General features: G+C 69.9%; 55 protein-coding genes and 2 pseudogenes (2 of these 57 only partly in view). 31 read left to right on the top strand and 26 right to left on the bottom strand.

Going from position 1 to position 56,602, the window contains the following annotated elements; all coding sequences use genetic code 11:
• Positions 1-162, bottom strand: the 5' portion of a protein-coding gene (locus IMZ11_RS13270; protein ID WP_228641206.1) for a DNA-binding response regulator. The gene continues 444 nt to the left of window position 1, outside the view; the window shows 162 of its 606 coding nt (coding positions 1-162); its start codon is at positions 160-162; its stop codon lies off the left edge, out of view.
• A gap of 32 nt (positions 163-194) precedes the next feature.
• Between IMZ11_RS13270 and IMZ11_RS46190 the strand changes: the two genes are divergently transcribed.
• Positions 195-2,009: a histidine kinase gene (locus IMZ11_RS46190; protein ID WP_228641204.1), complete on the top strand. Its 1,815-nt coding sequence runs from the start codon at positions 195-197 to the stop codon at positions 2,007-2,009.
• An 11-nt stretch (positions 2,010-2,020) separates the two neighbouring features.
• On the opposite strand, the gene IMZ11_RS13260 is transcribed toward IMZ11_RS46190, so the two are convergent.
• The 5 genes from IMZ11_RS13260 to IMZ11_RS13240 all read right to left on the bottom strand — a co-directional run bounded on the left by IMZ11_RS13260 (position 2,021) and on the right by IMZ11_RS13240 (position 14,085).
• Positions 2,021-3,106, bottom strand: coding sequence for an epoxide hydrolase family protein (locus IMZ11_RS13260; RefSeq protein ID WP_228641202.1), 1,086 nt, complete (start codon positions 3,104-3,106; stop codon positions 2,021-2,023).
• Between the two features lie 103 nt (positions 3,107-3,209).
• Positions 3,210-8,690: a carboxyl transferase domain-containing protein gene (locus tag IMZ11_RS13255; RefSeq protein ID WP_228641200.1), complete on the bottom strand. Its 5,481-nt coding sequence runs from the start codon at positions 8,688-8,690 to the stop codon at positions 3,210-3,212.
• A 169-nt stretch (positions 8,691-8,859) separates the two neighbouring features.
• Entirely contained in the window at positions 8,860-10,080 is a 1,221-nt protein-coding gene (locus tag IMZ11_RS13250; protein WP_228641198.1) for an FAD-dependent monooxygenase, read from the bottom strand.
• Positions 10,081-10,115: 35 nt separating this feature from the next.
• Positions 10,116-12,992: a BTAD domain-containing putative transcriptional regulator gene (locus tag IMZ11_RS13245; RefSeq protein WP_228641196.1), complete on the bottom strand. Its 2,877-nt coding sequence runs from the start codon at positions 12,990-12,992 to the stop codon at positions 10,116-10,118.
• 52 nt (positions 12,993-13,044) lie between these two features.
• Positions 13,045-14,085, bottom strand: coding sequence for an aromatic acid exporter family protein (locus IMZ11_RS13240; protein ID WP_228641194.1), 1,041 nt, complete (start codon positions 14,083-14,085; stop codon positions 13,045-13,047).
• 195 nt (positions 14,086-14,280) lie between these two features.
• Between IMZ11_RS13240 and IMZ11_RS13235 the strand changes: the two genes are divergently transcribed.
• Positions 14,281-14,769: an SRPBCC domain-containing protein gene (locus IMZ11_RS13235; RefSeq protein WP_228641192.1), complete on the top strand. Its 489-nt coding sequence runs from the start codon at positions 14,281-14,283 to the stop codon at positions 14,767-14,769.
• Positions 14,770-14,920: 151 nt separating this feature from the next.
• Complete coding sequence (locus IMZ11_RS13230; RefSeq protein WP_228641190.1) at positions 14,921-15,370, top strand: archease; 450 nt, start codon at positions 14,921-14,923, stop codon at positions 15,368-15,370.
• Between the two features lie 10 nt (positions 15,371-15,380).
• Here the strand turns inward: IMZ11_RS13230 and IMZ11_RS13225 are convergent, their stop codons facing one another.
• Complete coding sequence (locus IMZ11_RS13225) at positions 15,381-16,028, bottom strand: response regulator transcription factor (RefSeq protein ID WP_228641188.1); 648 nt, start codon at positions 16,026-16,028, stop codon at positions 15,381-15,383.
• The gene (locus tag IMZ11_RS13220; RefSeq protein ID WP_228641185.1) at positions 16,003-17,181 is read right to left on the bottom strand and encodes a histidine kinase; all 1,179 of its coding nucleotides are present in this window, start codon (positions 17,179-17,181) and stop codon (positions 16,003-16,005) included. The genes IMZ11_RS13225 and IMZ11_RS13220 overlap by 26 nt, the downstream gene beginning before the upstream one ends.
• 160 nt (positions 17,182-17,341) lie before the next feature.
• On the opposite strand from IMZ11_RS13220, the gene IMZ11_RS13215 reads away from it, so the two are divergent.
• Both IMZ11_RS13215 and IMZ11_RS13210 read left to right on the top strand, forming a co-directional pair.
• A complete protein-coding gene (locus tag IMZ11_RS13215) occupies positions 17,342-18,055 on the top strand; it encodes an ABC transporter ATP-binding protein (RefSeq protein ID WP_228641183.1) in 714 nt (237 codons plus the stop codon).
• Positions 18,052-18,879, top strand: coding sequence for a hypothetical protein (locus IMZ11_RS13210; RefSeq protein WP_228641181.1), 828 nt, complete (start codon positions 18,052-18,054; stop codon positions 18,877-18,879). The genes IMZ11_RS13215 and IMZ11_RS13210 overlap by 4 nt, the downstream gene beginning before the upstream one ends.
• 93 nt (positions 18,880-18,972) lie before the next feature.
• On the opposite strand, the gene rpsR is transcribed toward IMZ11_RS13210, so the two are convergent.
• Together rpsR and IMZ11_RS13200 are read right to left on the bottom strand one after the other, a co-directional pair.
• On the bottom strand, positions 18,973-19,200 hold the full coding sequence (rpsR, locus tag IMZ11_RS13205) for a 30S ribosomal protein S18 (RefSeq protein ID WP_228641179.1): 228 nt from the start codon (positions 19,198-19,200) through the stop codon (positions 18,973-18,975).
• Positions 19,201-19,210: 10 nt separating this feature from the next.
• Positions 19,211-19,456, bottom strand: a complete 246-nt coding sequence (locus IMZ11_RS13200; RefSeq protein WP_228641177.1) for a GTP-binding protein — start codon at positions 19,454-19,456, stop codon at positions 19,211-19,213.
• Positions 19,457-19,818: 362 nt separating this feature from the next.
• Between IMZ11_RS13200 and rpmG the strand changes: the two genes are divergently transcribed.
• From rpmG to thyX, 6 genes and pseudogenes are all read left to right on the top strand, one after another.
• The gene (gene rpmG / locus IMZ11_RS13195; RefSeq protein ID WP_228641175.1) at positions 19,819-19,983 is read left to right on the top strand and encodes a 50S ribosomal protein L33; all 165 of its coding nucleotides are present in this window, start codon (positions 19,819-19,821) and stop codon (positions 19,981-19,983) included.
• Positions 19,980-20,225, top strand: a complete 246-nt coding sequence (locus tag IMZ11_RS13190) for a type B 50S ribosomal protein L31 (RefSeq protein ID WP_228641173.1) — start codon at positions 19,980-19,982, stop codon at positions 20,223-20,225. The genes rpmG and IMZ11_RS13190 overlap by 4 nt, the downstream gene beginning before the upstream one ends.
• A gap of 17 nt (positions 20,226-20,242) precedes the next feature.
• Positions 20,243-20,353, top strand: a pseudogene (rpmB, locus tag IMZ11_RS13185) (50S ribosomal protein L28); the annotation flags it as partial.
• Between the two features lie 16 nt (positions 20,354-20,369).
• A pseudogene (gene rpsN / locus IMZ11_RS13180) lies at positions 20,370-20,552 on the top strand (30S ribosomal protein S14); the annotation flags it as partial.
• A gap of 2 nt (positions 20,553-20,554) precedes the next feature.
• On the top strand, positions 20,555-20,722 hold the full coding sequence (gene rpmF, locus IMZ11_RS13175; protein ID WP_228641171.1) for a 50S ribosomal protein L32: 168 nt from the start codon (positions 20,555-20,557) through the stop codon (positions 20,720-20,722).
• Between the two features lie 139 nt (positions 20,723-20,861).
• A complete protein-coding gene (thyX, locus tag IMZ11_RS13170) occupies positions 20,862-21,593 on the top strand; it encodes an FAD-dependent thymidylate synthase (protein WP_228641169.1) in 732 nt (243 codons plus the stop codon).
• 157 nt (positions 21,594-21,750) lie between these two features.
• On the opposite strand, the gene IMZ11_RS13165 is transcribed toward thyX, so the two are convergent.
• On the bottom strand, positions 21,751-22,104 hold the full coding sequence (locus IMZ11_RS13165; protein WP_228641167.1) for a hypothetical protein: 354 nt from the start codon (positions 22,102-22,104) through the stop codon (positions 21,751-21,753).
• Between the two features lie 267 nt (positions 22,105-22,371).
• On the opposite strand from IMZ11_RS13165, the gene IMZ11_RS13160 reads away from it, so the two are divergent.
• Entirely contained in the window at positions 22,372-22,668 is a 297-nt protein-coding gene (locus IMZ11_RS13160; protein ID WP_228641165.1) for a hypothetical protein, read from the top strand.
• A 77-nt stretch (positions 22,669-22,745) separates the two neighbouring features.
• Here the strand turns inward: IMZ11_RS13160 and IMZ11_RS13155 are convergent, their stop codons facing one another.
• Positions 22,746-23,078, bottom strand: a complete 333-nt coding sequence (locus tag IMZ11_RS13155; protein WP_228641236.1) for a DUF4279 domain-containing protein — start codon at positions 23,076-23,078, stop codon at positions 22,746-22,748.
• Between the two features lie 52 nt (positions 23,079-23,130).
• Complete coding sequence (locus tag IMZ11_RS13150) at positions 23,131-23,520, bottom strand: hypothetical protein (protein ID WP_037743720.1); 390 nt, start codon at positions 23,518-23,520, stop codon at positions 23,131-23,133.
• Positions 23,521-23,590: 70 nt separating this feature from the next.
• Between IMZ11_RS13150 and IMZ11_RS13145 the strand changes: the two genes are divergently transcribed.
• Entirely contained in the window at positions 23,591-24,502 is a 912-nt protein-coding gene (locus IMZ11_RS13145) for an IS982 family transposase (RefSeq protein WP_228641163.1), read from the top strand.
• 266 nt (positions 24,503-24,768) lie between these two features.
• Here IMZ11_RS13145 and IMZ11_RS13140 read toward each other — a convergent pair whose 3' ends face one another.
• Positions 24,769-25,011 carry a hypothetical protein gene (locus IMZ11_RS13140; RefSeq protein WP_228641160.1) on the bottom strand — a complete coding sequence of 81 codons (243 nt, stop codon included), beginning with the start codon at positions 25,009-25,011 and terminating at the stop codon, positions 24,769-24,771.
• Between the two features lie 46 nt (positions 25,012-25,057).
• Positions 25,058-25,294, bottom strand: coding sequence for a hypothetical protein (locus IMZ11_RS13135; protein ID WP_228641158.1), 237 nt, complete (start codon positions 25,292-25,294; stop codon positions 25,058-25,060).
• 64 nt (positions 25,295-25,358) lie between these two features.
• On the opposite strand from IMZ11_RS13135, the gene IMZ11_RS13130 reads away from it, so the two are divergent.
• Positions 25,359-26,636 (top strand): serine hydrolase, encoded by a 1,278-nt coding sequence (locus tag IMZ11_RS13130; protein ID WP_228641156.1) that lies wholly within the window; start codon positions 25,359-25,361, stop codon positions 26,634-26,636.
• 267 nt (positions 26,637-26,903) lie between these two features.
• On the opposite strand, the gene IMZ11_RS13125 is transcribed toward IMZ11_RS13130, so the two are convergent.
• Positions 26,904-27,875: a GlxA family transcriptional regulator gene (locus tag IMZ11_RS13125; RefSeq protein ID WP_228641154.1), complete on the bottom strand. Its 972-nt coding sequence runs from the start codon at positions 27,873-27,875 to the stop codon at positions 26,904-26,906.
• Between the two features lie 90 nt (positions 27,876-27,965).
• Here IMZ11_RS13125 and IMZ11_RS13120 point away from each other — a divergent pair, with 90 nt between their 5' ends.
• The 4 genes from IMZ11_RS13120 to IMZ11_RS13100 all read left to right on the top strand — a co-directional run bounded on the left by IMZ11_RS13120 (position 27,966) and on the right by IMZ11_RS13100 (position 30,996).
• Positions 27,966-28,784, top strand: coding sequence for a dienelactone hydrolase family protein (locus IMZ11_RS13120; protein WP_228641152.1), 819 nt, complete (start codon positions 27,966-27,968; stop codon positions 28,782-28,784).
• 167 nt (positions 28,785-28,951) lie between these two features.
• Positions 28,952-29,089: a hypothetical protein gene (locus IMZ11_RS13110; RefSeq protein ID WP_228641240.1), complete on the top strand. Its 138-nt coding sequence runs from the start codon at positions 28,952-28,954 to the stop codon at positions 29,087-29,089.
• A gap of 85 nt (positions 29,090-29,174) precedes the next feature.
• On the top strand, positions 29,175-29,744 hold the full coding sequence (locus tag IMZ11_RS13105; protein ID WP_228641150.1) for a helix-turn-helix transcriptional regulator: 570 nt from the start codon (positions 29,175-29,177) through the stop codon (positions 29,742-29,744).
• Between the two features lies 1 nt (position 29,745).
• A complete protein-coding gene (locus IMZ11_RS13100) occupies positions 29,746-30,996 on the top strand; it encodes an MFS transporter (protein ID WP_228641148.1) in 1,251 nt (416 codons plus the stop codon).
• Positions 30,997-31,126: 130 nt separating this feature from the next.
• Here IMZ11_RS13100 and IMZ11_RS13095 read toward each other — a convergent pair whose 3' ends face one another.
• Both IMZ11_RS13095 and IMZ11_RS13090 read right to left on the bottom strand, forming a co-directional pair.
• On the bottom strand, positions 31,127-33,517 hold the full coding sequence (locus IMZ11_RS13095; protein ID WP_228641146.1) for an ExeM/NucH family extracellular endonuclease: 2,391 nt from the start codon (positions 33,515-33,517) through the stop codon (positions 31,127-31,129).
• Positions 33,518-33,823: 306 nt separating this feature from the next.
• Positions 33,824-34,261, bottom strand: a complete 438-nt coding sequence (locus IMZ11_RS13090; protein ID WP_228641144.1) for a MerR family transcriptional regulator — start codon at positions 34,259-34,261, stop codon at positions 33,824-33,826.
• A gap of 82 nt (positions 34,262-34,343) precedes the next feature.
• Here IMZ11_RS13090 and IMZ11_RS13085 point away from each other — a divergent pair, with 82 nt between their 5' ends.
• Positions 34,344-35,399 carry an aldo/keto reductase gene (locus IMZ11_RS13085; protein WP_228641142.1) on the top strand — a complete coding sequence of 352 codons (1,056 nt, stop codon included), beginning with the start codon at positions 34,344-34,346 and terminating at the stop codon, positions 35,397-35,399.
• Positions 35,400-35,462: 63 nt separating this feature from the next.
• On the opposite strand, the gene IMZ11_RS13080 is transcribed toward IMZ11_RS13085, so the two are convergent.
• From IMZ11_RS13080 to IMZ11_RS13055, 5 genes are all read right to left on the bottom strand, one after another.
• Positions 35,463-35,948 carry a hypothetical protein gene (locus tag IMZ11_RS13080; RefSeq protein ID WP_228641140.1) on the bottom strand — a complete coding sequence of 162 codons (486 nt, stop codon included), beginning with the start codon at positions 35,946-35,948 and terminating at the stop codon, positions 35,463-35,465.
• 108 nt (positions 35,949-36,056) lie between these two features.
• The gene (locus tag IMZ11_RS13075; RefSeq protein ID WP_228641234.1) at positions 36,057-36,653 is read right to left on the bottom strand and encodes an SDR family oxidoreductase; all 597 of its coding nucleotides are present in this window, start codon (positions 36,651-36,653) and stop codon (positions 36,057-36,059) included.
• A 163-nt stretch (positions 36,654-36,816) separates the two neighbouring features.
• Positions 36,817-37,353, bottom strand: a complete 537-nt coding sequence (locus IMZ11_RS13065) for a hypothetical protein (protein WP_228641138.1) — start codon at positions 37,351-37,353, stop codon at positions 36,817-36,819.
• 169 nt (positions 37,354-37,522) lie between these two features.
• Complete coding sequence (locus IMZ11_RS13060; protein ID WP_228641136.1) at positions 37,523-38,722, bottom strand: CU044_5270 family protein; 1,200 nt, start codon at positions 38,720-38,722, stop codon at positions 37,523-37,525.
• Positions 38,715-39,311, bottom strand: a complete 597-nt coding sequence (locus IMZ11_RS13055) for an RNA polymerase sigma factor (RefSeq protein ID WP_228641134.1) — start codon at positions 39,309-39,311, stop codon at positions 38,715-38,717. The genes IMZ11_RS13060 and IMZ11_RS13055 overlap by 8 nt, the downstream gene beginning before the upstream one ends.
• A gap of 374 nt (positions 39,312-39,685) precedes the next feature.
• Between IMZ11_RS13055 and IMZ11_RS13050 the strand changes: the two genes are divergently transcribed.
• From IMZ11_RS13050 to IMZ11_RS13030, 5 genes are all read left to right on the top strand, one after another.
• Complete coding sequence (locus tag IMZ11_RS13050) at positions 39,686-40,453, top strand: DUF3626 domain-containing protein (RefSeq protein ID WP_228641232.1); 768 nt, start codon at positions 39,686-39,688, stop codon at positions 40,451-40,453.
• Positions 40,454-40,646: 193 nt separating this feature from the next.
• A complete protein-coding gene (locus IMZ11_RS13045) occupies positions 40,647-41,447 on the top strand; it encodes a hypothetical protein (RefSeq protein ID WP_228641132.1) in 801 nt (266 codons plus the stop codon).
• A 26-nt stretch (positions 41,448-41,473) separates the two neighbouring features.
• Positions 41,474-42,598, top strand: a complete 1,125-nt coding sequence (locus tag IMZ11_RS13040; protein ID WP_228641130.1) for a hypothetical protein — start codon at positions 41,474-41,476, stop codon at positions 42,596-42,598.
• A complete protein-coding gene (locus tag IMZ11_RS13035) occupies positions 42,586-44,031 on the top strand; it encodes a hypothetical protein (RefSeq protein WP_228641128.1) in 1,446 nt (481 codons plus the stop codon). The genes IMZ11_RS13040 and IMZ11_RS13035 overlap by 13 nt, the downstream gene beginning before the upstream one ends.
• Positions 44,028-45,377, top strand: a complete 1,350-nt coding sequence (locus IMZ11_RS13030; RefSeq protein ID WP_228641126.1) for an AAA family ATPase — start codon at positions 44,028-44,030, stop codon at positions 45,375-45,377. The genes IMZ11_RS13035 and IMZ11_RS13030 overlap by 4 nt, the downstream gene beginning before the upstream one ends.
• Before the next feature lie 45 nt (positions 45,378-45,422).
• On the opposite strand, the gene IMZ11_RS13025 is transcribed toward IMZ11_RS13030, so the two are convergent.
• A complete protein-coding gene (locus IMZ11_RS13025) occupies positions 45,423-46,052 on the bottom strand; it encodes a TetR/AcrR family transcriptional regulator (protein ID WP_228641124.1) in 630 nt (209 codons plus the stop codon).
• Positions 46,053-46,105: 53 nt separating this feature from the next.
• On the opposite strand from IMZ11_RS13025, the gene IMZ11_RS13020 reads away from it, so the two are divergent.
• Positions 46,106-46,558, top strand: a complete 453-nt coding sequence (locus IMZ11_RS13020; RefSeq protein ID WP_228641122.1) for a YdeI/OmpD-associated family protein — start codon at positions 46,106-46,108, stop codon at positions 46,556-46,558.
• Positions 46,559-46,620: 62 nt separating this feature from the next.
• Here IMZ11_RS13020 and IMZ11_RS13015 read toward each other — a convergent pair whose 3' ends face one another.
• Both IMZ11_RS13015 and IMZ11_RS13010 read right to left on the bottom strand, forming a co-directional pair.
• Positions 46,621-47,994 (bottom strand): hypothetical protein, encoded by a 1,374-nt coding sequence (locus IMZ11_RS13015; RefSeq protein ID WP_228641120.1) that lies wholly within the window; start codon positions 47,992-47,994, stop codon positions 46,621-46,623.
• Positions 47,991-48,473 (bottom strand): SigE family RNA polymerase sigma factor, encoded by a 483-nt coding sequence (locus IMZ11_RS13010; protein WP_228641118.1) that lies wholly within the window; start codon positions 48,471-48,473, stop codon positions 47,991-47,993. The genes IMZ11_RS13015 and IMZ11_RS13010 overlap by 4 nt, the downstream gene beginning before the upstream one ends.
• A 118-nt stretch (positions 48,474-48,591) precedes the next feature.
• Here IMZ11_RS13010 and IMZ11_RS13005 point away from each other — a divergent pair, with 118 nt between their 5' ends.
• From IMZ11_RS13005 to IMZ11_RS12980, 6 genes are all read left to right on the top strand, one after another.
• On the top strand, positions 48,592-52,281 hold the full coding sequence (locus tag IMZ11_RS13005; RefSeq protein ID WP_228641116.1) for a nitrate reductase subunit alpha: 3,690 nt from the start codon (positions 48,592-48,594) through the stop codon (positions 52,279-52,281).
• Positions 52,281-53,933: a nitrate reductase subunit beta gene (gene narH / locus IMZ11_RS13000; RefSeq protein ID WP_228641113.1), complete on the top strand. Its 1,653-nt coding sequence runs from the start codon at positions 52,281-52,283 to the stop codon at positions 53,931-53,933. Before IMZ11_RS13005 ends, narH begins: the two co-directional genes overlap by 1 nt.
• The gene (narJ, locus tag IMZ11_RS12995) at positions 53,930-54,550 is read left to right on the top strand and encodes a nitrate reductase molybdenum cofactor assembly chaperone (protein ID WP_228641111.1); all 621 of its coding nucleotides are present in this window, start codon (positions 53,930-53,932) and stop codon (positions 54,548-54,550) included. Before narH ends, narJ begins: the two co-directional genes overlap by 4 nt.
• The gene (narI, locus tag IMZ11_RS12990) at positions 54,547-55,299 is read left to right on the top strand and encodes a respiratory nitrate reductase subunit gamma (RefSeq protein WP_061259852.1); all 753 of its coding nucleotides are present in this window, start codon (positions 54,547-54,549) and stop codon (positions 55,297-55,299) included. Before narJ ends, narI begins: the two co-directional genes overlap by 4 nt.
• 25 nt (positions 55,300-55,324) lie before the next feature.
• Positions 55,325-56,380 (top strand): tellurite resistance/C4-dicarboxylate transporter family protein, encoded by a 1,056-nt coding sequence (locus tag IMZ11_RS12985; protein WP_228641109.1) that lies wholly within the window; start codon positions 55,325-55,327, stop codon positions 56,378-56,380.
• Between the two features lie 75 nt (positions 56,381-56,455).
• On the top strand, positions 56,456-56,602 hold the 5' end (the start) of the coding sequence (locus tag IMZ11_RS12980) for an NUDIX domain-containing protein (RefSeq protein ID WP_228641107.1). Its footprint extends 351 nt past the window's final position; 147 of the gene's 498 nt are visible here — the first part of the coding sequence; it begins with the start codon at positions 56,456-56,458; the stop codon falls past the right edge of the window.

The following is a 56,602-nucleotide window of genomic DNA, read 5'->3' as shown; positions in this document are numbered from 1 at the left end:
GTCGAGCACGGCGACGTCCGGCCGGTAGGCGAGCGCCGCGGGCACGATCGCCTCGCCGGTCTCTATCTCGGCCACGACCTCGATGTCCTCTTCGTACCCAAGCAAGGCGACCAGCGCCTCACGGAGTATCCGGACATCCTCCGCTATGAGCACACGAATCACACTGCGCATACTAAGCGTGATAAACAACGCAGGTGACGGGGGCGAAAGGGAACGGGTGGCCACGGCTCAGCCCGTCTACCGGCTGGATGCTGGTGCTTGGCTACGTCGCCCTGCTCATCCCGACACGGTTCACGATCGTCGTCGCCATGGCGAACGTCCGAGGGCAGTCCTCGCCTCCCACCCTCGGGATCTGCCTGAGCCTCATCGTGGCCGTCGTCGGCCTCTTCGCACTCGTCGCCCGGGGCGGGCGCCGCGCCGTTCCCGTACTCGCGGTCGCGACCTTCGGCCCGTACCTGCCCTTCCCCATGCTGTGGGGACCCATAGCGGGGCCGCTGGCCGCCGCGATGCCGCTGAGCGTCGCGGGTCCGGCGGGATGGCCGCTGTTCGGGGTGGTGCTGCTGGCCGACACGTTGGTGGCGGGCGCGCTGCACGGCCCCGACCTCGTCACAGTCGTCAGCTTCACGATCGTCGACATGAACGTGGGGCTCACGCTGTTCGCCCTGGTGCGACTGGCCGTGCTGCTCAGCGAGACCCAGGCGGCCAACCGGCAGCTCGCCGAACTGGAAGCGGCGAACGAGCGCCTGCGTGCGGCCGGTGACCTGCGCAGGGCCATCGGCGTCCGGCTCGCTCACATCCTGCGCGCGTCCCGCCGGAATCCGCCCACCACCGGCACACTCGCCGTCATCGCGGACATCTCACGCGAGGCGGCCGCGGAGGCCAGAACGGTCGCCGCCGCCCCCCGCGAACCGCCGGCCACGGCCCGGACCGACCTGCCGGACGATACGTCGCGCCTCTCGCGATGGGCCCTCGCCGCCATGACCGTCAACGTATCCGTCATCGTGCTCGCCAACGTCGCCGACAGCGGCACCGCGGATCCGGGTCGCTGGGCCGTCGCCGCCGTGGTCGCGCCACTGGCTGTCGCGTTCCAGCTCTACCACGGTTTCCCCAGGGCCTCGGCTCCCTCCGCTTGGCGGTGGACGCTCCCGCTGCACATCCTCATCGTCGGCGCGGCCACGCTCTACGTGGGGAACGGCAGCATGTCGGCGCTGATCGGCATGTCCGTGGCCAACACCCTGCTGTGGCTGCCCGCGCGCTGGTCGGTGCCCGCCGTGGCGGTCGTCGCCGTCGCCACCGCGTTCCTGCTGCAGCTCTATCCAGAGGTGGGCGGATATTCGCTCTACCAGGTCGCGTCGATGATCACGATGGCCATCGGGGTGTTCGCGTTCAACCGGTTCCCCGAGGCGGCCGGACGCTTGCGCGGCCTGCGCATGCAGGTCGCCAGGAGCGCCGTGGTCGCCGAGCGGCTCCGGGTGGCGAGGGACGTGCACGACCTGCTCGGTATCACCCTGTCGGCGATCACTCTCAAGGCCGAGCTGGCCCTCCGCGTGATCGGCCATGACTCCGCCAAGGCGGCGCTCTTACTGGAGGAGGTGGGCCCGCTGGCGGTGCGTGGCCTCGCAGACGTACGCTCCATCACCTCCGGCGGCGCCATGCTGAGCCTGCGCGAGGAGATCGAGTCCGCTCGCTCGCTGCTCGACTCCGCCGGCGTCGAGATCCAGGTGGACGCCGTCGGTCTGGAGAACTCTCCCGTGCTGGCCACTGTTGTGCGCGAAGCCGTCACCAACGTCGTCAGGCACTCGGCCGCTCGGCTGTGCACGATCGTGGTGGAGACGGACGCGCAGGTGGTACGGCTGCGCGTCGCGAACGACGGTGTGGCGAGAGCCACGCAGGGAACCGGCCGCGGGCTGGCGAGCCTGACGGCCAGGGTCGAGTCCGCGGGCGGCACGTTCACGGCCGATGACCAGGGCGACGGCACGTTCGCCCTGGTCGCGTCGGTGCCCCGCTGACCGGGCCGCCGCTATCCCTGGAGGAGACCCGAGAAGAACGCGCGAACGTCGTCCGCGTAGACACCGGGTGCGATGTGGGCCGCGTAGTGCCCACCGGTGTCGTACGTGTGCCACTGTGCGATGTTCTTGTGGTCCCGCTCGGCGAAACGCCGGATGGACTCGAAGTCGCCCTTGGCCGAGGCGAGCCCGATCGGCGTCGTGGTGGGCTCGGCCGGTAGCGGCGCGGCCTTGGCGTTCTCGTAGTACATGCGGATCGAGGAGCCCGCGGTGCCCGTGAGCCAGTAGAGCGCGACGTTGGTGAGCACGAAGTCGTCGTCGAGGTCGTGGTCGAACAGCTGGGCGTTCCAGCCCAGCAACCCGACCGGCGAGTCGGCGAGCGCGTGGGCCAGCGTCTGCGGCTGCTGAGAGTGCAGGGTGTTGAAGGCGCCCATCTCCTCCCAGAACCGCTGCAGCACCCCCATCGCAGCCTGCTCCTCCTCGGTCATGTCCACGAACTCGGCGGGGTCACCGGACGGGAAGGAGAAGATCTGCGTGACGTGCACGCCCACGACGTTGGAAGGGGCGATGCGGCCGATCTCCGGCGAGACCATCGAGCCGGCATCGTTGCCGACCGCTCCGTAGCGGTCGTATCCGAGGCGTTCCATCAGCTCCGCCCATGCCTGGGCGGTGCGTACGGTGCCCCAGCCACCCTCCGTGGTGGGCCCGGAGAAGCCGAACCCGGGCAGCGACGGGATCACCAGGTGGAAGTCCTCGGACAGCGGCTCGATGACGTCGAGGAACTCCACGATCGAACCGGGCCAGCCGTGGGTGAGGATCAGCGGCAGCGCGTCCTCCCTGGCGGCGCGTACGTGGAGGAAGTGGATCCGCTGCCCGTCGATGTCGGTGGTGAACTGTGGATAGGCATTGAGCCGTGCCTCCCAGGCGCGCCAGTCGTAGCCGTTCCGCCAGTATTCGGCCAACCGCCGGACCCGGCTGACGCTCACGCCGTAGGCGTCGGAGACCTCGTCGGTGAAGCGGGCGAGGTCCAGCCGCGTCTGGAGGTCGTCCAAGGCCGCCTGGGGGATCTCCACACGGAAGGGAGTGATGTGTGAACTCATGCCTCCATGCTGGAGAAATGCCGTCGCCACGGGTAGTTCACCGTGCACCGGTCCACCGTGCAGATTGCACGACGCGCTCCCGACCGCACGGCGATCTCCCCCGTCAACCCCCGTGCGGGCGCTTCATGCCGCGCTCGATGGCCTCGATGATCCGCGGCCGCATCTCGGCGGCGCCGATGATCGCGTCCACCGAGCCGACCTCGACCGCGCGCTGGATGCTGTGCACCCGGTCGAACTCCGCGGCGACCTCGCCGAGCTTCTCCGCCCGTACGGCGGACTGCACCTCGGCGAGCTGAGCGTTCAGCGCCGCCCGCTCGGCGCCGCTCGCCGCCGAGACCTGCGCCTGCAGCTCGGTCACCCGCGGGTCGGTCGCGGTGCGGTTGTTCACCTCACCGGAGAACACCACGGCCGCCGCCGGGGCGCCGCCGAGCACCGACGCGAACGAGCCCTCCAGCGCCAGCACGGTCATGTTCGGGTTCAGCGCCTTCGAGAACACCACGAACGCGCCGCCGTGGTACCGCGAGATCACACAGAACACGATGGGCCCGCGGAAGTTCACGATCGCGCGGCCGATCTCGGCGCCGTACTCCAGCTGCAGCTTCCGCATCGACTCCGGCGAGCCGTCGAACCCCGACAGGTTCGCCAGCACCACCAGCGGCCGGTTGCCGCTGGCCGCGTTGATCGCCCGCGCGGTCTTCTTCGACGACCGCGGGAACAGCGTGCCCGCGGTGTAGGTGTCCGGGCCGTCGGTGGGCGGGAAGCCACGCCGCGGCACCGCCCGTGACTCGATGCCGAGCAGGCACACCGGCATGCCGCCGAGATGCACGTCCTGCACCACCGCGGTCTCCGCGTCGGCCATGCCCGCCCAGCGTTCCAGCACCGGGTGGTCCTGGTCGGAGAGCGCCCGCATCACGGTCCGGATGTCGAAGGGCTTCTTGCGGTCCGGGTTGGCCTCGGCGGAGAAGATCTCGCCCACGGTGGTGAAGTCGCTGCCCTCCACGGCATGCAGGAAGTCGGAGATGTCACGGTCGACGGGGTCGGTGGTCCTCGCCCGCCGCGGCGCCTCCTCACCGGGTGCGACGTACGTGTGGTCGTAGTGCGACATCAGCACGTCCCGGGCGGCCGTCAGGTTCGGCGCCCAGTACTGCGCCTGCCCGTTCGGGCCCATCACCCGGTCGTAGCCGCCGATGCCGAAGTTGTCCTCGGCCGACACACCACCGGAGAAGTCGAGCGACTGCTTGCCGGTGAGCACCATCGCCGAGTCCGGCGTCATCACCAGGATGCCCTTGGTGTGCATGAGCATCGTCGCCTCGGCGTTCCAGTACGGCTGCGCGCCGACGTTGATGCCCGCGACCACGATGTTGATCTCGCCGCCGTCCTGGGTGAACTCGACGATCCGCTTGAGCGCCGCGGCCACCCAGTCCATGTTCTCCGTGCCCGAGCCCATGGAGATCCGCGCGCCGGAGGACAAGGCGTACCACTCCAGCGGCACCCGCATCCGCTCGGCCAGGTCCAGCGCGGCGATCACGCGGCGGCACTCCGGCTCCGACAGCGCGCCGAGCGACTTCGTCGGGTCGCCGAGCAGCACGACCCTGGTGACGCCCTGCGGGTGCCGCCGGGTCGGCGTGGCGACCACGCCCGCGACGATCGCCGCGGTGTTGCGCCCCTTCGGCCGGGCGACCGGCACCAGCGTGTGGTCGGCGTCGAGGTCGTGCTCGACGAAGTCGCCGAGCAGCCCGGTCAGTTCGTACGGGTACACCGTGTTGCGGCTGCTCGCGCGCAGCACCTTCTGCCGGTAGTCGTCGAGCGGCTCGACCGGGTCGAGCGGCGGCTCACCGACGGTCAGCTCGGTGCCGCCGGTGGCGTCGAAGGAGATACGCACGGCGATCTTGGTCAGCTCGCCGGTCGTCCGGTCGCGCTGCCGCGCGATGAACAGGATCTCCTCCAGCCCGGCGCCCGCGGTCGTCGGCAACACGCGACCGGCGATCATCTCCAGCTCCGCCCGGGTCATGTCGCTCGGCGGCCAGACGTAGACCACGATCCGGTTGGTGGTGAAGCGCTTCTTCGACGGTCGTCGCGACTGCGCGCGGCGGATCGAGTCGAGGCAGGTGGCGATCGTGTCCTCGGCCGTCGGCAGCGCCACCAGCCTGCCGTCGTGATCGCGCAGCTCGGTCAGGTCGCGCACCTGTGCGAACACGACGAGGCGGTCGTCCGACGGGTTCTCCCGCGCCACGCACTGGAAGAGGTAGACCTCCTCGTCCGACGACGGCAGCCGGGTGAGGTCGAACTTGAACAGCCGCTCCAGTTGCATCCGCTCCGCGATGTACGGGTGCAGTCCGCGGATCAGCCGCTCCTCGGCCATCCCTGTGGTCGACGGGCGGAACGTGAAGTGGTGGTGCATCACCGCGCCGCCGCTGCCCGCGACGGTGGTGGTGAGTCTGCGGACCTGGTCAGGGAGCGGGTGCGCGCTGACGACCTCGTGCAGCGCGGCCGCCATCGCTTCGGAGTCCTCGGGCTGGTTCTCCCAGGCGAGATAGATGTCGGCGTCGATGGCGTCCTCGCCGCTCGCCAGCTCCGCGAGCCCGCGCAGCACGCTGCCCAGCGCTTCGAAGCTCACCGCGGAGGAGACCACGCACGAGCCGGCGCGCTCGGCGACCACGAACCTGCAGCCCGCGGCCTCGCTGGTGCGGACGCCGGTGAGACCCTTGTTGCCGTAGTACCGCCGGGTCAGCACTTCCAGCATGACCGCGTTGTCCAGGTTGCCCCGGACGAGCCGCTGGCCGAGCAGCCGCACCAGCGGCTCGGTGCTGCGCACCATCTCGGCGACGCGCTCGGCGCGGTCCGCCGCGTCCGGGTGCGCGTCCAGGTGGCGCAGATGCTTGCGGACGTCGGCGTAGACGCGGGCGCGGTTGCGGCGCAGCAGCGGCTGGCCGAACCAGGTGAACACCACGCCGCGCGCGAGGTCGGAGAGCATCGGGAAACGGACCTGCGTCGCGGCCACCAGCCGCTCCAGCGCGAGACCGGCGGGCTCGCGCAGCGTCTCGTCCGGCGGCGACTCCCGCAACCACGCGCGCAGCAATGTCGCGACCACCGTGGCGTCGGCGGACGCGCGTTGCTGGGCGAGGAAGATGCGGAACACCGCGGCTTCGAGCTCGGGGGAGCGCTCCAGCTCGGTGACGCCGTAGTGCCCGAGCGCCTTGGCGAGCTTGGCCTGGAACGCCTCCGGCAGCCCGGCCCGCTCGACGTCGAGGCTCTGCAGGTAGGTGTGGAAGTACTCGCGGGCGCTGTACACGTGGCCGCCACCGCCGCCGTCCTCGCCCGCCGGCCGGTTGCGGCTCAGCTCGGCGAGGTCGGCGAACACGTCGACGAGTTCGAGCTCCTCGGCCAGCGGCCGATGGCCGTCGTCGGTGGCCGCCCGGCGCGCGGCGAGGTAGTCGTCGAGCACCCCGCCCTCGTCGTGCGGGTCGACGTCGAAGCCCAGCAGCAGGCTGCGCAGGTCCTCCTGGCCACGCCTGGTGCGCTCCCGCGCCGGGACCCTGCCGGGTGCGGCGGGCAGGTCCAGCGTGACGGACTCGGTGGCCGACGCGTCCTCGGCTTGGGCGTCGTCGTCGGCGAGCGGCTCCAGCCGCAGCAGCGGTGCACCGGTCTCCACCTGGCTGCCCACGGAGACGACGCTTTCCTTCAACCGCGCCTTGAACGGCGCCCGCAGCACCGTCTCCATCTTCATGCTCTCCAGCACGAGCACCGGCGCGCCCGCCTCGACCTCGGCGCCGACCTCCAGCGGCGTGGCGACGACCAGCGCGGGCGCGGGCGAGCGGACGACGCCGCCCTCGTCGCGGCTGACCCGGTGCGTCACGCCGTTCACCTCGACCAGGTGGATCGGCCCGTGCGTGCCGGTGAGCAGGCGGTACCGGCTGCCGTTGACGACGATCCGCCCGGTGTGCCGGTCGAAGCGGTCGAGCTCGACGTCGGCGATGCGGGCGTCGTCCCCCGATTCGATGCCGACACGGAACCGATGCGCGCCGACCCTGGCGACGCGCACGCGGTAGCCGACGCCACGCAGCTTGAGGTCCAGCGGTCGGCCGCTCTCGTGCTGCACCTGCGGTCGTCCGCCGAACGCCGTCGACAGCAGCCGCTGCCGCTCGACGCGTTCCTCCTCCTCGTACGCCTCGATGGCGGCGGCCGCCAGCGCGACGGCGGAGTGCCGGTTCGAGACGAGCCTGCCCTCGCCGCGGACGCGGTCGATCCAGCCGGTGTCCGCGCTGGCGTCGATCACCTCGGGCTGGTCGAGCAGGTCGAGCACGAAGCTCTTGTTCGTCGCGCCGCCTTCGATGATCACTGTGGTCTCGGCCATCGCGCGGCGCAGTCGGCCCAGCGCCTGCTCGCGGTCACGGCCGTGGGCGATGATCTTCGCGATCATCGAGTCGAAGTCAGCCGGGATGCTGTCGCCCTCGCTGACACCGGTGTCCACGCGGATGCCGGGCCCGGCGGGCAGCACCAGCCGCGCGATGCGGCCCGGGGCGGGTGCGAAGTCGCGGTCGGGGTCCTCGGCGTTGAGCCGGGCCTCGACGGCGTGGCCGACCTCTCCCGGCTGGGTGCCTTCCAGCTTCCCGCCGTTCGCCACGTGCAACTGCAGCCTGACCAGGTCGGTGCCAGTGGTGATCTCGGTGATCGGGTGCTCGACCTGCAGCCGGGTGTTGACCTCAAGGAAGGCGAACAGTTTCTCGCCGGGGTGGTAGAGGAACTCGACGGTGCCGGCGCCGCGGTAGCCGACGGCCAGCGCCAGCCGCTCGGCCGACGCCTTCAGCTCGGCGGTCTGCTCGGGAGCCAGTACCGGGGAGGCGGACTCTTCGATGATCTTCTGGTTGCGCCGCTGCACCGAGCAGTCCCGGACGCCCAGCGCCCATGCGGTGCCCTGTCCGTCGGCGATGACCTGGACCTCGACATGCCGGGCGCCGGTGACCAGACGCTCCAGGAAGACCACGCCGGAGCCGAAGGCGCGCAGCGCCTCCTGGCTGGTGCGCTCGTAGGCGTCGGCCAGTTCCTCACTGGAGGCGACCATCCGGATGCCGCGTCCGCCGCCGCCCGCGGTCGCCTTGAGCATCAGCGGGTAGCCGATCTCGTCGCCGGCGCGCAGCGCCTCCTCGAGGGTCGCGACCTCGCCGCGGCTCCACGGCGCGACCGGGACGCCGACCTCCTCGGCGATCAGCTTCGCGCCGATCTTGTCGCCGAGCTTGCGCATCGCTTCCGCGCTCGGCCCGACGAAGGTGACGCCGATCTTCTCGCACAGCTCGGCGAACGCCGGGTCCTCGGCGACGAACCCCCAGCCGACCCACGCGGCGTCGGCCCCGGTCTCCACCAGTGCCCGCTCCAGGACGGCGTGGTCGAGGTACGGGCGGGCCGAGGCGGGGCCGAGCGAGTAGGCGACGTCCGCTTCACGGACGAAGGTCGCGTGGCGGTCGGCGTCGGTGTAGAGGGCGACCGTCTCAATCCGCGTCCCGGTTTCCGCCGAAAGGTCCCGCACCGCGTGGATGAGCCGCATCGCGGCCTCTCCACGGTTGACGATGGCGACACGACTGAACACCGGCTGAGCCTCCCAAGTTCCCACGGACAGAGGGCGACATCCGGGTCCCGGAGCGTCGCCTGCACCTGTTTACACCCTCCTTGATTACCGGTGGCTACACCAATGGTCCGCATCGCGCGTCCCGGAGCTGTTGCGTTGTGGAAACCCCACAAAAGCACCCCGGGCCCTGTCACGAAGTCGACGATCCCTCCCGCGGGAGGGCATCCTGGACGACATAGTCGCGAAGCGTGATGTTCTCGGCGGCCCTGCGGGCGATCTTGGTGGCCATGTTCTTTCCCGGCAGGTACGGCATGACCTTGTAGTAGTGGTTGAGGACCGAGGCCAGGAAGCGGCTGCTCGGGACCATGAGCTTGGCGACGCCGTCGCCCATTTTCTGGCAGCCCGCCGCGTACCCGCGCATCTCCTGCTCGTAGCGGGCGAACGCGACGCGGTGGTCGCCGTGCGCGGCGGCCAGTTCTCCCGCCAGCACGTACGCGCCGACCAGGGCGAGGCCCGAACCCATGCCGGACAGGGAGGACGGGCAGTAGGCGGCGTCACCGACCAGGGCGACCCGCCCTCGGGCCCAGGCGTCCATGTGGACCTGGCCGACCGAGTCGAAGTAGAAGTCCGGCGCGTAGCGCATGTCGTGCAACAGCCGGTCGCTCTGCCAGCCGCTGCCGGTGAAGTGCTCGGCGAGAACGGCCTGCTGCCGGGCCACGTCGCGGCGGTCCAGGTCCAGGATCGGTGACGCGAAATAGAAGACGGCCTTGGCCTCGGTGTTGTGGCGGGCGCTGTACATCACCACCAGCTTGTTCGCGGTGCGGTAGGCGTGGCCGGTGTGGTCGAGGCCGAGGTGGTTGTCGGTGGTGAAGATCGCGCAGTAGACGCCCAGGTGCCTGACGTGGTTCTCCTCGGGACCGAAGGTCAGGCGGCGGGTGTTGGAGTGCAGGCCGTCGGCGCCGATGACCAGGTCGAACCGGCGCGGCGCGGCGCGTTCGAAGGCGACGGTCACCCCGTGGGCGTCCTCGGTGAGCGAGGTGATGGAGTCGCCGAAGATGTACTCGGTGTGCTCCTTGGTGGCGTCGTAGAGGATGCGGGCCAGGTCTCCGCGGAGGATCTCGATGTCTCCGGCGAACAGGTCGGCGGGCATCTCGGCCTGCGGCTTGCCGGCCCTGTTGACGTACGACATGGAGCCCATGCCGGTGCGGGCGCGTTCGATGTCGTCCAGGATGCCCATCCGGCGCAGGATCGACAGGTGTACCTCACCACGGAAGTCGACGGCGTAGCCGCCGTCACGCAGCGCGGGGGCACGCTCCACGATGGTGGGGGTGAAGCCGTGGCGGTGGAGCCAGTAGGCGAGCGCGGGGCCCGCGACGGAGGCGCCGGAGATCAGTACGTTGCGGTTCGTCATGGAGGAGAGCCTGCATGGGAGGGCTCACCGGACACTCACCCCCGGCTCACCGCCTCGGTGACCGCCTTGGGAAGTCCCAGCAGGCGCAGCGCGTCCGAAGCCGAGGGGCCCAGCACGGCCGCGTTCTCGGCGGCCTCGCGGTAGCGCGCGCGGGCCGTGGCGTGGTCGCCGCGCGCTTCGGCGACCCGGCCGAGGCCGACGAGGGCGCGTACCTGGTTGCCGAGGCTTTTGACCCAGTGCGGGTCGATCCGCTCCAGGGCATCGGTGTAGAGCCGTTCCGCCTCGGCCGGATCCTCCTCCAGCAGGGCGATGTCGCCGAGCCCGCGCAGGGCCGCCGCCAGACAGGTCAGGCTGCCGGCGCGGCGGGCCAGATCGGCGGCCTCGGCGTAGTCGGCGCGGGCGGCCGCCGGATCGTCGGCGGCGAGATGATCGCCCCGGTTGACCAGCAGGTCGGCCGAGTCTTCCAGGGCGCCGAGCTGGCCGGTGAGGGCGAGGGCCTCGTCGGTCAGCGCGATCGCCCGCGCACGGTTCCCGCGCCCACCCGCGAGACCGGCCAGGATGTCCAGCGCCAGCGCGGTGCCCCAACGGTCACCGAGCGACCGGAAGCCCTCGGCCGCCGCGCCGAAGGCGGGCTCGGCCGCCGCGACGTCCTGCTCGCCCAAAGCCCCGAACCCCGACACGAACCGGGCGGCCGCACGCACCCACGGCTCGGGACAGTCGCGCTGGGCCGAGACCAGCGCGAACGCACTCTGCGGGTCGGCGTCGGTCGCGTTGCGCATCAGCCATAGCAGCAGCGCGGCCGGGTACCGGCCCGGCCGGTCACCGGGCCACGCGGCGGCCAGCGCTCTCTCGGCCGTCGCGTGGTGGCGCCGCCACGTTGTCCGGTCGGACGCGGCCAGCAGCACGCATGTCGCGTACTCCTCGCCGAGCCCCGCGGGGAACGTGTCGCCGATCGCGGCGAGCAGGCTGATCGCGTGCGGCGCGGCCGAGGCGGACGCGCCCCGGATCCACACGTAGGTCGCGGCCGAGGCGAGCAACTCCAGGGCCGTCGCGACGTCCGGAGCCTCGACCGCCCAGTGCAGAGCGGCCAGGACGTTCTCATGCTCGGCCACGAGGACCGGCAGCCAGTCCAGTTGCTCGGCCCGTCGCAGACGCGGGTCGGCGGCACGCACCAGATCCAGGACGTGCCGGGCGTGAGTCCGCCGCGCCGACTCGCGTTCGCCCGCTTCGTCGAGCCGCTCGGCGCCGTAGGCGCGGATCGTCTCCAACATCCGGAACCGGCCGCGAGAGACCTCCAGGAGTGACTTGTCCACCAGGGATTCCAGCGTCTCGCCGTCCGCGCCGCACACCCGCAGCGCGGACTCCGCCGTCGCGCCCCCGGCGAAGACCGTGAACCGCCGCGCGGCCCGTTGCTCGGATTCGGAGAGCAGGTCCCAGCTCCACGCGACCACCGAGCGCAGCGTCCGATGCCGGTCATGGGCCGTACGGCTGCCGCGGGCCGCGACACCGAGCCGGTCGTCCAGCCGCGCCGCCAGATCGTCGAGGTCCAGCGTGCGCAGCCGCGCCGCCGCGAGCTCGATGGCCAGCGGCAGGTCGTCCAGGGCCGCGCAGATCCGCCGGACCAGCTCAGGATCGGCGGCGAAACCGCGCCGTACGGCCGCGGCCCGGTCGCCGAACAGCCGCGCCGCCGCGTCCTCGTCGAGCGGACGTACCTGGTGCAGGTGCTCGCCGATGATGCCGAGCGGCTCGCGGCTGGTGGCCAGGACCCGCAGCCGCGGGCACGCCGCCAGCAACCGGGCCGCCAGCACGGCGGCCTCCTCGATCACATGCTCGCAGTTGTCCAGGATGAGCAGAAGCACCCGGTCCGACAGCGCCGCGATCAGCCGATCGACCGGCGTCCGCGCGGGATCTCCCATCTGGAGCCCGTGCTCACGCAGGCCGAGCGCGCCCTGCACCGCCCGGGCCGGCCCGGCTTCGTCGCCCAGCGCGGCCAGCTCCACGAAGCACACCTCATCGGTCACCGCCCCGGCGACCTCGACCGACAGCCGGGTCTTCCCGACGCCGCCGGGGCCGATCAACGTGACCAGGCGGGCCACCCGCAGGAGATCGGCGACGTCGGCCACCTCCTCGGCGCGGCCGACGAAGGAGGTCAGCTGGGCGGGCGGCGCGGTCGGCGCCGGCGACGGATCGACGCTGAGCAACTCCCGGTGCAGCGCGACCAACTCGGCCGAGGGATCGGCGCCCAGCTCCTCTGCCAGGTGCCGCCTGGTCTCCTCGAACACCACCAGTGCCTCGGCCTGCCCGCCCTCGGCGAACAGCGCCCGCATCAGCAGCCCGGCCAGCCGCTCACGGAGCGGGTGGCGGCCGACCAGCTCGCGCAGCTCCGGTATGGCGGCGCGCTGCTCGCCGAGCCGCAGTTCGCCCTCGATCCGGTCTTCCAGCACCGCGAGGCGCAGCTCCTCCAGCCGCACGGCGGCGGCCTGGGCCGTCTCGCTCTCGGCGACCCCGGCCAGCGCGGGTCCGCGCCACAGGTCCAGCGCCTCGCGCAGCAGCGCCACCGCCCGTCCCACCTCGCCGTCGCGCGACGCCGCCCGCCCCTCCCCGGCCAGCCGCTCGAACCGGCAGGCGTCCACGTCGTCGTCCGCGACCACAATCCGGTATCCCGCCCCGGCCCGCTCGATCGCGGCCGCCGACCCCAGCGCGGCACGCAGTCGGGACACCTGGGACTGCAGCGCGTGCGCCGACAGCGCGCCGTCCGGGTCGACCTCCTCGGCCAGCCGGTCGGACGGCACGACCTGACCGGGGCGTACCAGCAGCAGCGCCAGCAGCGCGCGCCGCGCCGGTCCGCCCAGCGGGACCTCGGTCCCGTCCTCGTGCCACGCCCGGGTCTCGCCGAGGATTCCGAACCGCATGCCGGCGATTATCCACCGACGGCCGCGCCGCACCAGTGGGGCCGGGCTCGGCTCAGCCGCGTATGCTCTCGCCGCTCGGCTCGTCCAGCGGGGTCAGCTCGGCCGAGGCCGCGTCGTGGTCCATCCCGGTCGCCTCGAGCAGATCGACGGCGATGGAGCGCAGCTGCGCGATGATGACGTTCGCGGAGAAGCCCAGGTTCTTCGGCCGCTCCCGGGCGGCGACGGCGAGCAACGCCTGCCTGGCCAGCATCGGTTCGCGCCCGGCCCCCAGTTCGAGCTGAAGCAGCAGCGCCGCCTCCGAGACCTCGCGCAGCACCTCGGCCAGCGCGGCCGGCGGCGGGCTGGACTCCCCCAGCGCCGCGAGCGTGCGGCGGACCAGCACCCGCGCGTTGCGCAACGCCAGGTCCACCGGTACGGCGGCGGTCTCGTACCTGGCCAGTCTGGCCCGGTGATGCCAGCGCAGCGGCGAGATCCTGATGATCTCCTTGCCGTTCTCCAGCGCTGCCGCGAACTCCTCGACCGCCGTCTGTGTCCTTCGTCCGCACTCCAGGGCCTCGGCGGCCAGGTCCATATCGCCCTTCTCGATCGCCTCCGCCGCCTGCTCCAGCACGGTGGAGAAGGCGTCGAGCACGCCGGACAGATGCTTGCCCGCGATGGTGAGCGGACTGGCGGGCAGCAGCGCGACCACCGCGATGCCGATGACGCCGCCGGTGAGAGCGTCGGCCATCCGGTCCAGCCCGCCGACGTCCTCGCCCGGCACCAGCATGGCGACCAGCACCGCGGACGACCCGACCTGCGACACGAACAACTCGCCGCTGTTCAGCAGCCCCGCGATGCTCATCGCCAGCGCGATCACGAGCGCCATCTGCCAGGGGCCCGAGCCGATCCAGGACACCAGCAGGTCGCCGATGCCCACGCCCAGACTGACACCGACCACCAGCTCGACCACCCTGCGCAGCCGCTGCCCGAGCCCCACACCCACGCAGATCATCACCGAGATGGGCGCGAAGAGGGGATGGGCGTGGCCGAGTAGATGAACGGCGACGATCCAGGCCAGCGCGGCGCCGACGGCACACTGCGCGATAGAGGGCACAATCAGGCCAAACGTACCCAGCCGCTTCCTAACTTGATCACTGAGCCACGTTCGCACTCCTCCACGATGGCGGATTTTTATGACATTGGGATCACATTTGCCCTGAATTCTTCTGATTCGAACCATTCGGCGAAGGCCGGGGTGGCCACGACCTCGTGCGGGTGCTCCGCCCTCTTCGCCGGTACAGTCGGCCGCATGTACTCGACGCGGGTCACTCAGCACGTGAACGCGCCGCGTTCGGCCGTTTACCGGGCGCTCGTGGACGCGGACGCGATCGCAAAATGGCGGGTACCAGCGGGTATGAGCAGCCACGTCCACGAGTTCGACGCACGCGAAGGCGGCTCGTTCCGAATCTCGCTCACGTACGACGAGCCGGGACCGACCGGCAAGTCGGCGTCGCACACCGACACGTACCATGGCCACTTCGCGGAGCTCGTTCCGGACGAGCGAGTGGTCGAGGTGTTCGAGTTCGAGACCACAGATCCCGCCCTGCGCGGGACCATGACGATGACGACGACGCTTACCGACGCCGGTGGCGGCACCGATGTCGTCATCGTGCACGACGGAATCTCCGACGCCGTGCCCGCCGCCGACAACGAGACGGGCACGCGGATGGCGCTGGCGAACCTGGCCGCGCTCGTCGAGGGCGGCCAGGCGTCAGCTCCCGCCGAAACCGCGAGGTAGGCGCTCGCTCCCGGTATCCAAGTCGCCTCGCTGGGACGGCCCCGGCCGCTCGTCCCCGTCTCCACACGGTCCGTGCTCGCCGGCATGATCGACGCCGTCAGACCGCGGCCGGCACTTTCCCGCGCCAGGGATTACTGATGGAGTGGACAGGGTGAGCAGGGGTCACAGGGCGGTCCCCCGCACGGCCGACATCGCGCTGGAGGCGTGGGCGGACAGCCGGGAGGAGTGCCTGGCCGAAGCGGTGCGGGCGCTGGTGGAGACCTTCGCCGACATCGGCGAGGCGGTGCCGGACGGCAGCGTCATGATCGCTCTGGCCGAGGAGACCGACGAAGGGCTTCTCGGCGCGCTGCTGGACGAGGTGGTCTACCAGGTCGAGGTGCCCGGTCGGGTGGCGGTGGACGTGTCGATCGACGAGAGAACGGGCGTCAGCCGGGGACAGGTCGAGATGCGGCTGGCGACTGTCCCGGTAGGGGCGGTCGGCCACGTCGGCGGGTCGCCCACTGCGGTCGCGGTACTCGGGCTGCGGTTCGGCCGTGAGGCCGGGATGTGGCACGCCCACGTCGTGGTCGACGTCTACCCGAGAGACCGTACGTTCAGATGAAACCGCACGTTCAGATGAAGCCGGCGTCGCGCACCTTCATGGCGACCTGGACACGGTTGTCGGCCGCCAGCTTGGCGAAGATCCGTGTGATGTTCGCCTTCACGGTCGCGACGCTCATATAGAGGCATTCGGCGATTTCGGCATTCGAGCCGCCCTTGGCCACTTCGATGGCGACCTCGCGCTCGCGTTCGGTGAGCGTGGCCAGCTCCCGCCGCGCCTCCACCTGCCGCGGTTCGCGCGCACCGGCTGCCGCGGCGATCACCTGGCGGGCGACACTCGGCGACAACACCGGCTCCCCCTTCGCCGCGGCGCGAACGGCCTCGATCATCTTCGGTGGCGGCGTGTCCTTCAGCAGGAACCCGTCGGCCCCGAGCCGCAGGGCCCGCAGCACCATGTCGTCGGCGTCGAAGGTGGTGAGCACGAGGATCCGGGGCGGCTCCAGCCACGCCAGCAGCAGTTCGGTGGTGGCCAGCCCGTCCTGGTTGGGCATCCGGATGTCCATCAACACGACGTCGGGCCTGAGGTCCCGGATCACGTCCATGGCCTGCCGACCGTCCTCGGCCTCGCCGACGAGGTCCAGGTCGGGCTCGCCGCCGAAGATCAGGCGCAGCCCGGTTCGCACCATCGGGTCGTCATCCACGATCACCAGTCGAGTCACGATGTGCAGCCTCCCATGGCAGCCGGGCGTCGAGGATGAAGCGTCCATCCCGGGTGGCATGGCGGAGGGTTCCGCCGGCCATCCGGGTTCGTTCGGCCAGGCCGACCAGACCCAGCCGGCCACCGGGCCCGGCCGCCGTCCCGTACGGCGCCGGATTGCTCACCCGGATCCGCAGGCCGTCACCCGGGCGCCCGCCGAGCGCGGCCGTCACCCGGCTGCCCGGCGCATGCTTACGCGCGTTGGTCAGGGCCTCCTGCACGATCCGGTACGCGTGCCGACCGGTCTGGGGCGGCAGCAGTTCCCGGTTCTCTATGGTGTCGTCCACCTCGATCCGCTGGCCGGCCGCGCGTACTTCGTCGAACAGGGCGTCCAGGTGGGCCAGGGTCGGCTGCGGTGCCTCGGGGGCGTCGTCACGCCGAAGCTTGCCGAGCACGGTGCGCAGTTCGTTCAGCGACTGGTGCGCGTTCTCCTGTATCGCCAGCGCGATCTCGCGGGTCTCCTCGGCGGTGAGGTCCGTCCGGTACGCCAGACCGCCGGCGAGCATCGACAGCAGCGAGATCCGGTGCGCCAGCACGTCGTGCATCTCGTGGGCGATCGCGACCCGCTCTGCCAGCTTGGCCTGCTCGATCCGCTGCAGCTGTTCGCGCTCCGCGGCCAGCGCCGCCTCTCGCTGTGAGGCGGCCAGGTCGCGACGCCCGCGCAGGTAGAGGCCGAAGAGGGTCAGCACGCCGAGGACGGCGGTTCCGGTCAGCATCGAGACGATGGTCGCCTGGTTGACGCCGTACCAGCTGGACCGCACGGCCAGGCACAGCCAGGACACGACCGCGACCGGCACGAACTGACGCCACCGACGACGCGTCCCCAGGGATACGTACGCGACCTGGGCAGGGCCGGTCGCCGTGGTGGAGAAGGCGGTCAGCAGGGCGGTCGCCAGCGCGGTCTGCCACGGCCGGCGCCGCCGCCCGCGCATCAGAACCAGCCCGATCAGGCCGAGCCCCACGTCGACCAGTGCCGCTGAGAGCCGGTCCCGCTCCTGCGAGACGATCACGGCCAGGACGACGCCGTAGAACAGCATCGGCAGCACGGCACACAGATAACGCAGCGCGACGCCCGGCCGGTCCAGGGGTGGTCGGTTCTCCGTATGGGCGTGCACGGTCCACAGCCTAGGGACGGCCGGGCCGATGCCTTAGCGACCTGGGTCGACATCCGGCCGGCCTCAGGTCGAGAACCGAGGCGTCATGTCCGGCCCTCCGTCCGGCGGCCGTCGACCTGGGTCCGATGTCCGACGGCCGCGCAACCGATGAGCTGGATCCGTGATCGAGTTCAGGAACGTCAGCAAGATCTACAAAGGTGTGAAGGCGCTCGACGACGTGTCCTTCACCGTAGAAGCCGGGAGCGTCACCGGTTTCCTTGGGCCCAACGGCGCCGGAAAGTCGACCGCGATGCGCATCCTGGTCGGGCTCTCCCGCGCCACGGCGGGCTCGGCCACCATGCTGGGCCGGACGTACGCCGAGCTGGCCTGCCCGGGTTTCCATGTCGGCACGCTGCTCGACGCCGGCGCCCAGCATCCCGGCCGCACCGGGCGGGAGATCCTGACCCTGGGCGCGATGATGCTCGGCCTGCCGAGGTCGCGGGTCGACGAGGTCCTCGACCTGGTCGGGCTGACCGGCCGGGAGAGCGGACGGACGGTCAGCGGCTACTCGCTCGGGATGCGGCAGCGTCTCGGCGTCGGCCACGCCCTCCTCGGACGGCCGAAGGTGCTCGTCCTGGACGAGCCCGTCAACGGTCTCGATCCGCAGGGCATCCGGTGGATGCGCGGGCTGCTCCACGGCCTCTCGGACTCGGGGTGCTCCGTACTGCTCAGCTCGCACCTGCTGCACGAAGTGGAGCAGGTCGCCGACCACATCGTGATCATCGGCCGGGGCCGCGTCCTCACTCAGGGCACCGTCGACGAGCTCAACCGGGGCCAGAGCCTCGAACAGACCTTCTTCGAACTGACCGCGAACGCCGATCGGAGCACGACGTGACCGACACCGGGATTCCCCCGACCACGAGCACCGTGAACGGCGCCACAACGGACGACGTCCCGGCCATCGGCTCGCAGTCCACGGACATCCACCGGCCGCCGATCCCGTTCCACCGGCTGCTGTCGGTCGAGGCGCGCAAGCTCTTCGACACGCGGACCGGCACGATCATGACGGTGATTCTGGGCCTGGTGACGGTCGTGGCCATCATCGGGCGCGGTGTCGTCGTGGGTCCGGAGCTGCACACATTGGTCGGCACCGCCGGAATCGGGTTCGGGACGTTGCTCCCCGTGCTCGGCATCCTCACGGTGACCGGCGAATGGAGTCATCGCACCGCCCTGACCACGTTCACGCTCGAACCCCGACGCTCGCGGGTGATGGCGGCCAAGTGCCTGCCACCGTTGATCACGGCCGTGGCGGCCTCTCTGCTCGCGATCCTGATCGCAGCGGCGGTGACGGCCGTCGTCGCCGGGGTTCGGGACGTCCCGGCCACCTGGGAGATCGCGCCTCTCGCCCTGCTGGGCTGGACCGTGACGAACGTTCTCGTGGTCGCGACGGGGCTCGCCCTGGGCATGCTGCTCATGAACGCGCCGGCCGCGATCGTGGTCTGCTTGTCGGCTCCGGTCCTGTGGGCCGTAGTGAGCAGGCTTGGCGCCGTCGGCGAGATCCTCGCCGAATGGTTCGACCTGAACACCACCGCCACTCCCCTGATGGACGGCGACATGACCGGCGGCGACGCCGCCCGGCTGGCCACGTCGACGATCCTGTGGATCGTCATCCCGATGACGGCCGGCATGGTGCGAGTGATCCGTAAGGAGGTGAGCTGACACGGGTCGCAAGCCGTCCGAACGCGTCGCACCCTCACCCTGGTCGTCCTGCCGGGCCGCAAGCTGATCACCGGGCCGAAAGGCGGCGTGCCGTCATCCGCGGGGCCGGGAGGCGTAGGGCAGCAGTGCCATCTCTCGGGCGTTCTTGATCGCGCGGGCCAGCTGCCGTTGCTGCTGTACGGTGACGCCGCTGACCCGGCGGCTGCGGATCTTGCCCCGGTCGGAGACGAACCTGCGCAGCAGGTCGGTGTCCTTGTAGTCGATGTAACCGACGCCCCGCAGCGGATTGCTCTTCTTGCGTGGGGTACGGCGGGGCTTCATACGATCTCCTTCAGGTCGAGGATGGGGCGAACGGGTCGTCGTAGTCGGCCCAGGCGCCGGGACCGGCCTGTTCCTCCTCCCGGGTGAGCAGGCAGGCGTCGAGCAGTTCGTGAATGTGCTCGCGGTCGAGGTCCGGGCCGGTGAAGACCAGGTGCTGGACGCGGTCGCCGCTGACCGGGTGCCAGTTCAGGGTGGCGGCCACACGGCGGGCCGGGGAGATCCCCTCCCAGGCGGGCGGGGTGCAGCGGGCGCACATGGTGCCACACCACCGTGGTGATCTCGTCGTCCTGGGCGTCGCAGGGGAGCTGGGCCGTGGCGGGGTCGACGCGTTCGGCCAGCTCCGCGGTGCACAGTGCGGCACCGGTGAGGTGGGGCGGCGCGGTGAGCTCGTGGATCGGCGTGAAGGGCGCGAGGTGGCCGAGCACTCCCCGGGAGAGGTCGGCGGTGGACGGCGACAGATCCGGGGTGCTCCGTCAACAGCCTGTCGACGGTTGCCGTGCGGGCCGAGGCGTGCAGGCCCGCGACGAGGACGACAGGGGTGGACACGACACCTCCAGTTGCGGGAATGAAAACGGTTGTCGTTATCATTACACATCTCGCAACGAGAGAGGATCCGATTTGGCCAGGAACGAGCTACGCCCGGTGATCAAAATCCGATCGACCGCCGGGACCGGCTACACCTACGTGACCACGAAGAACCGGCGCAACGACCCCGACAGGCTCACGCTCCGCAAGTACGACCCGATCGTCCGCCGACACGTGCGCTTCAGGGAGGAACGATGAAAAAGGGCATCCACCCCAGCTATCACCCGGTCGTCTTCCGGGACCCGAGCGCGGACTTCGCGTTCCTCACCCGGTCCACGATCACCAGTGACAGGACCATCGAGTGGACGGACGGCAACACCTACCCGGTGGTCGACGTCGACGTCTCCTCCGCGAGCCACCCCTTCTACACCGGCCGCGGCCGCGTCCTGGACACCGCGGGCCGCGTCGAGCGGTTCAACCGGCGCTACGGGAGGGACTGATGTCCGCCCGCTGCTAACTGACCGGCGCCAAGCCGGTCTTCGGCAACAACGTCTCCCACTCCCACCGGCGCACCCGGCGGCGGTGGAACCCCAACATCCAGCGCCATCGCTACTGGCTACCGGGCGAGGGCACCGGAGCAGCGCGCGCGAGCCGTACGGGAACTGGGCCGGCAGCCGCGTGACGCCAGCGCGACCCGGGTGCGCAACCGCGACTCCGTCGACGGCCGTCCCCGCGGCCATCTGACCAGGTTCGGGCTCTCCCGGATCCGTTTCCGGCAGATGGCCCACCGGGGCGAGCTCCCCGGCGTCACGAAGGCGAGCTGGTAGCCATGGCCGTGCCCAAGCGCAGGACCTCCCGCAGCAACACCCGGCATCGGCGCAGCCAGTGGAAGGCGACCGCTCCCGACCTCGTCCCGATCACGGTGAACGGCCGGGACCTCCTGGTCCCTCGCCGTCTCGTACGCGCCTACCAGCGGGGGTTCATCACGGTTCGATGAAACGAGCCCGTGGGGGCGACGCCTCGCAGACGGTCCCCCTCGCGCCGTGGCCGGGCGGACGCCCGGCCACGGCGCGCCGGACCTCGGCAGTGTCGGCCCGGCCACCTCGTCGTCTCTCCATCTTTCCTAGAGTGACCGCGTGAGCCAGAACGAAGCGACCGAGATCCAGTTCCGCAGCGACGTGACCGTCGAGCTGATCAAGCATGCGGCGTCCGACGCCGATGTGCTGTGGGCGGCCCGGGTGTCGACCAAGGGGGAGAGCTCCCTGGAGGAGATCCAGGCCGATCCGGAGCGCTCCCGCGGCCTGATCAACTTCCTGATGCGGGATCGGCACGGCACTCCGTTCGAACATTCCTCGATGACCTTCTATGTACGGGCGCCGATCTTCGTGTTCCGGGAGTTCATGCGGCACCGGACGTTCAGCTACAACGAGGAGAGCGGCCGCTACCGGACGTTGGAGCCGGTCTTCTACGTGCCCGCCCCGGACCGCAAGCTGGTCCAGATCGGCAAGCCCGGCAAGTACGAGTTCGTCGACGGCACGGAGGAGCAGCGCTCGCTGGTCGCCGAGACCACCAAGGAGAGCTACCGCCAGGCCTACCGGGCGTACGTGGAGATGTTGGAGGCCGGTGTCGCCCGCGAGGTGGCGCGTACCGTACTCCCGGTCGGCCTCTACTCCTCGATGTACGCCACCTGCAACGCCCGCGCCCTGATGAACTTCCTGTCGCTGCGTACCAGGCGCGAGGATTCGGCCTTCCCGTCGTTCCCGCAGCACGAGATCGAGATGGTCGCCGAGAAGATGGAAGCGATCTGGGCCGAACTGATGCCCCTCACCCACGCCGCCTTCCAGTCCTCCGGCCGCGTCTGTCCCTAGGGGTTCTGACAAATGTTGCCCGTCGCGACAACAGCAACGGGGCGGCCCGTCTCGCGGGAGACAACCGGGAGGATGTCGGGGAACGGCAGGGCCCGCGGCCCCACCAGCGCAGCGAACGGAGTCTCCATCGCCGTCGCGCACGCTAAAGAACGCACTCCTAGTCAGTGAGGACACCAGTTCCTCGGTGCTCCGCGAGAAACGCGGTGACCTCCGCCAACGCTCCGTGCTGATCCTCTGGGTTGTCGGCGTCCTGAGGTTGGAACGACGCCAGGATTTCAGCGATCAGCTCCTCGTCCAGGACGGGAACGACGTATTCGGGCAGCGTGCCGCGGAGAAAGAGGAGAGCGTAGACCCGTCTGGCCGGGCTGGGAAGAGCTTCTTCGCCCGAGTCAGTCATTTTCCCCAGCCAGACGCGAGGTGCGCTCATCACGAGATCGTCGAGCAGCGGAGCCTCCTTGGCGTTCCACCATCTCCTGATCTCGTCGGCAGGAATCTCCTCACGGACGGCCACCAACCAGCAGTCACTTGTCCAACCCACGAGGCCATCATGGTGCCTGCGGATACCCGTGCGATCAGCGTGCGACTGGACAGGGTGACGAGAAGAAGACGAGCTGCCGGTCCACAGGTTCAGGGCCGAACCCAGGCGCCTTACCGCCCGCACCTTTTCTGACCTGCCCGCCAGGCATGCCGAGCGGCCATAGCGCGATAAATGGGACCACCCGCCGCACGCCCGCGGTTCGCTTCCCATGCGACTCCTCCCGGCATACGATCAGCCGTCATGACCGATGCTTTTGACAGCCTTATATTGCTGTTTCCAATGGTCACCCTTGGACATGCCGCATACCGCGCATTTCTGAATCCGGTGAATGCGTCCGCGATTTTTCGCAGAGGGTTCCTGATCAGCGGCGTTGCATTGTTCCTCTTATCCCTGATCGAAGCGGCCGGATTCTTAGGCCGCTACTTCTCCGCACGTCCTGAGACGTCCGACATCGCAGTGAAGGCAGGCTTCGGGATGATGATCGCGGCCCTCGTCTGCGCAGTCGTCGAGCACGGGAAGAGGGACCATAAAGGATGATCGGCGAGTGAGTGCCGCCGCGACGGCCGCGACGCGGCGCTCCGGTTCCCGGAGGTGGCCATGTCGCCACCCTCTGGCTATTCATCGTCGTACTCGTCGATCCATACGCACGCTCCAGCCTTGTGGAGGAACCCGATGGCTTCCTCGTTGAGGAGCAGCCCCAATCTGGTGGAACCCGACCCCGGCTCGAATGAGCGGAATATGACGAGGTCGGCTTCACTGCCTTGGGCCGTCAGCTCTCCGATTAGCTCGCCTGCGTTAATCAGTCGGCCCAGCAGGGCCTCCACCTGATCGTCGAGCGAAGCGGTCTCCGGAAGACCTGAGCCCACGATCCACTCATGGCACGGCGGTATCAGGCGCCCGGTCCGGCTGCCTCGCGATTCCCTGGCTTCGGTCCGGCTGGGAGTGATCCCTAGATGATCAATTCCAAGGGGTGCCTGCGGAGGGTGTGGGGGTGGGCGGTCAGGCGTCAGGGTCGACTTCGGGGTGCGTGAACCGCACCGGCTTGCCCAGCGACCGGGCGTAGGCGATTTCGGCTCGGGTGCTGTCTCCGATGTAGTCGCCGACTACGAGCACCTCATCAGCGAGCCGGATCTTCGCCCGGTGCAGATCGTCGAGTCGAACCTTCAGCGCCTCGGCCTCGACAGGATCGGACCAAAGTTCGTGCGGCGACTTCATGTCACAGCCCGGTTTGACGACAATCTTTCCGGCTTTGGTCTCCCGCAGATCGGCCTCGTTCATCTCGGTCATGAAACGGGTGGAGCCGCAGATCACGACGATACGCGGGAGGCTCAACAGCTTCTTCGCGTCGGCGAGCTTCTCCTCGGGGGTGAGCAGTTGCGGGTATGACACTGGTTCCTCCTGGTGGTGTGGTCCAAGGGGTGCCTGCGGAGACGAGAACGAGGGTGTCCAAGATCGTCTTATGGCGAACGACGTGGACACCCTCGCGACAGCAATCTATGCGACGACCGACGACATGCTGAAGGAGCATCCCGACCTGGCGCCGTGGCGCCCGCCGGTCGGCATTACGCCCCGCCTGAGCGATGCCGAACTGGTCACCCTCGCCACGATGCAGGCCATACTCGGCTACACCTCCGAGGCCAAATGGCTCCGCTACGCCCGTGCCCACCTGCGCCACCTCTTCCCCTACCTGCCCCAGCAGCCCGGCTACAACAAGCGGCTGCGCAAGGCCGCCGGTCTGATGCGAAGCGTCAACCGGATCCTGGCCACCACCACCTCGGTGTGGAGCGACGACGTATGGGTCGTGGACTCCACCCCGGTGGAATGCGGCCGCTCCCGCGAGACCGTCAAACGCTCCGGCCTGGCAGGCTGGGCCAAATGCGGCTACTGCGCCAGCCACAGCCGCTTCCTCTGGGGCCTGCACCTGCACCTGGTCTGCACCCTTCAGGGCCTGCCCATCGCCTTCGCCCTGACCGGGGCCAAGGCCGACGAACGCGAGACCCTCCTTGACCTCCTGGCAGCCGAATGCAAGCTTCTGCGAGAGCGCCCCCGACAGACTCTCATCGGCGACAAGAACTACTTCGGCCGTGGTTTCGAACGCGAACTGTCCGAGCGTGGAGTCCAGTTGCTGCGGCCGGCCCGTAAAGGTGAACGGGAACGGCCTGCAGCCCTGTTCAAGCCGCTGCGTCAGGTCATCGAATCGATCAACGAGACCTTCAAAGGACAGCTTGACCTCGAACGGCACCGAGGGCGCACACCCGGAGGGGTCATAGCCCGCGTCATGCAACGCATCCTCGCGCTGACCGCCGCGATCTGGCACAACGACGCCACCGGACAAACCGTCCTACGCTCACTGATCGCCTACGATCACTGACCCCTTGGAATAGATCATCTAGGTGCCTGGTGATCTGCTCGGGAGATAGATGATTGGACCGGATCATGAAGTACACACGTTGCTCGATGATCACCTGAGCAGGGTAGGTGCTTCAGTTGTCCGCACGGGATCGTCTTTGACGGATGAGGCGCTTCACGTCCGGCGGAGCCTAGCAAATCAAGGCCAGGAGACCCCGATACAGAGCCGGTCCGTCGCGATTCCTGGTGCGATCGACAGACGAAGTCCACCTACCACTGCCCGTACGGTCAGTGATTGACCATGTGCGCCCCGTCGGCGAAGTTCAGGCTGAAGCGCGGCAGCGTAGGGCCGACCTCCACGGAATCGGAGAAGTCGTAGCGCGGCGCACCCGGTTCGAACGGGGAGAGTCCGCCCTCGCCCCACGGGTCCCCGGGGCCACACCGATCGGCCACCCAGTGCAGCACCTCCGTCCCTTCCTCCGCCAGCCTGTCCCGCTCGCCCCGCAGGTACCGCGCGACCTGCGGGGCCATCCGGCATGGACCGTCCTCGTCCCCGGGCGGCTCGATTTCGAGCCCGTCAGACGTGCGGATCTCCCAGAGGTCCTCGACCCGGCTGAGCCGCCTGGCGCAGAAAGGCCTTCACATCGGTATGCCCGAGGGCCAGCAGCAGGTCCACCCGGTCCCGCCCGGTGGTGAACCAGCGGTCCGGGCAACGCCGTACCTCCGCCGGCCACGTGGCGGCCCGCATGGGCGCGCCCGGGAGCCATTCCTCCTCGTAGCACACGGCGTCCGCAAAAGCCGCAATTCGCGCCACCCATAAAAGGGTTTTGGGATAGTTTGCCCCCTTGTTCGCACCACCCGATCATGGAGGTAGACAGATGGCTGACGGGCTGACCCGACGTGATTTCGGCCGAACGGTGGGCTTGTCCGGGCTCGGGCTGGCCGGCGCCGGCCTCCTCACCGGGCAGGCGGGCACGGCGCACGCCGCCGCCGCGTCGTGGAGAACGACCGGCACCCTGGGCGCGGGGCTGAGCAGCTTCGACAGCACGATGAAGGCCTTCATGCAGGCCAGGAACATCTCCTGCGGATCGCTGGCCGTGGCGCGCAAGGGCAAGCTCGTGCTGGCCCGCGGGTACACCTGGACGACCAGCACGGTACTGAAGACCCAGCCGACCTCGCTGTTCCGGATCGCCAGCCTGAGCAAGCCCATCACCGCGGCGGCCATCCTCAAGCTGGTGCAGGATGGCAAGCTCAAGCTCACCGACCGGCTGCCCGACCTGCTCACCCTGACGCCTCCGTCCGGCAAGACGCTGGATCCGCGGCTGGCGAACGTGACCGTGCTGAGGTTGCTGCAGCACCTGGGCGGCTGGGACTCGTCCGTCACCACCGACCCGATGTTCAGCGACCTGACGATCTCCAGGGCGCTCGGTGCGGCGCTGCCGGTGGGCCAGGCCGACATCATCCGGTACGCCAGCGGCCTGACGTTGAACCACGACCCCGGCAGCACCTACGCCTACGCCAACTACGACTACATGCTGCTCGGGCGGATCATCGAGAAGGTCAGCGGCATGCCGTACGCCACGTACGTGCAGCAGAAGATCCTCGGTCCGCGCGGAATCACCCGGATGAGGCTGGGGCGCACGCTCAAGGCCAACGCCGTCACCGGCGAGGTGCCCTACGTCTCGCAGTACTCCGGAAAGACGGTGTTCGACGCTTCCGCCGCGTCCGTCCCGGCCCCGTACGGCTCGTTCAGCCTGGAGAACATGGCCGCGCACGGCGGCTGGCTCGGCTCGGCGGTCGATCTGGTCCGGTTCGCCGGGATCTTCGACGCCGCGAGCTCGGTGCTCACTTCGACGTCGATCTCCCGCGCCTTCGCCCAGCCCGAGACCGGCGTCAACGACGGCGGCTGGTGGTACGGCTGCGGCTGGTCGGTCCGCAACGTCACCGGCGGGCGCAACACCTGGCACACCGGCAGCCTCCCCGGCACGTCCACCATCCTGGTGCGGCGGTATGACGGGCTGACCTGGGCGGCGCTGTTCAACCAGCGTGACGACGCGTCCGGCCTGAGCTACTCCGACATCGATTCGGCCCTGCACAAGGCCGCCAACGCGGTGACGACCTGGCCCACCGGCGACCTGTACGGCACCTACCTCTGACGGGAGCGCCGGGGCGGTGCGGAGATCATGAACGGCGTCGCCGGACATCGCGCGCACCGGCCGGCTGGGCTGGGCCGCCAAGGTCGACAATCAGCCTCCCCGCCCTGGCCGCAACGTGCTGATCTGCGTCTACGCCAAGGGCCGTCCACCCCGGGCACCCCGCCCGGTGAGGCTCCCGCCCCGACCCCGGTCACCGGCTCACCTGACGGTCACCGGCTGATTTGACGGTGGGCCCGCGCGCACCCCGCCGCGCGGGCCCTTCGCCTGTCAGCCCGTCCGGCGCCGGAAGGCGGTGCGGTAGTCGCGCGGGCGTCGTCCGGTGTGCCGGGCGAAGAGGGCTGCGAAGGTGCCGGAGTCCCGGTAGCCGACCGTGGCGGCGATGGCGGCGACGGTGCCGTCCGTGGTCTCCAGGAGGTGGCGGGCGCGGCGGACGCGGGAGCTCTGCAGGTACTCCAGCGGGCTCTGTCCGGTCTCCTGCGCGAAGCGGCGCAGCAGCGTCCGGGTGCTGACGTTGAAGGTCTCCGACAGTGCGGCGAGGTCGTATCGGGCGGCGAGGTTCTGGTCGAGCCACCGCATGACCCTGCGGGAGAACTCGTTCCCCGGCCGCGGGAGAAGCCCGGCGTCGACGTAGGGGGCCTGGGACGATCGTGCGTCGTCGACGAGCGCCACCCGCGCGGTCCTCCGCGCCACGCCGGCGCCGCTATGGCGGCGGATCAGCTCCAGCGCGAAGTCGTACATGGCGCTGAAGGCGGCGGTCGTCGTCACTCCCGTGTCGGTAACGACCATCTGTTCGGGCCGGACGTCGGCGTCCGGGCAGCGCCGTGCCAGTTCGTCCGCGAAGAGCCACGCCGTCGTCGCCCGCCGCCGCTCGAGCAGGCCCGCCTCGGCCAGCAGGAACGCCCCGACGCAGATCGCGACGACGGCCTCGCCTGCGGCGGCGTGGGAGCGGATCGCCGCGATCTCGGGGGCCAGCGACGCCAGTTTCACGTCCACATCAAGGCCGGGCGCGAGTTCGAAGCCGGGCACGACCAGGACATCGACGTCGCGCAGCGGAGAAACGGCCAGCACAGCGCCACCGGATGCGGCGACGCGACGGCGAGGCGAGACGACCGACACCTTGTAGCCGTCGCGGTCCGGGCCGGCGATGTGCGCGGCCATCGTCAGGAGATCGGGGATGCCGAACACCTCGGACGCGAAGCACCCCGGATAGGCCAGCACCCCGACCCGCAACGCGCTCATATCCGCCTCCTCGTCCGTGGCGAGATTACCCTTATAAATGGCGATCCGGCCTATCCCGGTGCAAGGGAACGGCAGTCCAGGCTTGTCCCCATGAACGCAGCCAACGGGCGTCTTGACGACGCGATCACGGACTTCTCCCGCCGACGGGTGAACGTTGACGGGGTGGTGAAGACGGTGTACGTCTCGGGGGCCGGACCTGGTGTCGTACTGATGCCGGAGATGCCCGGCATCAGCCCGGACGTCCTCCGGCTGGCGCGGTGGGTGCGGGACGCGGGGTTCACCGTGTACGTCCCCTCGCTGTTCGGCGTCGACGGGGCCTACCCCACGGCCGAGGACGGGGAGAAGGTCGTCCGCCGCGCGTGCGTCAGCGCCGAGTTCCGTGCGTTCGCCGGGGGCGGCACCAGCCCCGTCACCGCGTGGCTGCGCGGCCTCGCGCGGCAGGCGCACGGCGAGTGCGGCGGTCCGGGAGTCGGCGCGATCGGTCTGTGCTTCACCGGCAACTTCGCCCTGACCATGACGCTTGAGCCGTCCGTCATCGCGCCGGTGGTCAACCACCCGTCGCTGCCCCTGGACGATCCCGCGGGGCTTGAGCTCAGCGACGAGGACGCCCGCGCCGTCCAGGATCGCGTCGAGCGCGACGGGCTCACGGTCCTTGCCTACCGGTTCGACAACGACCGCTGGTGCACCGGCCAGCGCTTCGCCGCCTACCGGGCGCTGCTCGGCGACGCCTTCGACGGCCGCGTCCTACCGGGCGGCGCCGCCAACACCGACCCGCCCCCGTTCTTCCGTGACATCGTCGGAACCCCCCACAGCGTCACCACCGCCCACCTGGTCGACGAGGACGGCCACCCCACCCTGAAGGCAAGGGACGAGATCCTCGCCCACCTGACCGCCCGCCTGCACCCCTAGCTCGCCGCACGCTTGATCAGGCGGCGGTCCGCCCTGCTCAGGCGGTTCCAGGGCGAGACCACCCACCCGGCCTACTCGGCGATGCCGGAGGTCGGCTGCGCCCAAAGAACCATCTTCATGGCTCGCTGGCTGCGAAACCGCGACCTGCAGCACGAAACCGAGTCCGGTTGCTCAATATCGCGATTCGGAGGTTCTCGGGACTGCGCGCACGGCCCTACTGGACGTTCAGTGCGGCCGTGGCGCTCCTCCCGGTCGTCGTGTTCGCGACGTTCCCCGATGTGTGGGCGGCGCTGCGCTGGTACTGAGCGCATCCTCGTCGCGTCACCGCAGGTGCCCGCCGCGACCCATTGCCCTATTGAGAAGAATTCTTTGCATTGATATCTTCTCATAATGTCCACGTATCAGCGGCGAGAACTCGCCGACGTCGAAGCGTTGAAGGCGCTGGCCCATCCGCTCCGCCAGCGACTCCTGACGCGGCTGCAGCGGCGGGGCGCGGCCACCAGCGCGATGCTCGCCACCGAGTTCGGCGAAGACCGCGGTGCCACGAGCTACCACCTGCGCCAGCTCGCCCGGTACGGGTTCATCGAAGAGGACACCGCCCGGTCGGAGGGACGGCGGAAGTACTGGCGATCCATTCCCCAGGACCTGCGCCTGCCGGGGTCGGGCACCAGCCCCGAGGTCGATGTCGCGGCGCGCGAGCTCGGCAGGCAGTGGCAGGAACGCGCCGAGGGCGAGCTCGCGGCGTTCCGCGCCAGTGAGGATGACTTCGGTGCCTTCAGCGACGCCGCGCTCAGCTCACTGGGCGGCACCACCCTGACCGCGGCCGAACTGGCCGAGTTCACGGAGGAGTACATCGACCTGCTCAACCGCTGGCGCCGGGAGCCCGGACACGCGCTTCCCGGCGCCCGGCACATAACTGTGGTCTTCCACGCCTTCCCGACTCCGGACGAGAGCGCGTGACATGAGCGTCGCAGGGCGGCAGACCCCATCTTTATGGCGCAACAAGGACTTCCTCGCCTTATGGGGCGGCCAGATCGTCTCCACCCTGGGTACCCGGATCAGCGCGACGGCCCTTCCGCTGCTCGTACTCGCCATGACCGGATCACCGGCGAACGCCGGACTGGTCGGCGCGGCGGGGTCGTTGCCCTACCTGCTGATATTTCTGCCGGCGGGCACGCTGGTTGATCGCTGGAACCGGCGGCGCATCATGCTGGTCAGCCAGATCACCGCGTGCGTCGCGCTCGCCAGCATCCCCGTCGCGCTATGGCTGGACGTGTTCACGATTTCCCAGCTGACGGTCGTCGCCTTCGCCCAAGGAACGTGTTTCGTCTTCTACGACCTGGCGGAGAAAGCGGCCCTCCCCCGGATCGTGCCGCCTTCTCTTCTCCCCTCCGCGATCGCGCAGAACGAGGCCAAGGGACGTGGGGCCTCCCTGGCGGGTCCCCCGCTCGGCGGGCTGCTGTTCGGGCTGGGTCACGCCCTGCCCTTTCTGACCAACGCCCTTTCCCACATGGTGGCCATGATCGGGCTGCTGTTCGTTCGATCGGATCTCCAGGACGAGCGCTCCGCTCCCCGTGACTCGTTCTGGAACGAGACCAGGGCAGGACTGCGGTGGTTGTGGCGGCAGCCGCTCGTCCGGGCCGCGGTCCTCCTGGTGGCGGCCAGCAACATGATCTTCTCGGCGCTCAGCCTGGCGCTGGTCGTCCTGGCCCGCCGGCAGGGCGCCTCACCCGCGGAGATCGGCCTCATGCTCGGCGTCTACGGCGGCGGGGGGTTGATCGGCGCCCTCGTCGCCGGTCGGCTGCACTCCCGGTTCTCTCCGAAGACCGTCATCATCGGGGTGAACTGGATCTGGGCCGCGGTGTTGCCCGTGCTGGCGGTGGCGCCGAACCCGCTGTCGCTGGGCGTGGTCGCCGCCATGACGTCGGCGATCGGTCCCATGTGGAACGTCGTGATCGGCACCTACCAGCTGACGCTGGTGCCGAACGACATGCTGGGGCGCGTCGGCAGCGCGTCCATGACCCTGGCATGGGGTGTCATGCCGCTGGGATCGCTGATCGCGGGCTTTCTCCTCGACACGCTCGGCCCGGTCGGCACGATCCTGGTGCTGGCCCTGGGCATGCTGCTCACCGCCGTCGCCGCGACCGCCAGCCCGGCCGTCCGCCACGCGCCACCGCTGCCCGCCGCGCCGACCGGGGTCCGCATCACGTAGTCACCAGGCCGGCGGAGGGAACGGCCAGGCCGCAGCCTGGCAGTGCCCTCCGCCGGATTCTCGTGCAGCCGTACTCGGCCCCACGCGGCCCGATACCGGGCACCGCCCGCTCAGGCCACTGGAGCATCCGTCAGAGATCCAACCCGACCAGCAGCGGGTCGTGGTCGGAGGAGCGGAAGGCGTCCGGCGCGTACAGGTACGGCGGATTGAACTCGGTGTTGTAGTCCATGAACCGGCCCTCGTCGCTGTTGATGTGCCAGATGGTCGCGCCGCTCACCAGCTTGCTCAGGTTCCGGTCGGCCAGGGCGTGGTCGATCTCGCCGGAGAGACCGCCGAAGACGTAGCTGTAGCGGTCCTTCGCCGAGACGTACTTCTTGCTCAGGCTGGTCAGACCGCCCCGCTCCAGAGTGTGGATCGGGTCCTCCTCGCCGTACGCGTTGATGTCGCCGAGGACGAGCGCGTTCCGCGGCTTGAGGGTGTCGATCAGGGCCAGCAGAGCCTGGGCCTGCTTGACCCGCTTGGCGTTGTAGCAGCTCTGCCCGTCACCCTGGTCGGCGTCGGCGCCGGTGGCGTCACCGTCGACGTCGGTGCAGCCCTTCGACTTGAAGTGGTTGACCAGCACGGTGAAGGTCTGGCCGTTCCCGCTCGCCTTGCGGAACGTCTGGACCAGCGGCGGCCGGTTGAAGATCGGGTCGGGGGAGGACTGCGCCGCCCCGACCGGGGTGACCTTGGCCGGCTTGTAGATCAACGCGGTCTGGATCAGGTCGGTGCCCGGGTTGGGGTGGGTGATCGCCTTGTAGGTGCCCGCGCCGACCTTGGCGTTGAGGGCGTCGACCAGGGCGTTCAGCGCCACGTCGGAGTTGCGCTCGACCTCCATCAGCCCGGCCACGTCAGGGTCGAGGCCCGTGATGGTGGCGACCAGCTTGGCGAGCTGCCTGTCCCTCTCGATGGTTGTGGTGGCGCCCCGGGACTTGAGCGTGGTGAACCAGTTGAGGGTGTTGAGACTCGCGACCCGGACGTTGCCCCCGACCTTCGCGGGCTTGGCGGGACGCGGGTTCTCCGGCTCGAAGACGACCGGCCGGGTCGGCTGGACCCGGTAGACCCCGAAGCCGTAGGTGAGCACCCCGGTCAGGTCCCTGACCTCGTCGCCGATCCGGACGGTGTCCGACCCCGTGGAGCGGTACGGCAGGGTCGCCGGGTTCTGCGTGTCGGAACCGTCGTCGAGCAGGATCTTCCGCCGCGCGTCCTTCTCGCTGTCCACACCCTTGTGGTCGGTCGGCTGCCACAGCCGGCCGCCCTCCGACAAGGTGATCTCGCCGAACCGGCCGAGGTTGTAGATCTCCGAGGCGGCCAGGTCGTCCGTGAAGGTGACGAGCATGCCCTCGTACCGCTCGAAGGAGATCCCCTTCTTGAGCGGCAGCTTCACCTTGGTCGGCTTGATGGTGCCGGTGCCGCAGACGTTGACCGCGGTGGCCGGCGAGACCTCGGTCAGGCCGTTGAACTCGATCACCTTGCCGGAGACGAGCACCCGGTCACCGGCCTTGACCGGCGAGGGGGAGAACACGAACAGACCCTCGGAGGTCGCCGGGTCCTTGTCCGGCGTGGGGTCCTGGATGTAGAAGCCGTTCAACTGGCCGGCCCCCTGATAGGCGCCGGTGACGACGCCCTCGACCCGGACGTCCGTCCCGGCGAGCGGGCTGACGTCGCCGTTCCCCTGCACCTGCGCGATCCGGTGCGTGATCGGGGTGTCGCACGTGGCGCTCGGCGTGGGGGTCGGCGTGGCGCTCGGCGTGGCGCTCGGCGTGGCGCTCGGGCTGGCCGAGGCTGACGGGGAAGCCGACGGGGACGGCTCGTCGCCACCGCACGGCGCCGGCGGCGTGGCGGCGTTGCGCGGGGCGGGGACCGCGGCGTCGAAGTCGGCGCCGTTGTCGCCGCTGTCGGCGCAGCCGCCGCTCTTGCGGATCGCGGCGGTGGTGTTGGTGAGGGCGGGGGCGGGCGTGCCCTTGAAGAAGTTCGCCGCGCCGTACCCGACGAGGTCGGCGACCAGTGCCATCTGGTCGTCGGTGCAGGAGGTGCTGGAGCCGTTGCAGACCAGGCCGTCGGCGGAGCGGACCAGCGCCACCTTGCCCGCCGTGCCGCTCAGGTTGCTGGTGCCGACGTCGTCCGGCGTGGGCAGCGAGCCGCTGGCGGTGGTACCCGCGGCCAACTGCACCAGGTGGTACTGGCCAGGGGCCAGCGTTCCGGAGAGGCTCGTCTTGTTGGCGGAGAAGTTTCCGGTTCCGCTGGCGCTGGTGTACTGCACCGACCAGCCGTCCAGCGAGACGGAGGCGGCGCTGCGGTTGAAGAGCTCGACGTAGTCGTTGGTGAAGGGGGCGCCGGAGTTTCCGCCTCCGCCGTATACCTGGCTGATGACAACGGTCCCCTGCGCCGCGATGGCAGGGGTTGAGGGGAGGGCGGCGATCGAGCCGACGGTGACGCCGGCAGTCACGATGATCGCGAGCGCCCGGGGCATTGCACGCATGGCCCCAGAGATTAAATCGCGCGGTATCCAAATATCCCATCTAATGCGTGGATAAATCATGAATTCGAAATATCGACACTTCCTGTCGATAGAAGTACGGATGATCTGGCGTCATCTGACCTGGCGGGACGGCGGACCGCCCACCGTCGGCCCTCGCCGCCCCGCCACCGGCGTCATCGCCGAGTACGCGGTCCGGCCGATCCGTTTTCACGACGGCGACCGGGAATCCGGCGAGCCACCTCGAACGCCCGCGCCGTCCGAACTATCCGCGCCGTCCGAACTGGCCGTCCGAACTGGCCGTCCGAACTAATCGTGTTCGGCGTTTTCCGGCAATGACGAGGCGCCGCACATTTGGTCGGCGGGGCCCTGTTCGAGGTGGTCTTCATACACCCCGACCTTGAAGGTGATCAGGTCCAGGCATCGGGTCAGCTTGTCGATCTGGGCGATCACGTGTTCCTGGTGCCGGCGCAGCAGCGCGAGTCGCTCCTGCTCGGTGCCAGAGCCCTGCCTGACGAGGTCGGTGTACTCGCGGATCGCGGGCAGAGGCATTCCGGAGGCGCGGAGGATGACGCAGAGCCGCAGCCACTCCACGTCGTCCTCGTTGTAGAAACGACGCCCACCGGGTCCACGTCGTACGGGATTGGCCAGGATGCCTTCACGCTCATAGAAGCGCAGCGTGTGCACGCTCAATCCGGTGCGTTCCGCGACCTGTCCGATGCTCAGATCCTGTGCGACCTCAGGCATGCCCCCCAGAGTAGGGGGTTGCCCTAGAGCCGACTCTAGAACCTAGAGTTCGGCGCATGATCACCCCCACCACCAAGGGAGCATGAGCATGCACTACCGCGTCCTCGGCGGTACCGGCATCGAAGTGAGCGTCCACTGCCTCGGAACCATGATGTTCGGCGCTGTCGGCAACCCCGACCACGACGAATGTGTCCGCATCATCCACTCAGCCCTCGACCAGGGGATCAACTTCGTCGACACCGCGGACATGTACTCGGCGGGCGAGTCCGAGGAGATCGTGGGAAAGGCGCTGCGCGGCCGTCGTGACGACGTCGTGCTCGCCACCAAGGTGCATTTCCGGATGGGCGTGGGCCCGAACCGCGGCGGCAATTCCCGTCGATGGATCATCAAGGAGGTCGAGGAGAGTCTCAAGCGCCTGCAGACCGACTGGATCGACCTCTACCAGATCCATCGTCCCGACCACACGACCGACATCGAGGAGACGCTCTCCACGCTGAGCGACCTCGTGCACCAGGGCAAGATCCGCGCCTTCGGCTGCTCCACGTTCCCGGCCGATGAGATCGTCGAGGCGCATCACGTCGCCGAGCGCCGTGGCCTGCTGCGCTTCAGGACCGAGCAGCCGCCGTATTCGCTGCTGGCCCGGGGCGTCGAGACCTCCGTGCTGCCGGTCTGCCAACGCCTGGGAATGGGTGTGCTGACCTGGGGCCCGCTGGCCTCGGGCTTCCTGACCGGCAGATATCGCAAGGGGCAGCCCATCGATCTCGCCACCGGTCGCGCGGCGCTGACGCCGGCGCGCTTCGATCCTTCCCTTCCCGTGAACGCCTCCAAGCTGGACATCGTCGAACAGCTCGTCGAGGTCGCGGACGGCCTCGGCTGCTCGCTGCCCGAGCTGGCCGTGGCCTTCACCGTGGCGCATCCCGGCGTCACCTCGGTGATCGTGGGGCCGCGAACGATGAACCAACTGGAGGCGCTGCTGAAGGGCGCCTCGCTCACCCTCGATGACGCGACTCTCGACCGGATCGACGAAATCGTGCCGCCCGGGACGAACATCTACCAGCCGGACGGCGCGTGGCGCCCGCCGGTGCTGGCCGACACCGCCCGCCGTCGGCGCCCGATCGCCGACCGTTCCGCGGCCTAGCTGCGGAACGGCTGTCGCTGACTGCCGATCATGTCAGAGAGGCGCAAGAACTCGGCCCAGAAGTCACCAGCAACGAAAATCCCAGCTGGGGTCGTGGAGGTTGTCCTGGATCTCAACGATGATCGGCTGACGCTGGTCGAAGGCGAGCGGGAAGGACGGCGTTTTCGACGGTGTCCACCCGATGATCTCGACCCAGCCACCCTCGATGCCGATCTTCGCGGCCCCATAGTGGCGCACGACCTCACTCACTGGGAGTTTGGTCTGCAGATTGAAGCGAAGACGGTAATCGCAGTGGTTGCTGTTGCCCCGTAACGCCACCGACATCTGCACCTCCTGATCACTGAACTCGGTATCCGGTGGGAGGGGATAGCTCTGGAAACGGTCGGCAAGGCCGTCCAATTCGCGGTTGTGCAGCCACTGCGGCATCGAGATGAGGACGAAGAGCAAAAGGAACGGCATCACGATTGCCGCCAGGCATCCCAAGCGCCGCTTCGCTGTCGTCGCCGGCGGCCGTACACCTTGCGCGTTTTCCTGTGGAACGGTCGCCATGGCTTACATACTCGTGCGGTAGGCGTGTGATGTTCAAGAGGAAAAGAATTGTTCAGCCATCCGGCGGGCCCTCCGGCCGGCTCCCGGAATCTCAGACGTGGTCTCAGCTCAGCGGGTTTTCCGAGCTCCGCCGTTGACGTTCAGCACCTGACCGGTGATGTGGCGGGCCGCGGGCGACGCGAGAAAGGCGACCGCTCCCGTGATGCCCGCCGGCGAACCGGGGCGCCTTATCGCGGTGGCGGCGACCAGCGTGTCGCGGCGCTCTTCCGAGAGCCAGTTCCGGAAGAACTCGGTGTCGGCGATGTAGCCAGGAGAGACGACATTGGAGGTGATGTCGCGGGCGCCGAGCTCGTCCGCCAGATCGAGGTTCCACGTGGCCAGCCCCGCCTTGGCCGCGCCGTACGGGCCGGCTCCCTGGTCGGCGGCGATCGATCCGATGTGCACCACCGTGCCGCCTGCGGCCAGCCGGCCGTCCAGCGCCCTGGTCGTCAGCGCGGCGCTGACCAGGTTCGCGTCAAGGTTGGCCCGGAAGTTCCGGGCGTACGAGGCCAGGTCCCTCCGGCCGTCGGCGTCGAAGTCGGTATTGCCGCCCGCGTTGTTGACGAGCACGTCGATGCGCTCGGGCAGGTCGGCGAGCAGCCAGGTGAGCGCCTCGGGGTCGGTGTGGTCGCACACCAGGGCGTGGACACCGCACTCGTCGGCCAGCTCGCCGAAGCGGTCCCCCCTACGCGCTCACCACCCTGGAACTCAGCCGCCGCTCGCTGATCATCGCAGGTGCCATCTCCCAGCGTGTCGCCCGTGCCGAACGCGAGGGGCTCGTCACTCGTCGCCCCGGGGAGGGGCGTCCTCGCTGTGACGTCTCGTCAGGTCAGGTGGATCCGCACAGTCGCTTGAGCTCGGCGAGGTCCGTGTTGATATCCGTGATCACCTGGTTGGGATCGCCGCCGGTCATGCCGGTCAAGCGGAAGTTCAGCTCCTGGAATTCGGCGGCCAGCCGACTGATCGTCGCCCCGACCACCCCTTGCGCGTTGAGGACTGCGCCCATCAGGTCGAGGTATGCCTGGTGAGCCGCGGCTGCCTGGCTGCCGCGGGTGGTCCCGGCGTTCCGGCGATAGGCGGTCAATGCCGTCGCCGCCTCGTCGCAGCCGGGCTGGACCGCCGGCGGCAGTGGGGAGGAATCCGGGACCACTCGCGTGGGGCTTGACACTGGTGGCTGGGGCGTGTCGGACTCGGGCGACGGACTCGGGGCCGGCGGTTCGGGCTGGGTGGTGCCCGGATCCGGCGGCGGCTGCGGGGTCGGGGTGGTGACCAGCGCGTCGGTCTGGGGCTGCGGAGGCACAGACGGCGGCACCAAGTAGGCGATCAGCGCGACCACGGCGGCGATCGCACCCGCCAGAGCGCTCACTGCCGCCCAGTTCGGACGCGTGCCTGCTCCTTGGCCCGCAGTCGACGGCCGCGCTGATTCGTTCTCCGTCATGCCCTCATCGTGGCCGAGCCGCCGAGCTCGGTCCAGGACGCCTCCTGTCACGCGCCCCCGCCGGTCAGATCGCCGCCGATGTGGCGGCCGGGGTCTATCAGCAGGGGATCGTCATGCGCGAGACCTTCGTCGAGAGCGGCGGCAGGGCGTCCGTCAGGTCGACCTTGACCACGGCGGAGGAGCTGATCACCGCGCCCCTCGGCGTGAAGATCGTCGCCGTCTTCTTCTTTCGCCGGGACTCCAGGGCCTTGGTCACCTCCGCGGGATCCGTACCCTTTGCCGTCATTTGCCGCCTCAAATCGTCAAAGTCCTTTTTGGAGAGCGGCGGGACGGGCACCATGGTGCTCTTGTCCTTAGTTGCCACTTCTCGCTCGCCTAGATAGTGGTAGGTCTGCTTGTCGAAGATGAGCTCCGACCGGACGCCGTCGTTCTCCAACGCGACGGCGATGCCCGGGCGGCCTGCGGCGTCGACCGTGTCCGGTACAAGGGTGATCCCGGGGATCTCAGCGGTGATCTGGTAGAGCGCCGCGGTGAGAGTGGGGCGAAACACAGCCGAGCGGACCAGGGTTCCGACCGCCCCCCACTCGCGGAGCTTCTCCGGCACGGCCGTGTACTTGGCGGCCTCCGCCTGGACCTGCTTGCGCAGGAATGCCACATCGGTCGGCCAGTCGCTCATCTGGGCCTCGGTGATGGCGTCTTTGGAGCCGGCGGCACAGGACGACTCGTACAGGGAGTCCTCCGTCCCCATGGTCACCCCCGGAATGGGCCGCTGCGACGGCATCGACACGCCGGGCACCGGCTCGGCCTTGGTCGTCTGCTCCCGCATGAGCCACTGCTTCCCCCCGTCGGCGGGGACCCACCGCTCCTCGGTCCCACTGATGTGCGTGCCGGCGGCGCCGATGGCCCGATAGCTCATGACCTGCATCTCGGTGTGGATGTACTGACCCGGCCCAGGACGCAGGTCCGGCTCGGCCGCGGCCGCGTGCGCGGCGACCTTCAGCAACTGCTGGGCGTTCGCGGGCGGGGCGGCGAGGAGGCCCGCGATGCCGTCCGATCCCTGCGAGCCACCCAGGCCGACCTGGACGACGGTCACCCCGGCGGCCAGTGCCGCGGCCAGGCCGCCGGCTATCCCGATGCGCAGGCTGTACCTCCGAAGCCGGGGCACCCGCACCGTCGGCTTCCCCTGAGCCGGTGTGCGGGCCGCTTCCAGCAGCGCCGTGCGCGCGCCCGCGAGATGCTCCTGTGAGCCGGGAGGCACGTCCTCCCAGAGCCGCTTGATCAAGGTCAGGTCATTCATCGTCTTGTCCCTCTCGGTGAGTCGTATGGTTCCGGTCCAGTGCCTGACGGACCTTCTTGCGGGCGCGGTTGAGCCGCGAACGTACGGTGCCGACGGGGATGTCCAGCGCCTGCGCGACCTCCTCGTAGGTCAGTTCGACCCAGGCCACGAGCAGCAGCACGTCACGGTCTCTCGCTTTGAGCGCCGCCAGCGCGGCGACGAGCGGGAGGTTCACCGCGAGCGTCGTCACGCCGTCCTCGACGAGGCCGCCGGCCACCTCCGTGGGATGCACCCCGCTGCGCACGTACGCCCGATAGCGGGCGGCCTCGGCCCGCCGCCGTTTGCCGATCACGTTGGAGGCGATGCCGTAGAGCCACGGCCGGGCATCGCCCTGCGCGACGTCGTAGCGGCGACGGTGCTGGAAGGCGGCCAGGAAGGTCTCCGACACCACGTCCTCGGCGGCATCGGGGCCGAGTCTCCGGGCGGCGTACCGATGCAGCAGCGGCGCGTGCCGGTCGAAGACGCCGGCGAAGAACTCCGGCTCCTCCCACGACTGCTGTATCAGCGCCGTATCGGCGAGCTGCTCATCTGTCGCGGGTAGTCCGGGCATGGATTGCCTGCTCCTTCATTCGATGCCTTTCGACGCGTGAGCATGGTCGCCTGTACTTACCGCTCATTTCGGAAATGGTTCACGCAGGGTTGCGGCCGTCGCCGGCTGCTCTCGCCGAGTGGCTGGCGCTTTCCCCTCGCCCAGGCGCAGCCCGTGCGCGTCTATTCGGATGCGGTGACAGATCGCGCTCAGGCAGACTGCGCGGATGAGCACGGACACGTCCACGTCGCCGCAGGAGCGAGCCCTCCGCCATGTCGAGGCCCTGTCGTCAGGGGACCCGCTCGACCCCCGGTTGCGTGTGACTCTCAACTTCCACCCCGACCGCCTGGTCGGCGGACGGCAGATCCTGCTCAGGCTGGCCGACGACGGCGTCTCTGTCGCAGTTCGTCACCGGAACGAGCAACGGGGGGCTCACCGCTCATCGCGGCGGCGACCGGTGGCACTGGGAAAGCAGGATCTTCGGTGGCGCGTACGACCACGCGCCCGCCGAGAAGCACCCCGTCTACGGCGCGCTGAACTTCCGACGCAAGTCCATCGGCGCCGCGCCGCGGTTGGGATCCGCCCACTTCAGGCTGACGGCTGGGACTCTTCGGCGAACCACGTTCTGCTACCCGGACAGCTTTTTCGAACCTTCGGCGTTCGGCGTCGCGTCCCGCATGGCGCTGATCGAGCTTGCCGAAGCTGACGACCAGGACTTTCTGGACGACTACATCGAGGCGCAGGTGCACGGGCCGGTCAGGCTCGACCGGGACGTGGAGGCCCTGCTCCTCGATCCGAGCTATCGCGGCACGGCCGTGGAGGCCGCGGCCCGCCGGCTTCGCGGTCAGGTTGGTGACGCCCAGCACCGCCATGCTCGTCAGCGGCTTCCCGTTCAGGTCGTAGACGTGGCGTTCGAGGAGGAAGACCTGCTTGACGTGCCTGCGCGCCGAGCGGGTGCTGGGCGGGCTTGTCGCTGGTGGCGGTGCCACGCTGGATCTTGCCCATCGATGGTCATCGGGCTCACGCGGATCGCGGGGATCGGGGATTTGTGCCCATACCTGGCGAAGATCGGCCATGTCCACGATCTCGTCGGCAGGAGTCCAAGAGAAACCGCCGTTCTACGGGGCCTCGTTGTGTGTCTGCGCCCGCCTTTCGCCGGATGATCTCCCGGCATGAATCGTATGCACAGAATGCGGAACCTGCCGCTCGTTCAGACGGGGACCATTCAGCCGTTGGCTTTCTCGACGGCGTCCATCCGGGCACGCCGCCTCTCTACACCGCCCCGATCACGACCTCGACAGTCGGTCGTCGAAATACTGGAAATTATTGGAAACAAAAGGAGTTCACTGGTTTCCCGTGGGACAGCTGGTAGGGTGCGTGACCGTGGAGCTCGACGACCTGGAAGAGCGCATCACCGAGCTGCGCGGGGAGATACGCCTCGCGAAGGCCGGTGGTGACGACGCGAAGGTCCGGAGGCTGCGAGCAGAGTTGCGCAAGGCCGAGCGCGCCTGGGACGACGCCCTGGAGCCCGGCTTCGAGCCGGACGACGTTCCGCTGCTGCCGATCCGCGAACAGGTCCACCAGGCGCTCGCTCTGCTCGGCGTGCCCTCGGCCACGAAGATGATCGTCGCGGTCAACGAGGCGTTCTTCGCCGGACGGGTCACCACCACACAGCTGACCAGCCTGCGCCGGGACGAGGAGAAGTCGTTCCGCTCCTCGCCCTACGCCCGGCCGTACTATCTGTGCCCCGCGCTCACCGCGGAGCTCCTGTCCCCGGCGCGCGGCCTGCTCGCGATCAGCACGTGGCCGATGGACGTACGGATCATCGGCCCGCTCAGCCCGCGCACCGGCTTCCTCACCTCCGCCATCCGCGTCGCCGAGCACATCACCAGGCTCACCGGCGCGGGCGGGGACGCCTCCACCGAGGCGTACCGGCTGTTGACGAGGATGGCGCGGAACATTCCCGGCGCCACCGAGGGCTTCGGGCGGGCCGATCCCGCCCGGGTGATCAGCGCGGCCGACGCCGAGCTGGTCGTCCACCTCGAGAGCGACCGGCGGCACAGACGCGAGGCCGCGGAACGCGCCACCGCACGACTGAACGAGGTCACCCGCCTGTTCGGGGCCGGGCTCAAGACCGCGTCCCGATCCGCTTCCTAGACCGATCCCAACCCCACGAGGACCGAGTGAGCACGCCCAATCACCGGCTGGACACCCTGCGCGGCGACGCCGCGCCCGTCGACCACAACGCCCGCACCATCGCGGCCCTGGCCGGCAACCCCGGCTGCGACCGACGGGCCGTACTCGACGCGGCCGGGATCCACAAGCAGAACACCGCCGTCCATCTCGGCCACCCCGCTCCTTTCGGGCAGTCCCCGTTCGCCCTGGCCCGGGCCAGGGCCTTCGAGGAGCTGGTGAAGGCCGACGGCTGCGCCCACCTGCTGCGGCTGCTGCGCGACACGCTCGGCCTGTCGATCCCCGAGGTCGCCTACACCGACATCGCGGACGTCGGCGGCAACGCCGCCCACCAGCTCAGGCACACCCACACCCGGGCCGAGCTGCGCCGGGCCGCCGAGGACGACGGGCGGGGCTGCACGCTCTTCGACCACCCGCTGCTCAAGCTGGCGGTCGCGGGCCACGAGGTCTACCTGGAACCGGCCGTCATCGCCTTCCAGATCGGGGGCCGCTTCCACATCGTGGAGATCAAGTCGTTCGCGATCATCGACGAGACCGCGGACTCGGCACAGGTGGCCGCCGCGTCCCGGCTCTCCGCGGTCTACGTGTACGCGATGAAGGCGCTGTTCGAGGCCGAGGGCATCGATCCCGACCGGGTATCCCATGAGGTCGTGCTGGTCTGCCCCAAGGACTTCGCCAACCACCCGACCGCGACCCTGCTCGACGTACGCCAGCAGCTCGCCTCGCTGCGGCGGCAGTTGTCGCGGCTCACCGGGATCGACCGGATCCTCGACCGGCTCCCTCCCGGCCTCTCCTTCACCCTGGACCAGTCGCCCGCCGAGTTGGCGCGGGCGATCCGTACGGTCGAGGCCCGGTACGCGCCGGAATGCCTGTCCAGCTGTGAGATGGCGTACTTCTGCCGCACCGACGCCCGCGCCTGCGGCTCACTGGACGCCCTCGGCCGCACCACCCGCGACGACCTCGGCGGCCTGGAATCGGTCGACGCCGTGCTCGACCTCGTCGGCGGCGACCTCCTCGCGTCGCCCGAGCACGCCGAGATCCTCGGCCAGCTCCGCCACGTCGGCGCCATCTACGGTGAGCACACCGAGGCGAAAGCGGTCGCATGGGCATCGTGACCTCCTACGCCCGCGCGCTCGCCGTCCGCGAAGGGCGTGCCCAGCCGATCGCGACCGTACGGCACCTGCACCTGTCGGCCCGGCCCATGGTGTTCATCCCGCTCAAGCTCGCCGGAGAGGCCGCCGCTCCGCTGGGCGCGATGGTCGGCACCGATCCCGCCGATCCCCGCCTGCTGGTCGTCCCGCAGCCGCGCAACCGGGATCTGCGGTTCGCCTTCATGGCCGAGCTCGCCCAGATCATGCTTCCGTACATCGAGGGCTTCGCCACCGCGACCGAGACGGTCACCGGCAGGAACGAACGCGAGCGCTACCTCGACGCGCCGCAGATCCTCGTACCGGGAGGGCGGGCGATCGAGTTCGTCAGGCTGCTCGGCCGCTCCACCCGGTTCCGCCGGACCGACGGCCCCTACCCTGTCCATCCCTCCGTGCCCGTCCTCGGCCAGTGGCTGACCTTCCTGTACGAGCGCACCGAGTTCGCCGGATCGTCGGCGTTGCTTCCCGTGACCGAGGCGCTGGCCCTGCACTGGGCCACCGGGCAGAGCCCGCTGGAGGACGCCAACCTCGCCACGCTGCTCGCCTGGATCTCCCCGCCGCCCGGTCTCACCGGCCAGGAGGCGGCGGTCGCGGCCGAGAACCCCCTCGACTGGCCGCCGGCGGGCCCCGACACCGACCCCGGCTTCGACGCCCAGGTCCTGCAGCACGCGATCCGCGCGTACGACGCCTCCGGCTCGCCCGCTCTGGTCCGCCAGGCCCTGCGCACCCAGCTGGAGCCGACCTGGCGGCTCATGTGGCAGGCCGTCGATCGACTGCGCGGCCTTCCGGAGGCGGCGAGCGTCGCCGAACGGTGGGGCTTCGACAGGGACCAGTACACCCGTGAGGTCGCCCGCCTGGCCGACGGCGGGCCGCCCCGTGGCCGTCGTGACCAGGCCGGACCCGCCGCGATCCGGCTGTGGGACATGGAGGCTGCCCAGCAGACCTACGACGCGCAGCGTGCCTACGACGATCCGCTGGTCATGACCGAGCACCGCGCGACCGGCAAGGCGTTCACCGGCGAGGCGGTCCATGTGGACGCGGATCGCAGGATCCTGCTACCCGGAGGGAAGAAGCCGGTGCCCCGACCGCTGGTCACCGTCCGCACCGGCGATCCGGTACGGCTCACGCCCGGCAAGAAGGTCTTCTCCGTGCACCGCCGCAAGCAGTCCGCGGAGATCGTCGAGATCGACGGCGACATCGTCGTCGTCCAGCTCAACGACCAGCTCGCCAAGGGGGCGGGCGTCCCCACCGCAGGCGACGCGGTCTGCTTCACCGAGCTCGACCTCGGCGGGCGGATCCGGCCCGGTTTCCCGACCGGCGAGGAGACGCCGTGGACGCACGGCGGCCCGCCCGCCGCGTACGTGCCCACCGACGAGGACGCGGTGGAGGCCTGGTCATGACCGTTCCCTTTTCCACCGAAAGCGCCACCGAAAGCGCCACCGAAAGTGGCACCGAAAGCGCCGCCGCGGCCGCCGACCGTGCCACCGCCGCCATCCTGGCCGACTTCACCGGCGGCGGGCACCGGGGCGTCATCGTGGACTCCCCGCCCGGAGCGGGCAAGTCCACCCTCGTCGTGACCGCCACGCTGGAACTGGCCCTGGCCGGGGAACGCCTGATGATCGTCGCCCAGACCAACGAGCAGGTCGACGACCTGGCCGACAAGATCGCCACGAGGGCGCCCGCGATCACCGTCGGCCGTCTGCACAAGGACGGCTTCCAGGTCCCCGAGCGGGTGCTCCGGCACCCCGGCGTCACGGCGTCCAAGAAGATCGACGACGTGGCGTCCTGCGCGGTCGTCCTCGCCACCGCGGACAAGTGGGCCTACGTGTCCGGCCGCACCTGGAGATGGGCGATCATCGACGAGGCCTACCAGATGCGCTCGGACAAGCTGCTGGCCATCGCCGCGCTGTTCGAGCAGGCGCTGTTCGTCGGCGACCCGGGCCAGCTCGACCCGTTCTCCGTCGTCGACACCGAACGCTGGGCCGGCCTGGCGTGGGACCCGATGCAGAGCGCCGTCGCGGTCACCGCCCGGCTCAACGACCTTCCCGTCCACCGGCTGCCCGTCTCCTGGCGGCTGCCGGCCTCGGCCGCCCCGCTCATCTCCGAGGCGTTCTATCCGTTCACACCGTTCCGATCCGGCACGACCGGCGCGGACCGCGCGCTGGAGTTCACCACCGCCGGATTCCCCGTCCCCTGGGACCGCACGCTGAACGAGGCCGCCTCCACCGGCTGGGCGCTGCACGAACTGCCCAGCCGCCACACCATCCGGACCGACGCCGACGCCGTACAGGCGTGCGCGGCGCTCGCCACCCGGTTGCTGCAGCGCGGCCCGGTCGCCCACGACGAGCACGGTTCCCACCACGTCGACGCCACCCGGATCGCCATCGGCGCCGCGCACAACGACCAGGTGGCCGCCATCCGCGCCGCGGGCGTCCCCGCGGGGATCACCGTCGACACGGCCAACCGGCTCCAGGGCCGCGAGTACGACGTGACCATCGTCCTCCACCCGCTGTCCGGACGGCGCGACGCCACCGCGTTCCACCTCGAATCGGGGCGCCTGTGCGTGCTGGCCTCGCGCCACCGCCATGCCTGCGTCGTCGTCGCCCGCGCCGGGATCCCCGAGCTCCTCGACGCCCATCCCAGCACGGGGAGGGTGCGGCTCAACGTGCCGATCAAGTTCCCGGACGGCTGGGAGGCCAACCACGTGGTCCTCGCCCACCTCGCCGGCCACCGCGTTCCCTGCTGATCGTGCGCTGCCGCTCAGCTGTCGAGGGCCGGCGGGCTCTCTCGCTCAGGCCCGATAGGCGGTGAGGAACACGCGGACCCCTTCGTCCGCGAAGCGTTGGAGTTCTGCGGGCGTGTATCGCTCTTCGTCCCCGAAGAACATGGCCTTGTCCATCGGCTGGGCCAAGATCAGCCAGGCGAAGTGGCCGGCGGCCAGGGACGGATCGTCGATCCGCAACAGACCCCGGTCGGCCAGCTTCTGGAAGCAGTCGGCGAACGCGTCGATCATGCGTCCCGGCGCCCGCTGGTAATAGTCACGCGCCACCGCCGGAAAGCGGCCCGCCTCGGCGATGAGAAGCCTGCGCAGCCGCAGCGTCAGCGGCTGGATGACCACGGTGATGTATCGGCGGGCGAGCTCACCCAGGTCCTTCTCCAGACCCTCGGTGCCGGCGAGCTGGGCGACGACCTCGGTGAACTCGCTGACTCGGTCGGTCGCGCCAAGGACGATGTCGCGGAACAGCTGTTCCTTGTCGGTGAAGTTCTTGTAGACGGTCTGCTTGGACACCGCGGCGAGTGCGGCGACCTCGTCCATGCTGGTGCCCTGATAGCCGGCCGGCCCGCTCGCGGACGACCACACCGTGTACAACAACGACCGGCGGACGCCGTCGCGGCTGACCGACTCCGCGACCTTCGGCACCGGTGTCGTTCATCTGACTTATCAGCCCGAGCTTCACCCGTAGAAAGGCGACGATGATGAGATTCCGAGTCACACTCGAACTGGCCGGCAAGACCGCCACGGGGTTCCAGGTGCCCGACGAGGTCGTCGCCGACCTCGGAGCGGGCAAGCGGCCCCCCGTCCGCGTCACGATCAACGGTCACACCTACCGCTCGACCGTGGCGTCCATGGGCGGCAGGTACATGATCGGCATCAGTGCGGCGAACCGCGTGAGCGCGGGGGTCGCCGCAGGCGACGACGTCGTGGTGGACCTCGAACTCGACACCGAACCCCGTGAAGTAGCCGTGCCGGCCGATCTCGCCGAGGCACTCGACCGCGACGCCGACGCCAAGAGGTTCTTCGACACGCTCTCCTACAGCAAGAAGCAGTGGTTCGTTCTCTCCGTCGAGGGAGCCAAGAAGCCCGAGACCAGGCAGCGACGCCTCACCGAGACGATCGCCATGCTCAGGGACGGGCGTACCCGCTGACGGGCTCGGCCGTCATGAGTGGCTCGGCGGCCGAGGAAATCGCAAATTCCGGCCACATGCCGTCAGCCGGCGTCCGGGATGGCGGCCAGGTTGAGGATGTCGTTCTTGTCGCCCAGCTCGATCGTCTCTGTCATGCACGTCGTCGCGCCGGGGGACGGGGTCACCCCCGCCGACGCCATCAGCTTCCGGTCCTCTTCTCTCATCGGGACGCAGGTCCTCTTGGCCTTGATCTCGCCCGCGTTCCAGTAGAAGACCAGGGTGGGCGACGACGAGACGCCGCGCCCGTACGAGCCACCGGCCCCGTCCTTGGTGATCGCGCTGATCCCGGCGACCTTCCCGGTGTTCAGGTCGTAGAGCGCGGGACGTCCCTCGCTCAGCTGGACGAAGTGGCCGCCGTGGATCTCCAGCATGTGGGCGCGTCCGGGCAGCTGCTTTCCCTCCGTGCCGTCGGGCCGCATGGCGAAGACGTGTCCGTCGGATCCCTCGGATCCCTCGGATCCGCCGGACGTGCCGACGCACCACTCGGTGGCGCAGCGCAGGCCCGTCACGCCGGTAGGGGCGGTGATCGATCGTCGGGCGCCGGTCTCCAGGTTGACCAGCAGGCTCTGGTTCCTGTTCCGCCGCTCCTCGTCGGGGCCGGCGTCGCCCGGCACATCACGCGCCCACGGCCAGGAGGTCAGCCACAGCCCGTCCGTTCCCGCGATCCTCTCCGGCGCGCCCCCACTGATCGGCATGCGGTACACCCCGCCGGAACGGGGCGACCAGACGACGTGGTCCTTCGTCACCCCGATCCTGTCCACCGCAGCCAGGCCCCCGGCCACCTCGCCGACACGGATCGGGTCGCCGCCCTGGCGGGGGGCGACCCAGAAGTCGGCCCACGCGACGCCGTCGTTCGGCTTCGTGCCGTACCAGGCGATGTAGTCCTGGCCCACTTCGGCGTTCTGCTCGAAGTAGCCTTTTCCACCGGGAACTATCGTCGTGAGCACCCGTGCCTGCCCGGTCCTCGTGTCATAGACCTCGAAACGACCCGCCTTCTCGAACGACGCCTCCGCGGTGAGCAGGATCTCGGTGGGGCCGAGCGCGGTGACCGGCCGGTACCTGAAGCCGTCCGCGGCCTTCTTGGGGATCGTCGACACCGCCTCCGGCCACACCTCGCGGGCCGGACTCGGCCGCCCCTCGACGGTGGCGGGATCATCGACGGTGCCGGGAGCGGCCGAGGCCATCGGCCCGACCTCGTCCGTACGATCTCCACCGCGGACGACGGCCGTCCCTCCCAGGACGACGGCGACGACCCCGGCGGCGGCCAGGGCCGACTGGTAGCGCCTGCGCGTCCTGCGCCTTCGACGGGTCACCAGGCCCTGGCCGAGATCGACCGGCGGGGGCACGCTGTTCGCGGCCTTCCTCAGCATGCCGACGAGGTCCTGTTCGGTTCTCACACTTCCTCCATGTGCATCGCGCGGCGCTGGATCCGCAACTTGTCGAGGGCACGCGAGGCCTGGCTGCGTACGGTCCCCGGCGAGATGCCGAGGATTCTGGCGATCTCGGCGTCCGGGAGGTCCTCGTAGTAACGCAGCACGAGCACCGCCCGCTGTTTCGGCGGCAGCCCGCCGATCTCGGCCCACAGCCCCGCGTCGCCGTCGAGCCGCACGTCGGTGTAGCCGTGTTCGGGGGTGTCGGCCACCAGGCGTTCTCGCCGTCTTCGCCGCCACCAGCTGATGTGCTGGCGGGCCATGATCGTCCGGACGTAGCCCTCCGGGTCGTCCTTGCGGACCACGCGTTGCCAGGTGTCGCCGAGCCGCAGCAGCGCCTCCTGCACGAGGTCGGCCGCGTCGTCCGCGTTTCCGGTCAGCACGACGCCGTAGCGGAACAACGCGTCGCCTCGTACCCGGACGAATTCGTCGAAGGTGTGGTCCACGATCCCAGGGACGTCCGGTCGCCGCGTTTCGTTGCACCGTAATCAGATCGCCACGATCCACCTAAGCCGGTCGTCGCCGTCCGTTTTGCCGGGTATCGCTCGCTAACGAGGTGATCACATGGCGGAACCGTTGGCCCCGCTGCTGCCCGGCGGCGAGCCGGTCGAGTCGCTGCTGCGCGCCGCGCAGTTCTTCACGGTGGGCACGCCGTCGACGGACTACCGCGAGGTGCACCGCGAGGACGGCCGTGAGGCCGAGGAGTTCTACCGCGAGCGGTGGCGCCACGACAAGGTGGTGCGGTCGACGCACGGGGTGAACTGCACCGGCTCGTGCTCGTGGAAGGTCTACGTCAAGGACGGGATCATCACCTGGGAGACGCAGCAGGTCGACTATCCCTCGATCGGGGCGGACTCACCCGAGTACGAGCCGCGCGGTTGCCCGCGAGGGGCGGCGTTCTCCTGGTACACCTACTCGCCGTCCCGGGTGCGCTACCCGTACGTGCGCGGGCCCCTCCTCGAACTGTGGCGGGAGGCGCGGGAGCGGCTCGGCGACCCCGTCGAGGCGTGGGCGGAGATCACGGGCGACCCCGAACGCGCGGCCCGCTACAAGAACGCGCGGGGGAAGGGAGGGTTCGTCCGCTCGTCCTGGTCCGAGGTGAGCGAGCTGATCGCCGCCGCCCACGTGCACACGATCAGGACGTACGGCCCCGACCGGGTGGCGGGGTTCTCCCCCATCCCGGGGATGTCGCTGGTCTCCTACGCGGCGGGGACACGGTTCCTCTCGTTGATCGGCGGCACGATCCTGTCGTTCTACGACTGGTACGCCGACCTTCCGCTCGCCTCGCCGCAGGTCTACGGCGACCAGACGGATGTGCCGGAGTCAGGGGACTGGTGGAACGCGTCCTACCTGATGATCTGGGGGACCAACCTGCCGATCACCCGTACCCCGGACGCGCACTTCATGACCGAGGCGCGCTACCGGGGCCAGAAGGTCGTGGTGGTCTCCCCGGACTACTCCGACCACACCAAGTTCGCCGACGACTGGCTGGCCGCCCGTCCGGGCACCGACGGCGCGCTGGCCATGGCGATGGGGCACGTCGTCCTGTCCGAGTTCTTCCGCGACCGCCAGGTGCCCTACTTCACCGACTACGTCAAGACGTACACCGACCTGCCGCTCCTGGTGACGCTGGCCGAGCGCGGCGGCGCGTACGTGCCGGACCGGTTCCTGACCGCGGCCGACCTCGGCGACGCGGGTGAGGGCGCGGCGCACAAGATGGTGCTGCTCGACGCGGCGGACGGCACGCCGAAGGTGCCGGGCGGCTCGCTCGGCTTCCGCTTCGGCGAGGAGGGGAAGGGCCGCTGGAACCTCGACCTGGGCGGGATCGATCCGGTGCTCACGCTGTACGGCGGGCACACGGAGGCGGTTCCCGTCGATCTGCCCCGCTTCGACGTCGGCCCGACCGAGGGCGGCTCGGCCGTACGCCGCGGAGTGCCGGTGACGCGGGTCGCGGGTCGCCTGGTGACGACGGTCTTCGACCTCGTGATGGCGCACTACGCCGTGCGGCGCGACGGGCTTCCCGGGGAGTGGCCGGCCGGATACGACGATCCCGAGCCGTACACCCCGGCCTGGCAGGAGAAGATCACGTCGGTGCCGGCCGCGGCGGCGGCCCGGGTGGCCAGGGAGTTCGCCCGCAACGCCGAGATCTCCGAAGGCCGGTCGATGATCTGCATGGGAGGCGGCACCAACCAGTGGTGCCACTCCGACCAGACCTATCGGGCGTTCCTCACCCTGATCATGCTGTGCGGCTGCCAGGGCGTGAACGGCGGCGGCTGGGCGCACTACGTCGGGCAGGAGAAGATCCGCCCGCTCACCGGCTGGGCCCACCTCGCGTTCGCGCTCGACTGGCAGCGCCCGGCCAGGCAGATGGCCGCCACACCGTACTGGTACATGCACACCGACCAGTGGCGGTACGAGACGTTCGGCGCGGGAGAGCTCGCCAGCCCGCTCGGGCGCGGACTGTTCGCGGGGCGGTCCTTCGCCGACTGCGTCGCCCTGGCCCAGCGGCTGGGCTGGACGCCCGCGCAGCCGGCGTTCGACCGCAACCCGCTCGATCTCGCGGACGAGGCCGCGCGCGCCGGCCGCCCGGTCGGCGACCACATCGTGGACGAACTGCGATCGGGACGGCTGCGCTTCGCCGCCGAGGACCCCGACGACCCGCGCAACTTCCCGCGTGTGCTCACCCTATGGAGGGCCAACCTGTTCGGCTCGTCGGGCAAGGGCATGGAGTACTTCATGCGGCACCTGCTCGGCGCCGACGACGCCGTCCGGGCCGCGGAGTCACCGCCGGGCGTGCGCCCGGCCGAGGTGACCTGGCGCGACGCGGCACCTCGCGGCAAGCTCGACCTGCTCGTCACGCTCGACTTCCGGATGACCGGCACCTGCACCTACTCGGACGTGGTGCTGCCCGCCGCGACCTGGTACGAGAAGTACGACCTCTCGACCACGGACATGCACCCGTTCATCCACTCCTTCAATCCGGCCATCGCCCCTCCGTGGGAGGCGCGGTCGGACTTCGAGACGTTCGCGACGATCGCGCGGGAGGTGTCGCGGCTCGGCGCCGTCCACCTGGGCACCCGTACGGACGTGGTCGCCGCGCCGCTCATGCACGACACCCCGGACGAACTGGCCCAGCCGGGCGGCCGGGTGCTCGACTGGAAGGCCGGGGAGTGCGAGCCGGTTCCCGGCGTGACGATGCCCAAACTGATCACGGTCGAGCGGGACTACGGCGCCATCGCGGACAAGCTCGCGGCGCTCGGCCCGCTCGTCGACACCCTCGGCACCGCGACGAAGGGGATCTCCTGGGTGCCTGCCGCCGCCGTCGAGCAGCTCGGGCGCGACAACGGCCGGGTGCGAGCCGGAGCGGGCGACGGACGCCCCTCGCTGGCCCGCGACGTGCACATGGCCGAGGCGATCATGACGCTCTCCTGCAGCACCAACGGGCAGGTGGCCGCCCAGGCGTGGGACGCGCTGCGGGAGCGCACCGGGGTGAGCTTCGCCGACCTGGCGCGGGAGAGCGCGGGCCGCCGGATCACGTTCGCCGACACCCAGGTACAACCCAGGACCGTGTTCGCCTCCCCGGAGTGGTCGGGCATCGAGACGGGCGGACGCCGCTACTCGCCGTTCGTGCTGAACGTCGAGCGCAAGAAGCCGTGGCACACGCTGAGCGGGCGTATGCACTTCTTCCTCGATCACGACTGGCTCGTCGAGTACGGCGAGATGCTGCCGAACTACCGGCCGCCGCTCAACTACGCCCGGTTGTTCGGGCCGCAGGGGATCGAGGAGGAGAACCGCCCCGAGGTGACGGTGCGCTACCTCACCCCGCACTCCAAGTGGTCGATCCACTCCGAGTACCAGGACAACCTGCACATGTTGCGGTTGTTCCGCGGCGGCCCGGTCATCTGGATGAGCGATCGGGACGCCGCCAAGATCGACGTGGCCGACAACGACTGGATCGAGGCGTACAACCGCAACGGCGTGGTCGTCTGCCGGGCCGTGGTGACCCACCGGATGCCCGAGGGCACGGCGTTCATGTACCACGCCAAGGACCGGAACCTGATGACCCCCCAGTCGGAGATCTCCGGATGGCCCGGCGGGGCGGACAACTCGCTGACCCGGGTGCTCGTCAAGCCCACCCACATGATCGGCGGGTACGGCCAGCTGTCGTTCGCGTTCAACTACTACGGCCCGGCGGGGTTCCAGCGCGACGAGCTCGCGGTCATCCGCAGGCGGTCGCAGGAGGTGCGGTTCTGATGCGCATAATGGCGCAGGTCGCGATGGTGATGAACCTCGACAAGTGCATCGGCTGTCACACCTGCTCGGTGACCTGCAAGCAGGTCTGGACCAACCGGCCCGGCCTCGAATACGTCTACTTCAACAACGTCGAGACCAAGCCGGGCGTGGGCTACCCCAGGGGGTACGAGGACCAGGACCGGTGGCGGGGCGGCTGGACCCTGGACACGAAGGGACGGCTCCAGCTCAAGGCGGGCGGCCGGGTGCGCCGCCTGCTGCAGATGTACTACAACCCCGACCTGCCGTCGATCGACGACTACGGCGAGCCGTGGACCTACGATTACGGCACCGTCATCGACGCGCCGCTCGGCACGCCCAACCCCAGCGCGCACTCGATCTCCACGCTCACCGGGCGGGGCATGCGCATCCGGTGGGGCAGCAACTTCGACGACGACCTCGCGGGCGCGCCCGAGCACGCGCCGAGCGACCCGAACCTCGCCGGGATCGAGGAACGGGTGCGGATGGAGTTCGAGCAGGTCTTCATGTTCTACCTGCCGCGCATCTGCGAGCACTGCCTGAACCCGTCGTGCGTGGCCTCGTGCCCCTCGGGGGCGATGTACAAGCGGGCCGAGGACGGCATCGTCCTCGTCGACCAGAACCGGTGCCGGGGCTGGCGGTTCTGCGTGTCGGGCTGCCCGTACAAGAAGGTGTACTTCAACTACAAGACCGGCAAGGCCGAGAAGTGCACGTTCTGCTTTCCTCGGATCGAGGCCGGCCAGCCGACGATCTGCTCGGAGACCTGCGTCGGCCGGCTCCGCTATCTCGGGCTGCTCCTCTACGACGCGGACGCGGTGCTCGGCGCGGCGACCACCCCCGACCCGCAGGACCTCTACGAGGCGCAACTCTCGGTGTTCCTCGACCCCGAGGACCCCGCGATCCGGGCGGAGGCGGCACGCCAGGGCATCCCGGACGACTGGATCGAGGCGGCCCGCCGCTCCCCCGTCCACGCGCTGGCCGTACGCCACCGGGTGGCGCTGCCGTTGCATCCGGAGTTCCGTACGCTGCCCATGGTCTGGTACATCCCGCCGCTCTCGCCGGTCGCCGACGTCGTGCACGCCGAGGGATACGACCCCGCCGACCCCGACCGGGTCTTCGCCACCATCGACTCGCTGCGCGTACCCGTCGAGTATCTGGCCAACCTCTTCACCGCGGGCAGGGCGGAGACCGTACGCCTGGTGCTGCGCAGGCTCGCCACGGTGCGTGCGGTCATGCGGGCCGTACAGCTCGGCCGGGACCCCGGCGAGGATCTGCCGCGCTCGGTCGGCATGACCGCGGAGGACGTCGACGACCTGTACCGCCTGCTGGCGATCGCCAAGTACGAGGAGCGCTACGTCATCCCGCAGGTCCACGCCGAGGACGCCGGCGCGCTGACCGCCCAGCATCAGCAGCTCTTCTGCAGCCTCGACGGGGAAGGCGGCCCCGGCATGGGCGGTCAGGGATACCCGCCTCCGGCGGGGAATCCGGCCGGGGGACCGCCCATGTTCCGCGGGGACGACGGGCGGCCGCGCGCCAACCTGCTCGGCTGGGACGGCACCGGCGACCCGTCGCGCCTGTTCCCCAGGAAGGACCCGTTTCCCGGGAAGGACCCGTTCCCTGGGGAGGAGGCGACATGACCGGCGCGGAGCACGCGTTCAAGCTCGCGTCGGTGCTGCTGCAGTACCCGACCATGGCGCTGTTCACGGGCATCGACCGGCTCGACGAGGCCGGACGCGCCGCGCCCAGGGCGGCGCGCGAGGAGTTCGCCGCCTTCCTCGCCTGGCTGCGGGCGACCCCTCCGGGCGAGGTGGCCGGGCACTACGTCGACACCTTCGATCTGCGCCGCCACTCCGCGCTCTACCTGACCTACTACCGGTACGGCGACACGCGCAGGCGCGGTACGGCGATGCTCGCGTACAAGGCCGCCTACCGCCGCGCGGGGTTCCACCCGCCGGACGCCGAGCTGCCCGACTTCGTTCCGCTCGTGCTCGAATTCGCCGCACTCAGCCGGGAGGGCGTCGCGCTGCTGCGCCGCCGCCGCGCCGACCTCGACCTGCTCCGCCGGGCGCTCGGCTCGGTGGAGACACCGTACGCGCACGTCGTGGAGGCGGTCTGCGCGCTACTGCCGAAGCTGCGGCGCGGGGAGCTCGAAGCCGTGCGCGCGCTGTGGGAGAGCGGCCCGCCCACCGAGGAGGTCGGCCTGGAGCCGTTCGCGCCGCCGGAGTACCTCTCGGGACAGGAGCGACGACCATGACCGACGCGAGCACCCTGGACGTGTTCTGGTGGGTCGTCCTGCCGTACGTCGCGATGACCGTCTTCGTCGTCGGCCACGTCTGGCGGTGGCGGTACGACAGGTTCGGCTGGGACTGCTACTCGACCGAACTCCTGGAGCGTCGCCTGCTCAAGTGGGGCGCGCCGCTCTTCCACTACGGGGCGTTCGCCGCGATCCTCGGCCACGTCATGGGGATCCTCGTGCCCGCGTCGGTCACCCACGCCATCGGCATACCGGAGGTCGTCTACCGGTGGTTCTCGGCCGTGGGCGGCGCGCTGGCCGCGCTCGTCGTCATCGTGGGCATCGCGATCCTCGCGAGCCGCCGGATGCTGGTCCCGCGCGTCAAGGCCACCACCGCGACGATCGACTACGTGGCGCTCGTCATGCTGCTGATCATCGTGCTCACCGGGGTCGCCCCCACCATCGGGTGGAACCTCTTCGGTCCCGGATACAACTACCGGCTCACCGTCGGCCCCTGGTTCCGCGGCCTTTTCACCGGATCACCCGACATCGGGGCCATGACGACCGCTCCGGTGATCTACCAGCTCCACGCGACGGCTGCGTGGGCCCTCTGGGCGGTCTGGCCGTTCAGCCGCCTGGTCCACGCCTGGAGCTTCCCGCTGTGGTACCTGTGGCGGCCGTTCGTCGTCTACCGCAGCCGGGGCGCCATCGTGCCTCCCGAGCCCGGCACCACGGGCCGCAGATGGCGCAAGATCGGCGGGCCGGCCTGAGGTGCGCCGCCCGAGCCTGAGCGACGTGCGGGCGGCGGCGGTCCGCGACCTGTCCCCGGCCTACTTCGCCATGGTGATGGCGACGGGGATCGTGTCGATCGACATGCGCGCGATGCGCCTGCCCGTGCTGTCCGCCGCGTTGCTCTGGGTGGGAGCGGCGGGCTACGCCGTCCTGCTCGTGCTGTACGCGTGGCGGCTGCTGGCCTGCCGGGCGGAGATGGTCCGCGACCTGCGGGACCCCGGGCGGGCGTTCGGGTTCTTCACCTTCACCGCAGGCACGAACGTGCTCGGCACCCGGCTTGCCATGGAGGGTCGCACCGGCACCGCCGCCGTGCTGCTCGCCGTCGGCGCGGCCAGCTGGGTCCTCTTCAGCTATCTCGTGCCGTGGGCCGCCCTGCTGAGCCGGGACGGGACGAAGGCCATCGCGGGGGCCAACGGAACCTGGTTCGTCTGGGTGGTCGGCGGCCAGTCCGTCGCGGTGCTCGCCGCGACGCTGGAGCCCGCCGCGAGCGGGTGGCGGGACGAGCTGGCGCTGCTCGCCGTCATGACCTGGTCGATCTCCATCTGGCTCTATCTGGCGGTCGCGATCGTCGTGGCGTTCCGGTTGATGCTCTTCGAGATGGGGCCCCGCGATCTCACGCCGCCCTACTGGGTCGCGATGGGCGCCACCGCGATCAGCGTCGTCGCCGGAGCCCAGATCTCGAACATGAGAGGGGCGTCCGCGGCCGCGGTGGCGCACGACCTCTCCGTGCACGTGAGCCTGCTCTTCTGGTCGTTCGGAAGCTGGATCTTCGTCGGCCTGATCATCGCGGGCTGGTGGCGGCACATCTGGTCCGGCGTCCCGCTCAGGTACGGGCCGGGACTGTGGAGCATGGTCTTCCCTCTCGGCATGTACGGGGCCGCGTCGCACAACCTCGGAACCGTCGCCGGTCTGCCCATCCTGGTGACCATCGGTGACATCGAGGTGTGGTTCGGGCTCCTGGCCTGGCTGCTCACCTTCGGCGCGATGGCGGTCCACCTCGCCGGCGGGTTCCGCGCCCTCGGGCGGCCACCCGATCAGGACGGCCGGACGCCCGGCTGACACCGGCCGATGCGTACAGGTATGAGGTGATGAATGTCCGAGTCAGCGGACTCGGCCTGGTTTAGTCTCACGGTCGTGACGATCAGGAACTCGCATTGCTCCTTCTGCGGCGCGGCCTTCGCACCCGGCCAGGCGTGGCCGCGCTCATGCTCGGGCTGCGCGAACACCAGCTACCTCAACCCGCTGCCGGTCGCGGTGATGGTGCTGCCGGTGGACGACGGC

This window comes from Microtetraspora sp. AC03309, from assembly GCF_020826795.1.
In the GTDB taxonomy this organism is placed as follows: domain Bacteria; phylum Actinomycetota; class Actinomycetes; order Streptosporangiales; family Streptosporangiaceae; genus Microtetraspora; species Microtetraspora glauca.
The sequence above is the reverse complement of the archived record's forward strand: the minus strand, read 5'-3'. Positions and strand labels throughout refer to the sequence as shown.

Coding starts and splice junctions, on each gene's coding strand:
- IMZ11_RS13260 (WP_228641202.1), bottom strand. CDS start 3,106: ATGAGTTCACACATCACTCCCTTCCGTGTGGAGATCCCCCAGGCGGCC.
- IMZ11_RS13250 (WP_228641198.1), bottom strand. CDS start 10,080: ATGACGAACCGCAACGTACTGATCTCCGGCGCCTCCGTCGCGGGCCCC.
- IMZ11_RS13245 (WP_228641196.1), bottom strand. CDS start 12,992: ATGCGGTTCGGAATCCTCGGCGAGACCCGGGCGTGGCACGAGGACGGG.
- IMZ11_RS13235 (WP_228641192.1), top strand. CDS start 14,281: ATGTACTCGACGCGGGTCACTCAGCACGTGAACGCGCCGCGTTCGGCC.
- rpsR (WP_228641179.1), bottom strand. CDS start 19,200: ATGAAGCCCCGCCGTACCCCACGCAAGAAGAGCAATCCGCTGCGGGGC.
- IMZ11_RS13200 (WP_228641177.1), bottom strand. CDS start 19,456: ATGTGCGCCCGCTGCACCCCGCCCGCCTGGGAGGGGATCTCCCCGGCC.
- IMZ11_RS13190 (WP_228641173.1), top strand. CDS start 19,980: ATGAAAAAGGGCATCCACCCCAGCTATCACCCGGTCGTCTTCCGGGAC.
- rpmF (WP_228641171.1), top strand. CDS start 20,555: ATGGCCGTGCCCAAGCGCAGGACCTCCCGCAGCAACACCCGGCATCGG.
- IMZ11_RS13160 (WP_228641165.1), top strand. CDS start 22,372: ATGACCGATGCTTTTGACAGCCTTATATTGCTGTTTCCAATGGTCACC.
- IMZ11_RS13145 (WP_228641163.1), top strand. CDS start 23,591: ATGGCGAACGACGTGGACACCCTCGCGACAGCAATCTATGCGACGACC.
- IMZ11_RS13140 (WP_228641160.1), bottom strand. CDS start 25,011: ATGGCCCCGCAGGTCGCGCGGTACCTGCGGGGCGAGCGGGACAGGCTG.
- IMZ11_RS13130 (WP_228641156.1), top strand. CDS start 25,359: ATGGCTGACGGGCTGACCCGACGTGATTTCGGCCGAACGGTGGGCTTG.
- IMZ11_RS13125 (WP_228641154.1), bottom strand. CDS start 27,875: ATGAGCGCGTTGCGGGTCGGGGTGCTGGCCTATCCGGGGTGCTTCGCG.
- IMZ11_RS13120 (WP_228641152.1), top strand. CDS start 27,966: ATGAACGCAGCCAACGGGCGTCTTGACGACGCGATCACGGACTTCTCC.
- IMZ11_RS13105 (WP_228641150.1), top strand. CDS start 29,175: ATGTCCACGTATCAGCGGCGAGAACTCGCCGACGTCGAAGCGTTGAAG.
- IMZ11_RS13100 (WP_228641148.1), top strand. CDS start 29,746: ATGAGCGTCGCAGGGCGGCAGACCCCATCTTTATGGCGCAACAAGGAC.
- IMZ11_RS13095 (WP_228641146.1), bottom strand. CDS start 33,517: ATGCGTGCAATGCCCCGGGCGCTCGCGATCATCGTGACTGCCGGCGTC.
- IMZ11_RS13090 (WP_228641144.1), bottom strand. CDS start 34,261: ATGCCTGAGGTCGCACAGGATCTGAGCATCGGACAGGTCGCGGAACGC.
- IMZ11_RS13085 (WP_228641142.1), top strand. CDS start 34,344: ATGAGCATGCACTACCGCGTCCTCGGCGGTACCGGCATCGAAGTGAGC.
- IMZ11_RS13080 (WP_228641140.1), bottom strand. CDS start 35,948: ATGGCGACCGTTCCACAGGAAAACGCGCAAGGTGTACGGCCGCCGGCG.
- IMZ11_RS13060 (WP_228641136.1), bottom strand. CDS start 38,722: ATGAATGACCTGACCTTGATCAAGCGGCTCTGGGAGGACGTGCCTCCC.
- IMZ11_RS13055 (WP_228641134.1), bottom strand. CDS start 39,311: ATGCCCGGACTACCCGCGACAGATGAGCAGCTCGCCGATACGGCGCTG.
- IMZ11_RS13035 (WP_228641128.1), top strand. CDS start 42,586: ATGGGCATCGTGACCTCCTACGCCCGCGCGCTCGCCGTCCGCGAAGGG.
- IMZ11_RS13030 (WP_228641126.1), top strand. CDS start 44,028: ATGACCGTTCCCTTTTCCACCGAAAGCGCCACCGAAAGCGCCACCGAA.
- IMZ11_RS13020 (WP_228641122.1), top strand. CDS start 46,106: ATGATGAGATTCCGAGTCACACTCGAACTGGCCGGCAAGACCGCCACG.
- IMZ11_RS13005 (WP_228641116.1), top strand. CDS start 48,592: ATGGCGGAACCGTTGGCCCCGCTGCTGCCCGGCGGCGAGCCGGTCGAG.
- narH (WP_228641113.1), top strand. CDS start 52,281: ATGCGCATAATGGCGCAGGTCGCGATGGTGATGAACCTCGACAAGTGC.
- narJ (WP_228641111.1), top strand. CDS start 53,930: ATGACCGGCGCGGAGCACGCGTTCAAGCTCGCGTCGGTGCTGCTGCAG.
- narI (WP_061259852.1), top strand. CDS start 54,547: ATGACCGACGCGAGCACCCTGGACGTGTTCTGGTGGGTCGTCCTGCCG.